The organism is Pandoraea iniqua, assembly GCF_902459685.1.
GTDB lineage: Bacteria > Pseudomonadota > Gammaproteobacteria > Burkholderiales > Burkholderiaceae > Pandoraea > Pandoraea iniqua.
The window spans coordinates 55,974-113,644 of the sequence record NZ_CABPSF010000009.1 but is presented as its reverse complement, the minus strand read 5'-3'; the positions used below and the strand labels follow the sequence as shown (position 1 = coordinate 113,644).

The 57,671-nt window shown below is 64.0% G+C and carries 47 protein-coding genes, 1 tRNA gene and 2 riboswitches (1 of these 50 only partly in view); of the genes, 25 read left to right on the top strand and 23 right to left on the bottom strand.

The window, feature by feature from the left end; all coding sequences use genetic code 11:
* The 8 genes from soxC to PIN31009_RS24230 all read right to left on the bottom strand — a co-directional run.
* Positions 1-231: the 5' portion of a sulfite dehydrogenase gene (gene soxC, locus PIN31009_RS24265; RefSeq protein WP_150791805.1), read on the bottom strand. The gene continues 1,143 nt to the left of window position 1, outside the view; the window shows 231 of its 1,374 coding nt (coding positions 1-231); its start codon is at positions 229-231; its stop codon lies beyond the left edge, outside the window.
* A 162-nt stretch (positions 232-393) separates the two neighbouring features.
* Positions 394-741: an ArsR/SmtB family transcription factor gene (locus PIN31009_RS24260; RefSeq protein ID WP_058376483.1), complete on the bottom strand. Its 348-nt coding sequence runs from the start codon at positions 739-741 to the stop codon at positions 394-396.
* 390 nt (positions 742-1,131) lie between these two features.
* Entirely contained in the window at positions 1,132-2,934 is a 1,803-nt protein-coding gene (locus PIN31009_RS24255; protein WP_150682474.1) for a ShlB/FhaC/HecB family hemolysin secretion/activation protein, read from the bottom strand.
* Between the two features lie 216 nt (positions 2,935-3,150).
* Complete coding sequence (locus PIN31009_RS24250) at positions 3,151-4,455, bottom strand: FCSD flavin-binding domain-containing protein (RefSeq protein WP_425495515.1); 1,305 nt, start codon at positions 4,453-4,455, stop codon at positions 3,151-3,153.
* A 35-nt stretch (positions 4,456-4,490) separates the two neighbouring features.
* Positions 4,491-4,943: a c-type cytochrome gene (locus PIN31009_RS24245; protein ID WP_150791803.1), complete on the bottom strand. Its 453-nt coding sequence runs from the start codon at positions 4,941-4,943 to the stop codon at positions 4,491-4,493.
* A 68-nt stretch (positions 4,944-5,011) separates the two neighbouring features.
* Complete coding sequence (locus tag PIN31009_RS24240) at positions 5,012-5,785, bottom strand: BON domain-containing protein (protein ID WP_150682477.1); 774 nt, start codon at positions 5,783-5,785, stop codon at positions 5,012-5,014.
* A gap of 119 nt (positions 5,786-5,904) precedes the next feature.
* The gene (locus PIN31009_RS24235) at positions 5,905-6,492 is read right to left on the bottom strand and encodes a phosphoheptose isomerase (protein WP_058376488.1); all 588 of its coding nucleotides are present in this window, start codon (positions 6,490-6,492) and stop codon (positions 5,905-5,907) included.
* A 175-nt stretch (positions 6,493-6,667) separates the two neighbouring features.
* Positions 6,668-7,021 carry a YraN family protein gene (locus tag PIN31009_RS24230; protein ID WP_150791802.1) on the bottom strand — a complete coding sequence of 118 codons (354 nt, stop codon included), beginning with the start codon at positions 7,019-7,021 and terminating at the stop codon, positions 6,668-6,670.
* Positions 7,022-7,137: 116 nt separating this feature from the next.
* Here PIN31009_RS24230 and rsmI point away from each other — a divergent pair, with 116 nt between their 5' ends.
* The 3 genes from rsmI (at position 7,138) to PIN31009_RS24215 (ending at position 8,731) form a co-directional block, all read left to right on the top strand.
* Positions 7,138-8,022 (top strand): 16S rRNA (cytidine(1402)-2'-O)-methyltransferase, encoded by an 885-nt coding sequence (gene rsmI / locus PIN31009_RS24225; RefSeq protein WP_150791801.1) that lies wholly within the window; start codon positions 7,138-7,140, stop codon positions 8,020-8,022.
* A gap of 189 nt (positions 8,023-8,211) precedes the next feature.
* Complete coding sequence (locus tag PIN31009_RS24220) at positions 8,212-8,454, top strand: type II toxin-antitoxin system Phd/YefM family antitoxin (RefSeq protein WP_058376491.1); 243 nt, start codon at positions 8,212-8,214, stop codon at positions 8,452-8,454.
* A complete protein-coding gene (locus PIN31009_RS24215) occupies positions 8,441-8,731 on the top strand; it encodes a type II toxin-antitoxin system RelE family toxin (protein ID WP_150791800.1) in 291 nt (96 codons plus the stop codon). Before PIN31009_RS24220 ends, PIN31009_RS24215 begins: the two co-directional genes overlap by 14 nt.
* Positions 8,732-8,806: 75 nt before the next feature.
* Here PIN31009_RS24215 and PIN31009_RS24210 read toward each other — a convergent pair whose 3' ends face one another.
* The 4 genes from PIN31009_RS24210 to PIN31009_RS24195 all read right to left on the bottom strand — a co-directional run bounded on the left by PIN31009_RS24210 (position 8,807) and on the right by PIN31009_RS24195 (position 12,771).
* Complete coding sequence (locus tag PIN31009_RS24210; RefSeq protein WP_087721949.1) at positions 8,807-9,601, bottom strand: ABC transporter ATP-binding protein; 795 nt, start codon at positions 9,599-9,601, stop codon at positions 8,807-8,809.
* Positions 9,602-9,603: 2 nt separating this feature from the next.
* Complete coding sequence (locus PIN31009_RS24205; protein WP_150682481.1) at positions 9,604-10,512, bottom strand: ABC transporter permease; 909 nt, start codon at positions 10,510-10,512, stop codon at positions 9,604-9,606.
* A 168-nt stretch (positions 10,513-10,680) separates the two neighbouring features.
* Positions 10,681-11,667, bottom strand: coding sequence for an ABC transporter substrate-binding protein (locus PIN31009_RS24200; protein WP_150682482.1), 987 nt, complete (start codon positions 11,665-11,667; stop codon positions 10,681-10,683).
* A gap of 501 nt (positions 11,668-12,168) precedes the next feature.
* On the bottom strand, positions 12,169-12,771 hold the full coding sequence (locus PIN31009_RS24195) for a septal ring lytic transglycosylase RlpA family protein (protein ID WP_150791799.1): 603 nt from the start codon (positions 12,769-12,771) through the stop codon (positions 12,169-12,171).
* A 246-nt stretch (positions 12,772-13,017) separates the two neighbouring features.
* Here PIN31009_RS24195 and PIN31009_RS24190 point away from each other — a divergent pair, with 246 nt between their 5' ends.
* Together PIN31009_RS24190 and PIN31009_RS24185 are read left to right on the top strand one after the other, a co-directional pair.
* Positions 13,018-13,674, top strand: coding sequence for an MBL fold metallo-hydrolase (locus PIN31009_RS24190; protein WP_150791798.1), 657 nt, complete (start codon positions 13,018-13,020; stop codon positions 13,672-13,674).
* Positions 13,671-14,438: a 3'-5' exonuclease family protein gene (locus tag PIN31009_RS24185; protein ID WP_150791797.1), complete on the top strand. Its 768-nt coding sequence runs from the start codon at positions 13,671-13,673 to the stop codon at positions 14,436-14,438. The genes PIN31009_RS24190 and PIN31009_RS24185 overlap by 4 nt, the downstream gene beginning before the upstream one ends.
* Before the next feature lie 91 nt (positions 14,439-14,529).
* On the opposite strand, the gene arsC is transcribed toward PIN31009_RS24185, so the two are convergent.
* Entirely contained in the window at positions 14,530-14,886 is a 357-nt protein-coding gene (gene arsC / locus PIN31009_RS24180; RefSeq protein WP_087691018.1) for an arsenate reductase (glutaredoxin), read from the bottom strand.
* Between the two features lie 338 nt (positions 14,887-15,224).
* Here arsC and PIN31009_RS24175 point away from each other — a divergent pair, with 338 nt between their 5' ends.
* The 5 genes from PIN31009_RS24175 (at position 15,225) to PIN31009_RS24155 (ending at position 20,213) form a co-directional block, all read left to right on the top strand.
* Entirely contained in the window at positions 15,225-16,472 is a 1,248-nt protein-coding gene (locus PIN31009_RS24175; RefSeq protein WP_150682485.1) for a dienelactone hydrolase family protein, read from the top strand.
* Positions 16,473-16,616: 144 nt separating this feature from the next.
* Positions 16,617-17,147 (top strand): energy transducer TonB family protein, encoded by a 531-nt coding sequence (locus PIN31009_RS24170; RefSeq protein WP_150791796.1) that lies wholly within the window; start codon positions 16,617-16,619, stop codon positions 17,145-17,147.
* Between the two features lie 50 nt (positions 17,148-17,197).
* Positions 17,198-17,989, top strand: a complete 792-nt coding sequence (gene otnI, locus PIN31009_RS24165) for a 2-oxo-tetronate isomerase (RefSeq protein WP_150791795.1) — start codon at positions 17,198-17,200, stop codon at positions 17,987-17,989.
* Positions 17,990-18,747: 758 nt separating this feature from the next.
* A complete protein-coding gene (locus PIN31009_RS24160; protein ID WP_058376503.1) occupies positions 18,748-19,203 on the top strand; it encodes a CoA-binding protein in 456 nt (151 codons plus the stop codon).
* Between the two features lie 77 nt (positions 19,204-19,280).
* Positions 19,281-20,213: an alpha/beta hydrolase gene (locus PIN31009_RS24155; RefSeq protein ID WP_150791794.1), complete on the top strand. Its 933-nt coding sequence runs from the start codon at positions 19,281-19,283 to the stop codon at positions 20,211-20,213.
* Positions 20,214-20,266: 53 nt separating this feature from the next.
* On the opposite strand, the gene PIN31009_RS24150 is transcribed toward PIN31009_RS24155, so the two are convergent.
* Complete coding sequence (locus tag PIN31009_RS24150; protein WP_150791892.1) at positions 20,267-21,061, bottom strand: transporter substrate-binding domain-containing protein; 795 nt, start codon at positions 21,059-21,061, stop codon at positions 20,267-20,269.
* Between the two features lie 304 nt (positions 21,062-21,365).
* Here PIN31009_RS24150 and hemE point away from each other — a divergent pair, with 304 nt between their 5' ends.
* From hemE to PIN31009_RS24105, 9 genes are all read left to right on the top strand, one after another.
* Complete coding sequence (gene hemE / locus PIN31009_RS24145) at positions 21,366-22,436, top strand: uroporphyrinogen decarboxylase (protein WP_281355912.1); 1,071 nt, start codon at positions 21,366-21,368, stop codon at positions 22,434-22,436.
* Positions 22,437-22,831: 395 nt separating this feature from the next.
* On the top strand, positions 22,832-25,357 hold the full coding sequence (locus tag PIN31009_RS24140; RefSeq protein ID WP_246185832.1) for a primosomal protein N': 2,526 nt from the start codon (positions 22,832-22,834) through the stop codon (positions 25,355-25,357).
* 208 nt (positions 25,358-25,565) lie between these two features.
* The gene (gene sorA, locus PIN31009_RS24135) at positions 25,566-26,906 is read left to right on the top strand and encodes a SorA family sulfite dehydrogenase catalytic subunit (RefSeq protein ID WP_150791792.1); all 1,341 of its coding nucleotides are present in this window, start codon (positions 25,566-25,568) and stop codon (positions 26,904-26,906) included.
* 14 nt (positions 26,907-26,920) lie between these two features.
* The gene (sorB, locus tag PIN31009_RS24130; protein ID WP_246185831.1) at positions 26,921-27,265 is read left to right on the top strand and encodes a SorB family sulfite dehydrogenase c-type cytochrome subunit; all 345 of its coding nucleotides are present in this window, start codon (positions 26,921-26,923) and stop codon (positions 27,263-27,265) included.
* Between the two features lie 271 nt (positions 27,266-27,536).
* A complete protein-coding gene (locus PIN31009_RS24125; RefSeq protein WP_150791791.1) occupies positions 27,537-29,570 on the top strand; it encodes a hypothetical protein in 2,034 nt (677 codons plus the stop codon).
* A gap of 199 nt (positions 29,571-29,769) precedes the next feature.
* Positions 29,770-31,416: a collagen-like protein gene (locus PIN31009_RS24120; RefSeq protein WP_150791790.1), complete on the top strand. Its 1,647-nt coding sequence runs from the start codon at positions 29,770-29,772 to the stop codon at positions 31,414-31,416.
* Between the two features lie 119 nt (positions 31,417-31,535).
* Positions 31,536-35,489, top strand: coding sequence for a trifunctional transcriptional regulator/proline dehydrogenase/L-glutamate gamma-semialdehyde dehydrogenase (gene putA / locus PIN31009_RS24115; RefSeq protein WP_150791789.1), 3,954 nt, complete (start codon positions 31,536-31,538; stop codon positions 35,487-35,489).
* 341 nt (positions 35,490-35,830) lie between these two features.
* On the top strand, positions 35,831-37,378 hold the full coding sequence (gene putP / locus PIN31009_RS24110; RefSeq protein WP_150791788.1) for a sodium/proline symporter PutP: 1,548 nt from the start codon (positions 35,831-35,833) through the stop codon (positions 37,376-37,378).
* A 210-nt stretch (positions 37,379-37,588) separates the two neighbouring features.
* Entirely contained in the window at positions 37,589-38,734 is a 1,146-nt protein-coding gene (locus PIN31009_RS24105) for a branched-chain amino acid ABC transporter substrate-binding protein (RefSeq protein WP_058376511.1), read from the top strand.
* Between the two features lie 103 nt (positions 38,735-38,837).
* Here the strand turns inward: PIN31009_RS24105 and PIN31009_RS24100 are convergent, their stop codons facing one another.
* From PIN31009_RS24100 to PIN31009_RS24075, 6 genes are all read right to left on the bottom strand, one after another.
* Positions 38,838-40,337, bottom strand: a complete 1,500-nt coding sequence (locus tag PIN31009_RS24100) for an alanine/glycine:cation symporter family protein (RefSeq protein ID WP_150791787.1) — start codon at positions 40,335-40,337, stop codon at positions 38,838-38,840.
* Between the two features lie 259 nt (positions 40,338-40,596).
* Entirely contained in the window at positions 40,597-41,988 is a 1,392-nt protein-coding gene (locus tag PIN31009_RS24095; RefSeq protein WP_087721935.1) for an L-serine ammonia-lyase, read from the bottom strand.
* A 139-nt stretch (positions 41,989-42,127) separates the two neighbouring features.
* A complete protein-coding gene (gene gcvP / locus PIN31009_RS24090) occupies positions 42,128-45,055 on the bottom strand; it encodes an aminomethyl-transferring glycine dehydrogenase (protein WP_150791786.1) in 2,928 nt (975 codons plus the stop codon).
* A gap of 132 nt (positions 45,056-45,187) precedes the next feature.
* Entirely contained in the window at positions 45,188-45,571 is a 384-nt protein-coding gene (gene gcvH / locus PIN31009_RS24085) for a glycine cleavage system protein GcvH (protein ID WP_150682498.1), read from the bottom strand.
* A gap of 81 nt (positions 45,572-45,652) precedes the next feature.
* Complete coding sequence (gene gcvT / locus PIN31009_RS24080; protein WP_150682499.1) at positions 45,653-46,759, bottom strand: glycine cleavage system aminomethyltransferase GcvT; 1,107 nt, start codon at positions 46,757-46,759, stop codon at positions 45,653-45,655.
* A gap of 129 nt (positions 46,760-46,888) precedes the next feature.
* Positions 46,889-47,016, bottom strand: a riboswitch (glycine riboswitch).
* 8 nt (positions 47,017-47,024) lie between these two features.
* Positions 47,025-47,121: riboswitch (glycine riboswitch) on the bottom strand.
* A gap of 47 nt (positions 47,122-47,168) precedes the next feature.
* Positions 47,169-48,119, bottom strand: coding sequence for a hypothetical protein (locus PIN31009_RS24075; RefSeq protein WP_150791785.1), 951 nt, complete (start codon positions 48,117-48,119; stop codon positions 47,169-47,171).
* A gap of 436 nt (positions 48,120-48,555) precedes the next feature.
* Between PIN31009_RS24075 and PIN31009_RS24070 the strand changes: the two genes are divergently transcribed.
* A complete protein-coding gene (locus PIN31009_RS24070) occupies positions 48,556-50,649 on the top strand; it encodes a UvrD-helicase domain-containing protein (protein WP_150791784.1) in 2,094 nt (697 codons plus the stop codon).
* Positions 50,650-51,177: 528 nt separating this feature from the next.
* Entirely contained in the window at positions 51,178-51,954 is a 777-nt protein-coding gene (locus PIN31009_RS24065; protein WP_150791783.1) for a metallophosphoesterase, read from the top strand.
* Positions 51,955-52,063: 109 nt separating this feature from the next.
* Here the strand turns inward: PIN31009_RS24065 and PIN31009_RS24060 are convergent, their stop codons facing one another.
* A complete protein-coding gene (locus PIN31009_RS24060; RefSeq protein ID WP_150791782.1) occupies positions 52,064-52,954 on the bottom strand; it encodes a c-type cytochrome in 891 nt (296 codons plus the stop codon).
* Positions 52,955-53,334: 380 nt separating this feature from the next.
* Between PIN31009_RS24060 and PIN31009_RS24055 the strand changes: the two genes are divergently transcribed.
* A tRNA-Arg gene (locus tag PIN31009_RS24055) sits at positions 53,335-53,410 on the top strand.
* Between the two features lie 2 nt (positions 53,411-53,412).
* On the opposite strand, the gene PIN31009_RS24050 is transcribed toward PIN31009_RS24055, so the two are convergent.
* Both PIN31009_RS24050 and PIN31009_RS24045 read right to left on the bottom strand, forming a co-directional pair.
* Positions 53,413-53,946 carry a hypothetical protein gene (locus PIN31009_RS24050; protein ID WP_150682503.1) on the bottom strand — a complete coding sequence of 178 codons (534 nt, stop codon included), beginning with the start codon at positions 53,944-53,946 and terminating at the stop codon, positions 53,413-53,415.
* Positions 53,946-54,647 (bottom strand): flagellar basal body L-ring protein FlgH, encoded by a 702-nt coding sequence (locus tag PIN31009_RS24045; protein ID WP_150682504.1) that lies wholly within the window; start codon positions 54,645-54,647, stop codon positions 53,946-53,948. The genes PIN31009_RS24050 and PIN31009_RS24045 overlap by 1 nt, the downstream gene beginning before the upstream one ends.
* 261 nt (positions 54,648-54,908) lie before the next feature.
* Here PIN31009_RS24045 and PIN31009_RS24040 point away from each other — a divergent pair, with 261 nt between their 5' ends.
* The 3 genes from PIN31009_RS24040 (at position 54,909) to PIN31009_RS24030 (ending at position 57,533) form a co-directional block, all read left to right on the top strand.
* Positions 54,909-56,093 (top strand): ATP-binding protein, encoded by a 1,185-nt coding sequence (locus tag PIN31009_RS24040; RefSeq protein ID WP_150791781.1) that lies wholly within the window; start codon positions 54,909-54,911, stop codon positions 56,091-56,093.
* A gap of 74 nt (positions 56,094-56,167) precedes the next feature.
* Positions 56,168-56,956, top strand: a complete 789-nt coding sequence (locus PIN31009_RS24035) for a response regulator (protein WP_150791889.1) — start codon at positions 56,168-56,170, stop codon at positions 56,954-56,956.
* A 235-nt stretch (positions 56,957-57,191) separates the two neighbouring features.
* The gene (locus PIN31009_RS24030; RefSeq protein WP_150791780.1) at positions 57,192-57,533 is read left to right on the top strand and encodes a hypothetical protein; all 342 of its coding nucleotides are present in this window, start codon (positions 57,192-57,194) and stop codon (positions 57,531-57,533) included.
* Positions 57,534-57,671: the final 138 nt, after the last annotated feature.

Here is a 57,671-nt window from a genome sequence, read left to right as displayed (position 1 = left end):
CTCGAGAATCATCGGATCGCCGTCGCCGAGCGACTTGGGGGCGTCGGCGGCAAAGGCTGCGCCACCGGCAAGGGCGGCGCCAGCAGCCAGAAAGCTGCGTTGCAGGAAATTGCGGCGTGTGGGGTTCAGCCCGTCACGGGCGATGTCGCCGGCCAGTGTGCCGTCGATGAAATTCTCCGGAGCCCGGCGCAACCGGCCGGCTCGCGATGTGCTATCGCTGGTCTTGCTCACCCTGTCTCCTCGCGTTTTGTGGCGCCCGAGCGCGTCGCGAAGGACACGGATCGGGCTAGAGCCGGTTCACATCACCTCGTGCGAACCCACTCTGGAACCTCGCGCGGTCTCGTCGCCGCGCTGCACTACGGGTCTTGCAATGTTGCGATGTTGCTTCGTATGTCACTGACCGCGCGGCATGAAGCCGTCGACGGCACGGTGCGGCAGCGCCTCCTCCTCGAGCCGGCCGGCCACCTGCACGCACACGGCGCGGCAGATCTCGACCACCCCGGTATCCGCAATCGTGTAGTACACCTGATTGCCTTCCTTGCGACGCCCCAGCACACCGGCCTGATACATCGCGTTGAGGTGTCGCGAGACGTTGGTCTGCGACGAATTCACCGCCGTCACCACATCGCTTACCGACTGTTCGCCACCGCACAAGGCATGCAGAATGCGCAGCCGGGTCGGCTCGGAGAGCAGGCTGAAGTAGTGAGATACCTTTTCGAATACGCGGTCGAGTTCTTCCATGGCGTTCAACAATCAGGTTCGTGTGAAGGCGTAAATAAGACCGTATATGCCTACATACGCATATACGGATAATCGAAATAACGGGCGAGATAAGCAAGCTGCGCTGCAACATATCGGAGGCCGATCTATTGCGCGGCATTCGCTGTATTTGCGCGGTGAAAATGACGGTCCCGTGTATACGGCCGGATATAGCGCGCAGCGGGTTATGCCGTAGCGGGTGGGTCGTGACAACGCCTGACGGCAGGTCACCCGACGCGCCTGACATGGCACGCCTCGGCGGCATCAGGGAAAAACCCGATAAGAAAAATGACGCGGGACGTCGCACCAGCGCACTCTGCTCTGCGTACGACGTCCCGAATGACGTCAGCGGCGAGTCACCGCACATGCGGCTCACTCGAATTGGTAGGAGTAGTTGGCGTTGAAACGCAGCGGCCGGTTCGTCGAATTGGTCGGCGCGTCGGCCATCGGCTTAGCGACCGACAGATCGAGCGTGTAGTACTTCCGGTCGGAGATCCGCACGCCGAGGCCGACCGACGCCAAGCTGTTGTGTACGACCTGCCCGTAGTTCACATAGACGCGCGCGGTGTCGGCGATCAGGTAGGGCTGAACCGTCTTCAGATAACGGAAATCGGTGCGGAACAGCCGGTTGATCTCGATCGACGCGCCCCAGCCCTTGTCGCCGGCCACTTCGCCGGCCGGATAGCCAAGGCCGTAGCGCGTGCCCCCGAAGGTGGCCTGTTCAGACGTCGGCAGTGTGTTGCTGCTGTACTGTGCGCCGGCCGAGACGACGACGCCGAAGTCCCACGGCAGCACCACGCCTTGTTTCGCATCGAGCGTGAAGCGCCAGAACCCCAGATCGTACGGTCCGAGAATCTGCTGAATGCCGGCAGGCTGCGTGGTGTACGACTGGCTCGCGCCCAGCCCGTTGAAGCCCTTGAACACGCCCAGCGTGGCGCTGCGCGTCTGTTTGTCGGTGACTTCGTTATAGGCAAGCTGCACCTGCGCCGCGCGCACGTTGGCTTGCGAATTGATGAAGTTCGGCGAGTTGGGCACTTCGTACCGGTCGCGCGAATTCACCCCGTACATACCGCCGCTGGCCGTCAGGCTGCGTTGGTTGTTCAGCAAAATCGGATACGACAGGCTCACGGCCACACGCTTGGTATCGAGGTGGCGCGTCAGCCCGGCGAGGGCCTGATCGTCCGGCTGACCGCGATAGTGCGACGCATCCAGACGCGCTTGCAGACCGTTCGAGCCGAGCGGCTGAATATAGGACGCCGAGTAGAACTCCTCGTCGTTGTGCCCCTTCGGCGCGATGGCGGTCAGTTGAATCTGTTCGCCCAACGGCGTCAGCGCGTTGCTCGTCACCGTGAACACGCCACGAATGCCCGGGTTGTTATACGAGAGCGACGTGCCCGCGGCGATCGGCTGGCGCGAGACATCGAGCGAGAGCTCGGTGGCGCCGTCGGTCTGCGTCGGCGGCTGCACGTCGGCCTTGATCTTCATGCCGGGCACGAGCGTGAGCAGGTTCAGGTAGCGCTCGAACGTGGCGCGCTTGAGCGGGCGTTCGGCTTCGATGTGTGCGGCGATATCACGCAGACGCTGCTCGGACGGCCCCGGCTTGCCGGTGATCTTCGTGGACGAGATATAGCCTTCGACGATGGTCACACGCACGAAACCGTTGGCGAAGTCCTGCGCGGGCACGAAGGCGAACGACAGCAGGTAGCCGGCGTCCTGATACATCTTCGTGACCTGATTGGCCTTCTCGACCAGATCGCCGATGGTCACTTCCTTGCCGGCCATCGGCGCGAAGAGCGCCGCCACCTGATCGAACGGAATCGACTTCACGCCTTCGATACCGAAACGCTGCGGCGTGATCGGACGGGCCAGCAACGCCTTGAGGGCATCGTCCTGCGAGGGCGGCTGGATGTGGATGGTGGCAGGCGCTGCCTTGGGGGCCTCGATCTTCGGGATGCTTTGCAACGGGTCGCCGCGCACCGGACTGCTGTCGGCCCACGCCGGCTGGCTGGTGAGCCCGACGCCGATGCCGGCGATGGTGAAAGCAGTGATGGATACCGATACGGCACGGTGGACGCTGTGAACTACGCTGACAACTTTACGGCTGCGAACGGTCTTGACCGAGTCCCCGCGCGTGTCGCGCGACGCAAGACGGGACCCTCCCTGGCGATACGCCATCCCTATGCCCCCCAGCTTATTTTTTCGTGGAGCCAGTGTAACCGAGAGGCCTCAGGCCCCGTCAATGAAGGAAAACAGGGGGAATGCGGCGCTCGCGCAACAACCGCGCGACAAGTAAGCGCGACGGCGATGGCATCGGGCTTTCGTCACTTAGAGAAACCCTTCCAAACGCGCTGGACTATTACCTTGCAGGACGAAATACCGTCAGGCGGCGCATCAGGCCAGCATGTCGGCCCAGATTCCCTGCGCCCACGCGAGTCCGAGCGCGAACTCGTCGCGGTTGGCATGTGGCGACGCGCCACCCGTGCCGGGCACGGGCAGCATGGTGCGTTGCGCCGCGTCGTAACGATGGACGCTCGCGACGTGCATGGCCTGCGTTGCCGAGACGAACGTATAGCAAGTGTTGCTGTAGAGCGGCTCGGGGTTGACCGGGCGGCCCGCCAGCGTCGCGACGATCGCCGCCGCGCACACCTTGCCGTGCTGGTTGGCCATGTGGCCCGACTTGGGCATTTGCGGCGCGATCTGTACGGCGTCGCCCAGCACATGGATGTCAGGTTGTGCCGTTGAGGCGAAGGTCAGGAAATCGACGTCGCACCAACGATCGTTGGCGGTGGCGAGTCCGCTCGCGGTCGCAATGTCGCCCGCGCGCATCGGCGGAATGACGTTCAGGACATCCGCACGCACCTCTTCACCCAACTCGAAGCGGGCGATTTGCTTCGCGCCGTCCAGCGCGACTTCCGTGCAGTTGAACTGCGGGTGGTACTCAACGATGCCGGCGAACTGTGTGCGCCAGACTTCGTGAAACTGCTCGGCTTCGGCCAGCACGTCATCGTTGGCGTCGAAGATGAGCACCTTCGCGCGCGGCTTGTGCTGCTTGAGCCACGCGGCGGCCTGACAGGCGCGCTCGTAAGGCGCAGGCGGGCAGCGGAACGGCGCTTCGGGAATCGTGATGGCGAAGACACCGCCCTCGGGCATCGCCTGCAAGCGGGCGTGCAACGCGGCGCTCTCGCGTGCGTCGGTCCAGCCGACCGGCAACGCCTCGCGTACGGCGGCGTCGTTGAAGCCTGCGATGGCATCGTGGCGCAGCGCGATGCCCGGCGAGACGATCAGCTTGTCGTACGGGAGACGGCTGCCGTCGGCGAGTTGCACTTGCTTGTGCTCGCCGTCGATAGCGCTGGCGCGCGTGCGCCGCCAGACCACACCGTGGCGTGCGACCAAGCGGTCATAGGGTACGGTGAGATCGTTCACGCGCAGGTTGCCGCCAACGACAAGATTCGACAACGGGGCGGACACAAAGGCCGCGTTCGGCTCGACCAGTGTCACGTCGACCGTGTTGCCCGACAGCATGCGCAGATACTTGGCGGCGGTCGCACCGCCAAAGCCGCCGCCGATGACGACGACACGGGCGCGCCCTTTGATCGGCGTGACCCATGGGCTGACTGCCGATGCACGCGGCGCGGCAAATGCGCCGGATATGCTGGACATGCCGGATATGCCGGCCAGTGCGGCCATCGCGTTCATGCCAAGAAGAAAGTCGCGACGATGCATGGCGCGGCCTATTGGTGAGTGCGCGCCGCTTCGGGCGCCGGACTGACGGGCGCCGTGTGAGACCGGGCAGGCGGCTGCGATTGAGATGGCGAAAGCGGCTGCGCAATGGGCTGTGCCGCGAAGTAAGCCGCGATGCGTTGCAACTCGTCGTCGCGATAGCCCTTGAGGAGCTGCGGCATGAGGGTGGCAGGACGGGCCCCATCCCCCTTCGCGTTGCGCAGCGCTTGCAGCGCGGCGACAAGCTCAGTTGCCGGACGCCCTTCGAGTTTCGACAACGCGGTTTTGCCTGCCGTCGCCGGGGCAGCCGCGTTATGGCAACTCATGCAGGCCATCGCCCAGTCACGGGCTTGCCAGTCGGGTTGGGGATTGGCCGCGACCGAGGGTGCTGATGCGGGTGCGGCCGCCGCTACCGGCGCCGTCATCCCGATCGCCAGCGAGCCCAGAATGAATAGCGCCGGCATCGCCCGAAGACGATGCCGGCGGTTCGAACCCTCCGGGTGCTGTGCGCTAATCCGCGCCATTCGCGACGTCAGTTGCCCGTGCGCGTGGACGGACCGGGCTTGATCGGCGCGTCGCTGATCGGTGCGGGCGTCGCCAACGGCTTGGCCGTCACGGTGTCGTTGCCGATCGGGGTCGTGGTCACGGTGGCGGCATTGCTGTCGTCACCCTGCGCCGGGGCCGGATTCTTCTGCGCTTCGGTCGACAGACGCTGCGCCTCTTCCGGCTTCACGTACTCATACAGCTTGATGACTTTCTGCACGCCATCGATACGGCTGGCCACGTTGGCGGCGATGCGGCCTTCTTCTTCCGAAACGAGGCCCATCAGATAAACATCACCGCGCTCGGTCACCACCTTGAACACGTTGGCCGAGATTTCCTTCGTATTGATCAGGTTCGCCTTGACCTTGCTGGTGATCCACGCGTCGTTCGAGCGCGAGCCGAACGAGCTCTTCGGTGCGATGGCGAGTTCGTCGACGATGCCGCGCACGTTGCTGATCTGCTTGACGATGTCCACGGCACGTTGCTTGGTGGCGTCGTCCGGCACTTCGCCGGTCAGCAGGACGCGACGGTTGAAGACGGTCACGTTCACATGCACGGCGTCGGCGGTCAGCGTGTTGGCGGTATTGGCTTCCGCCTTGACCTGAATTTCACGGTCTTCCGTCTGCGCACCGACCGAGCGGCGGTCCGTGGCGACGAGTGCCCCGGTGGCAGCGCCGCCGAGGATGATGGGGGCGCAACCGGCCAGGGTTGCTGTGATCAACGCAGCCGCTACCAGCGGCCTGACTGCGCGTTGGAAACTCATCGGGCATTCTCCTTGTTGGATGGGTCGAACGGGCCGGCCCCCGCCGTCCCCTGCCGACACCGCCCGCCCCCGCGGACTGGTGTGCGTGATGATCTTGACGCCTTACGATGACATTAGGTTCACGCGTCGCCGAACAGCATCGCGTCGACCAGGTCGCACAGGCAGTGAATAGTGAGCAGGTGAACTTCCTGAATACGCGCCGTACGATCGGCCGGCACGCAGATGTGGACGTCCAGTTCGCCGAGCACCGCGTTGACCTTGCCGCCGCCTTTGCCTGTCAGGGCGATCACATGCATCTCGCGCTCGTGCGCGGCCTCGATGGCCGCGAGCACGTTGCCCGAATTGCCCGACGTGGTGATAGCCAGCAGGATGTCGCCGGGTTGCCCGAGCGCGCGCACCTGCTTGGAGAAGATGGCGTCGAAGTTGTAGTCGTTGCCGACGGCGGTCAGGATCGACGAGTCGGTGGTGAGGGCGATGGCCGGCAGTTCGGGGCGTTCGCGCTCGAAGCGGCCGACGAGTTCGGCGGCGAAGTGCTGGCAATCGGCGGCCGATCCGCCGTTACCGCAGGCGAGGATCTTGTTGCCGTTGGACAGCGCGTTGAACATGACCTCGGCGGCGGCGGCGATGGGGTCGGCGAGCACGTCGCGCGCGGCCAGCTTGGTTTCGACGCTATCCGTGAAGTGTTGTTGAATTCGTTCGATCGACATGGTCGTTGAGCCAGGGTGTCGCAAAAGCTGTCGGCCCGGTGTGGGCGCAGTGTCCCTGCATGGCCGACGATCAAAGCCGTCACCCTGAAAATCCCGGAAAAGCCCGAGGACACTCGGAGACGGCACTTTCGCAAGTGTAACAGGGCGCGCCCGGCGGGGTTTCGTCATACCGAAGTCACGCGTCGTCCGCACGGAACGCGTCGGGCAGCCAGCTGACCACGGCGGGATGCCCGTCGAAAGCCACGACGTCGAAGCGGCAGCGCCCGGCCGGACGCCTGAGCAGATAGTGTCGCGCCGCGAGCGTCAGGCGCCGGCGTTTGGCAGCGGTGATGCTCGCGGCGGCCCCGCCGAAGTCCGTTCGGCGGCGGGCGCGCACCTCGACGAACACCAGCACCCCGGCGCGATCGCGCATAATGAGGTCGATTTCGCCGCCGCGGCACCGGTAATTGCGCGCGACGAGCCGCCAGCCGCGGCGCTCCAGCATCGCCTGAGCGCGGGCTTCAAACGATTCTCCAAGCTGATTCGACATGGTTGTTCCGATCTGTACCCCGATGTGCCCCGCGTTCGCTGCCTTCGCTGCCTGCGACGTCGACCGGCTTCATGCAACTTGCGACGCGGTCGCACCGACGGCGGGAGGCTGCTGAGATGGACGAACGCCTGATGTCGCTGGCCGAAGGTCAGCACTACCCCACCGGCACGCTCTATGTCGTGGCCACGCCGCTCGGCAACATGGCGGACATTTCGGTGCGCGCCCTTCACGTGCTCGGCATGGCCGACGCCATTGCCTGTGAAGATACGCGCAACAGCGCGCAGTTGTTGCAGCGTTACGGCATCGACAAGCCGCTGATTGCGGCGCACGAACATAACGAAAACACCGTAGCGACGCGGCTTGTGGAGCGTTTGCGGGCGGGCGAGCGCATTGCTTATATTTCGGACGCCGGCACCCCCGGCATCTCCGATCCGGGGGCGCGGCTCGTCGATGCAGTGCGTGCTGCTGGGCTGGGCGTGGTGCCGGTGCCGGGCGCGAGTGCAATCGTCACCTTGCTCTCGGTAGCGGGCGCGTGGGTGGAAACGTTCACGTTCGTCGGCTTCTTGCCGTCGAAGTCGCAGCAGCGCGCGCAGGCCATTACGGCGTTGGCGGGCGCCACCGCAGCGCAGGTGTTCTACGAGGCGCCGCACCGAATCGTCGAGACCGTTGCCGCATTGGCTGATGGGCTCGGGGCGGAGCGAAAGCTGCTGATCGGCCGCGAGTTGACCAAGCGTTTCGAAGATATTCACGAGTGCGCGCTGGGCGACGGCGAAGCGTGGCTGAAAGCGGACGCCAACCGTCAGCGAGGCGAGTTCGTGCTGGTGGTGTCGGGTGCGGCGGCCAGTACGACCGACGATGGCGTGGATGCCGAAGCGCAGCGTGTGCTGGCGTTGCTGGTGGCTGAGTTGCCGACGAAGAGCGCCGCCAAGCTGGCTGCCGCGATTACCGGCGCGCCGAAAAACGCGCTATATGAACGGGCGCTGGCGCTGAAAAACGGCTGATCCGCTGAGAAGTCGTGGGAATCACGGGAGCGGCAGGCCCGCTTCCAATTCGGAATACGCCGTGGGTAATTCTGGCGATTGCCCAATCCATTGCACCGGCAGCCGACCTATGATGGACGCAATTGTATGGTCTCGGTCGGTGCATGCCAGCATGCCGACCGCCTCCCCCCGGGCCCTATGAGACGTGAGATGAAAAACATCCTAGCCCGCGCATCGATCGGAATCAGCGAATTGAAACTGAACCCCAGCGCCGCCATTGAGCGCGCCGACGGCCCCGTCGCCATCCTGAATCGCAATAAGCCCGTGGCCTACCTTATCCCTGCTGCCGATTGGGAAGCCATTTGCGACCGCCTCGACGACGCCGAACTCGCCGACATCATCCGCTCGCGTGCCGGCGAAACGCCGGTGAGTACGAAGCTTGACGACCTATGACCTGCAATTCTTACCTTCTGCCCTCAAAGAATGGCGGGCGCTTGACGCCACCATTGCGCAGCAATTCAAAGCACGCTTACGAGATCGCCTGCGACATCCTCGCGTAGCCGCCAGCCAACTGCGTGCGATGCCGGGTTGCTACAAGATAAAACTCGCGTCGGTCGGTTATCGACTCGTGTACCGCGTTGAAGACGCGACTGTCACCGTTCTCGTGCTGGCCGTCGGAAAGCGCGAAAATCTTGCGGCTTATCGCACCGCGCGCCGACGGATTCAATAATTCCTATCGTGCCTCACCCAAGAAAAAGCCCGCCGAAGCGGGCTTTTTCATTCTGCGGATTTGCCAATCGGCCGATTAGCTCAGCAGTAGCGCGTCGTCGTCGAGTTGTTCGCCGCGAGTGCGCTCGAACATCTGGAGCAGGTCGGGGACGTCCAGTCCCTTGCGCTCCTCACCCGACACGTCCAGCACGACTTTGCCCTGATGGAGCATCACCGTACGGTCGCCGTAGTCCAGCGCCTGACGCATGCTGTGCGTGACCATCATCGCCGTCAGCTTGCTCTCCTGCACGATGCGCGCCGTCAGTTCCAGCACGAACGCCGCCGTCTTCGGGTCGAGTGCCGCCGTGTGTTCGTCGAGCAGCAGAATGCGCGACGGCTGCAACGATGCCATCAGCAGACTCACCGCCTGACGCTGACCGCCCGAGAGCAGGCCGATACGGTCCGACAGACGATTCTCGAGCCCCAGATTCAGCAGACTCAGCTTCTCGCGGAACCGCTCGCGCAACGGCTTGTTCAGCGCCAGCCGGAAACTGCGGCTCTCGCCACGCTTCACCGCCAGCGCCATGTTCTCTTCAATGGTCAACGCCTCGCAGGTGCCCGCCATCGGGTCCTGAAACACCCGTGCCACCTGACTCGCCCGCTGCCACGCCGTCTTCTTCGTAACGTCGTTGCCGTCGATCGAAATCGTGCCCGTGTCGACAATCAAGTCGCCACTGATCGCGTTCAGAAACGTCGACTTGCCCGCCCCGTTCGAACCGATCACCGTCACGAATTGCCCCGTCGGAATGTCCAGCGACATGCCGCGCAGCGCACGGTTCTCAATCGGCGTACCCGGGTTGAAAGTGATTTTCAGGTCTTTTGCGCTCAACATGATCAGGCACCCCCGTTCTTGCGCGGAAACAGCTTGCGACGCGTGGCCGGCAACACCAGTGCCACCGCAACGAGCAAGGCCGTCACCAAGTTCAGGTCCTGCGCCTTCAGACCGATGAAATCGCTATTGAGCGCCAGCGCGATGAAGAAGCGATACAACACCGCCCCAACCACCACCGCCAACGTCGTGAGAATGAGTCGCCGTGCCGGCAAGATCGTCTCGCCGATAATCACCGCCGCCAGACCGATCACGATGGTACCGATCCCCATCGAGATATCCGCCCCGCCCTGCGACTGCGCAAACAGGGCACCGGCAAGCGCCACCAGCGCATTCGACAACGCCATCCCCGCCAGAATCTCGTGCCCCGTGTTCACGCCTTGCGCGCGCGCCATACGAGAATTCACACCGGTCGAGCGCATGGCCAGACCCTGCTGCGACGAGAAGAAATAGTCGAGACCCAGCTTCACCACCGCCACCACGACCAACAGCATGAGCGGACGCAGCACGAAGTCAGGCAGCCATTGCGGGGCATTCTCGGGCAACAGCATCGTGAAGACCGTCGGCGAGGTGATCAGCGGCACGTTCGGTGCGCCCATCACACGCAGGTTCACCGAATAGAGCGCGATCATCATCAGGATACTGGCGAGCAGATCCATGATCTTCAGGCGCACATTGAGCCAGCCGGTAATGAACCCTGCCGTGGCACCCGCCGCCATCGCGCCGGCCGTGGCCACGAACGGATTCGTGCCACCGGCGATCAGCGTTGCCGCCACGGCACCGCCGAGCGCAAAGCTGCCGTCAACGGTCAGGTCGGGAAAATTGAGGATGCGAAAGGAGATCAGCACCCCGAGCGCCACCAGACTGAAGATCAAGCCGATCTCCAGGGCGCCCATCATAGAAAAAAGGGACATTTTTCGTAATTCCACTACACAAGACGGTCCGCACCGGGTCTCGGTGAAGCACGCCGTTGGGGGGACTCAAGCGGAAAAGAGCGGCGGGGACAGGTCATGTCCGGGCGCCGCCCTCTCGCTCACCGGCAAGGCAGGCCGTTCGCCCGCCACACCGGCATCACGCTCGCGTTATTGCTTGATGACCGTCTTGGCTTCTTTCACCAGATCGTCCGACAGCGTCACGCCTTGCTTGGCAGCCGCCGCCGTGTTGACGAACAGTTCCAGATTCGAGCTGGTCTGCGAAGCGATCGCACCCGGCTTTTCACCCTTCAGAATGCGCACCACCACCTTGCCCGTCTGACGGCCCAGGTCGTAGTAGTTGATGCCCAGTGCAGCGATGGCACCACGCTTCACGCTGTCGGTGTCCGACGCCACCAGCGGGATCTTGCGATCATTGGCAACCTTCACCAGCGACTCGTAAGCCGACACGACGTTGTTGTCCGTGTTGGTGTAAATCACGTCGACCTTGCCGACCAGACTGTTGGCCGCCGAGCTGATGTCGACGGTACGCGGTGCAGCGGCTTCAACCAGCGTCAGGCCCGCGGCGGGCAGCAGCTTCTTGAGTTCGTTGACGACCACGACCGAATTGGCTTCGCCCGGGTTGTACACCATGCCCACGCGCTTGGCGTTCGGCACGACACGCTTGATGAGAGCCACCTGCTTGTCGAGCGGCAGCTTGTCCGACACGCCGGTCACGTTGGTGCCCGAAGCGTCCCAGCTCTTGACCAGTTGTGCAGCAACCGGATCGGTCACACCCGAGTACACCAGCGGCACGCTCTTCGTGGCGGCAGCGACAGCCTGAGCCGTCGGCGTGGCGATACCGATGATCGCGTCCGGCTTGTCGCCGACGAACTTGCGGGCGATCTGCGCCGCGGTCGACACGTTGCCCTGTGCGCTTTGATATTCCCACTTGAGGTTCTTGCCGGCTTCGAAACCTTCTGCCTTGAGTTCGTCGCGCGCGCCGTCACGGATGGCGTCGAGTGCCGGGTGCTCCACGATGGCCAGCACGGCCACCGACTTCGTAGCCTGCGCGAATGCGGCGCCGGTTGTCCCCAACAACGTTGCGGCCACCGCGCACAACAGGGTGCGCTTGGCGTATTTGCCCATGGTCGACATCAAAACTCCTCCAGGATTGCTTTTTGAAAGGTGCGCCGTGCCCGGGTCTCTGCGGGCCTCATTCGGATGCACTTAAAGCGTGCACCTGCGCGTGGGGCACAGTCTACCCACATCCCCACCCGCGAACAACGGTTGCCAACGCAACCGATGGCGAGGCCCGCCACATATCGGATTGCGCCCAAACACTGGCAGAACTGTGCGGCAATCGGAAAAAAATTAGTCGATTCGGGCGCGCGCATTCATCCCCGCGCACATTCATGCGAAGCGTTCAGCCAATGAGATACGCCGAAACGGCCAATTCATGGTGAAAAAACCGGGACGTGTTACGCGATTCGCGTCAGAAGGTGACCGATGGTGTCCCACTTTTTAAGACGCGTCCGATTCGAATTCGAGACGGCATGCTATCCGCAGGCACCGGCATGGGCCGCGAAGAACGGATGACGCGAGAGGAATACAGCGAGGGGAATACAGCGGAGAGATTACGCGGGCGAAACCCCGCGCTCAGGGCGCGTTGTTGCTTTGGTCGAGACCGAGGGCAGCGACTTCACTACGCGACAAACGGCGGATTTCGACCTTCGCGTGGCCCGAGCGAATGAAATCGAGCTGTTTGGCGGCACCGTAGGAGAGATCGATGATGCGGTTGCGCGTGTACGGCCCGCGATCGTTGATCTTCACCACCACCGTCTTGTCGTTGGCAACGTTACGCACGAGGACGAAACTCGCCAGTGGCAGGGTGGGATGCGCGGCCGTCAGGTCGTTCATGTCGAACGCCTCGCCGGTGGCGGTACGCCGGCCGTGAAACTTCTTGCCGTACCACGAGGCCGTGCCAGTTTGATAGAACGTGCCCGCATCGGCGCGCAGGCGCGCTTCGCCATCGCGGTCCGGGGCATTCGGGTCGCCGGGGTTCAGGCCTTCGTTACGGTAGGCCCGGCCGGGCCAGTGAAGATCGAAGCTTGAGCCAACCGGTGCGTTGGCTTCACGCGAGCGCGTGCGGACGTCTGTCGCCGAGGGGGCGGCAGCCGTCTGGCTGGGGGGTTCGAGCGGCGTTGTGCAGGCTGTCAACGTCAGGGCGAGGGCGCAGCCGACCGCGAACCGTGTGAGCATGTCGCGTGTTCGCATAGCCCGCAAGTTTAACACGCCGTCAAAGTCAACCCATCAGCGAGCGTTCACTTACATGGCGTGGCTTGTTTACAAAGCGTTACGCAAAAGCGATGTAACACCCGAAGCCCCCGCCCGGCGGGCGATTTCAGCTGGGCACCGCCTAATTCGCGCGCGCTGAGTACGTCGCTGTGCAGGCGGCGAGCCCCCTGCCCGACTTACAATAAGCGAAAACCGCGTCCCCGATACCTCATGAACGTCACCCTGATTCCCGTCACGCCTTTCCAACAGAACTGCACGCTGCTCGTCTGCGACGCGACCCAACGGGCCGCCGTGGTCGACCCGGGCGGCGATATCGACCGCATCGTCGGCGAAATCGAGCGCCAAGGGGTGACGCTGGAAAAGATCTTCCTCACGCACGGCCATCTGGACCATTGCGGCGGTGCCGGCGAACTAGCGGCCAAATACGAAGTGCCCATCGAAGGTCCGCATCCCGACGACGCCTTCTGGATCGACCAACTGGAAGCCCAGAGCGCGCGCTTCGGTTTTCCCGAGCCGCAGAGCTTCACGCCCGACCGCTGGCTGGGCGATGGCGATACCGTCAACTTCGGCGACGTCACGCTGAATGTCTTTCATTGCCCGGGCCACACGCCGGGCCACGTGGTGTTCTTCTCGGCCGATGAGCGTCTGGCGAGTGTCGGCGACGTGCTGTTTGCCGGGTCCATCGGCCGCACCGACTTCCCGCGCGGCAACCATGCCGACCTGATCGCGTCGATTCGCGACAAACTCTGGCCGCTGGGCGACGACGTCACCTTCATCCCGGGGCATGGCCCCGTGTCCACCTTCGGTCAGGAGCGTGAGACCAATCCGTACGTGGCCGACGCCGTGCTCGCCCGGAGCGGCGCATGAGCACCGCCGTCTCCCGCGTGCCGTCGCGCATCATCCCCGTCGACGAAGAGATTTTTGTCAGCACCGACGTCGAGGCCGACGGTCCGATTCCCGGCCCGCACTCGATGCTGAGCTTTGCCTCGGCGGCCTACACGGCCGACAAGGAACTGATCGGCACCTTCAGCGCGAATCTGGAATTTTTGCCCGACGCCAAGGGCCATCCGCTCACGATGAAGTGGTGGAAGACCGAACCCGAAGCGTGGGCAGCCTGCCGTATCGATCCGGAAGATCCGGCCAAGGCATTGAAGGCGTACGTGAAGTGGGTGGAGAAGTTGCCGGGCAAGCCGGTGTTCGTTGCGTACCCGGCGGGGTTCGATTTCACGTTCATGTTCTGGTACATGATGCGTTTTGTCGGCCGTTGCCCGTTCTCGTGGTCGGCACTCGACATCAAGACGCTGGCGTTTGCGATGACGGGCATGCCGTATCGCAAGTGCATCAAGCCGCGTTTGCCGCAGGTGTGGCTCGACCCGCTGCCGCACACGCACGTGGCGCTCGACGACGCACTCGAACAAGGCGCCCTCTTCTGCAACATGCTGGCGGAGCTGCGCGAACAGCAGAAGACGCTGGCCGCGTTGCCCGAATGGCAGGGCGCCGGGTTGACGGCCAATGCTGATAAGCCGGTGTTCGGCTCGGCGGCGGCACAAGCGGCAGCAGCGGCGGCTGAATCGACCGAAGCCCCGGCCGCCGAGGCTGGCCCGGAGAAGGACAGTACGGCGCAACGTTGAGTCATTGCGCCGCCGCGCTGCGGGGGCCTCGCCCCCTCCTGCCGACTTAGCCGACTTAGCTGACCTAAGACCCCTCGTCCTTAAATCGCACTTACAGCACCTCGTTCGCCAGTTCCGGCGGACGAGCGATCACGGCCTTGTCGCCGTTGACGACGATGGGCCGTTGCAGCAGCTTCGGATGCTTCGCGATCGCCGCCAGCAACTCATCGTCGGTCAACTCTTTGTCCGACAGCCCCAATTCCGTGTACTCCGTCTCGTTGCTGCGAATCATTTCGCGCACGGGCACGCCCAGCAGTTTTTGCAGGCGCTTGAGTTCTGCCGCCTTCGGCGGTGTCTTCAGATATTCGATGATTTGCAGATCGCTGCCGCCCACGGCTGGCGAGCCTTCCACCAGCGCCAGCGCTTCGCGCGACTTCGAGCAGCGCGGGTTGTGATACACGGTAATCATGGTTACTCCAATGCGTCAAAAACGGGCAAACGTTCACCCTTCGAACGTGCGCTCCGAGTATGCATGGTATCGTCGAATGCCGCTACTGAGGTCACAGCACAGACCCAGTAACTGACCCGCAGTAACTGATCCGCATCACCTGATTGTTACCCCGCAACTTCACCGTAATGTCCGCGTATCGAACCGACGGCAGCGCCCGACCCTTGCCTCTGACCGGCACAGTGGCGCGCCCGGCCGCACCGCTGCGGGTTTACCGCGCGGCGCAGCGCGCGTGCACCGCCTAAGCTAGGCGATGAGCGCTGTCTGCGGGACGATCCGGCCCCTCAGGAGACAGTGACATGGCAGGACGCTTCATCAGCATCGAGTCGCGCGACGGCAAGACCTTTCAGGCGTATCTCGCCTTACCCGACGCGAGCAAGGGCGGCAACAACAAGGGCCCGGGCCTGGTGCTATGTCAGGAGATTTTCGGCGTGAACGCGCACATCCGCGAACTTGCCGACCGCTACGCCGAAGAGGGCTACGTCGTACTCGCCCCCGACCTGTTCTGGCGCATCGAGCCGGGCATCGAACTCGACTACTCACCGGGTGGCTGGCAGCGGGCGTTTGCGCTATTCCAGAGCTTCGACGTCGATCTCGGCATGGAAGACGTGGGCGCAACCGTCGATGCCGTGCGCGCACTGCCCGAATGCGTGGGCGGTGTCGGTGTCGTCGGCTATTGCCTCGGCGGCAAACTCGCCGCACTCTCCGTCACGCGCACCAGCGCCGATGTCGCCGTGGGTTACTACGGCGTCGGGCTGGAACAGCATGTGGAAGAACTCGCCGGCGACCATCCGCCGCTCGTGCTGCATATTGCCGAACTCGACAAATATGCCCCGGCCGAAGTTCGCGAGACACTCAACGCCAAGCTGGGCGAACACCCCAACGTCACCCTCTATACGTACCCCGACGCCGATCACGCATTTGCCCGGCCCGGCGAGCACTTCAACCGGTCGGCGAATCAGCTTGCGCACCAGCGCACCATCGGCGCGCTGCGCCGGGTCATCGGTCCGCACTTCGATTTCGCCTCCCTTTGGGAAACGCACTGCGCGTACGAATTCGCCATCCGCGAGATCGATCCGCTGATGAAGACCATGGTCGACGAGCCCTACGTCAATCACATCCCCACGATGACGGGCGGGGTCGGTCACCAGCAACTCGCGCACTTCTATCGCAATCACTTCGTCAACAGCAACCCGCCGGATACCAAGCTGGTGCCGATCTCGCGCACCATCGGCGCGACCCAACTAGTCGACGAACTATTGTTCTGCTTCACGCACACGACGCCGGTCGACTGGATGCTGCCGGGTGTGGCGCCGACCGGACGCCGTGTCGAGATTCCGCTGGTAGCCATCGTGCGATTTCGCGGCGGCAAGCTCGAGCACGAGCATATCTATTGGGATCAGGCGAGCGTGCTGGTGCAGATCGGGCTGCTCGATCCCACCGGCTTGCCGGTCGCCGGCATCGAGACGGCGCGCAAATTGCAGGATGAGAATCTGCCGTCCAACACGCTGATGCCGAACTGGTCGTTCGGCACCCGGCCGCACTAAGTAGGCGCAGGTGATTCACGATGGCCGTCGCGGGCATCAAGGTTTGAAGGTTTGAATATCGCGTTTGCGGCGGCCATCGGATAGCAGAACGTGAGCAGGACGTGGCAAGACAAAGAAGCGTCGCTGATTTGGCAGGAGACGCCCATGAAAATCGAATCTTCTCCCAGTGCGCACCCCTGTTGCGCACCTTGCCGGCGAGCCGTCGGCCGGGGACTGATTGCCAGCGTGATCGGCAGCCTCGCGATGCTGACCGGTTGCGCCAATCCCGACTTCGCCCCCAAATCGCCGCTCATCCTCAACTTCACGCCCGGCAACGTGCCGCTCACCGCGCTCGAACAATACAAGATCGCCGCCGCGCAACGCGTGACCGAGGTCAACGCGAAGCAGATCACCCCGGGCAATCCGCAGCCGATGCTGCGCTCCGTCGTGTCGCTGGAATACTGGGTCGATCGCAACGGCAACATCACGCAGGTGCTCCTTTATCGCAGCAACGGCGATCACGAGGCCGAGCGCATTGCCGTGGCGAGCCTGCGCCGGGCGAGTCCGTTGCCGGCGCCAAGCCGTGCGCTGGTCGACAGCAGCGGCCGGGTGCGCGCCGTCGAGACATGGCTATTCAACAACGACGGCCGCTTTCAGGTTCGCAGCGTGGCCGCGCCTCAGGTCGACGGCCAGTGATATCGTGACGGGCATATGCCCATCCGCTTCACGCGACGGAGAGTCTGACCATGCCGCGATTTGCTGCGAACCTGACCCTGCTCTATCAGGAAGTCCCGTTTCTGGAACGTTTCCGCGAGGCCGCCGCCGATGGCTTCCGTGGGGTGGAATGCCTGTTTCCCTATGAGCACCCGGCCAACGAAGTACGCGCGCGACTCGACGACGCCGGCCTCACACAAGTGCTCTTCAATACCCCGGGCGGCGATTGGGCCAGCGGCGAGCGCGGTCTCGCCGCGCTGCCGGGGCGCGAAGCCCAGTTTCGCGACGGTCTCGAACTCGCACTCGACTACGCCGACACGCTCGGCTGCCGCCAGTTGCACGTGATGGCGGGCTGCCCCGACGCGTCGCAGTCACCCGAGCAATGCCGCGCCGTCTATCTGGACAACCTCGCCTATGCCGCCGGACAAGCAGCGGCCCACGGCGTGACCATCCTGATCGAGCCGATCAACCCACGAGACTTCCCGCGCTACTTCCTCACACGTCAGGATCAGGCGCAGGCCATTCGTCAGGAAGTCGGCGCCAGCAACCTCAAAGTGCAATTCGACGCGTATCACTGCCAGATCGTCGAAGGCGACCTCGCGATGAAGTTACGCCAGCACATTGCGAATATCGGGCACGTGCAGGTCGCGGGCGTGCCCGCGCGGCATGAACCCGACACCGGCGAAGTCAACTATCCGTTCCTCTTCCGGTTGCTGGATGAGTTGGGTTACGCGGGCTGGATCGGTTGCGAATATCGTCCGCAGGGCGAAACGCGTGCGGGCCTCGGCTGGCTCAAACCGTGGTTGCGCGGTGCCGCACGTTGATCACCCAACCGGTGATGCAATGAAGGACGTGCCGAGAAAAATTACGCAGGGGTAAATCGATTTCCGAATTTCACTCGGATGGCGAAGCATTTGTGTGACGCGCGATGTCACCGAGCGCAAAAGAAACCGTTTGCATACCGCAATTCAGCGCGTCGAGACGAGCGCGTGCCCACGTGTTTTGCGGGCGTGTCGGAGAACGGGTGAGAAAAGATGTAGGACGTTGCGGACAAAAAAATGGCGGGACACTTGGGCCCGCCAAAACCACACGCTACGGGGTTAGCGCGAGGAGACCAGATTCGGAGCACTGTATCGAACCAGCTTGCAAATCGCGCCGGGGGACGCTCGTTGCCGATACAGTCGCGCTGCTGTGTTACCGGGGGATAAGCACTTCAGCGTTGAGATGCATTGTGGTTGAAACGTCTGGGCCGAGGGGTAACAAAGTGTTTCAGGTTGTAACACCTCGGCCCGAAAACGCCTCGAAAATGGGCATCACTCTCCTTGTCCGGCAAGCGTTTGACGCGTAACACCGAATTCGTCACTTGATTCGTCGTCCTGAGTAACTTGTCTAATATCGCGTCATCCCCGACCACCGGTCGGCAACCTCGCTGAGTGACACCGCTCACCTTGGCCGTCGCCAGCCCCGGTTTCACGTCCTCCGCGTCAATGTGCTAAGTTCGGTCTTTGTGCGTGGCAGCATAAAACGCCACCCAACTTCGCAGTCCAACCGTTGACTCATCGGCCGGACGGGCCGACCCCGCATGGAAACCATCGAACGACTGGCACAGATCCTTGCGCGCGACCGCGTCATCGCGGTGGTGGGCTTATCGCCGCGGCCTGACCGCCCGAGCTTCACCACCTCGCGCTATATGCAGCAGCACGGGTACCGCATCGTGCCGGTCAACCCGCAGGCAGCCGACAGTGGCGAGCCCATTCTGGGCGAGACCGTGTACGCCAGCCTCACCGAGGCGGCCGATGCGCTACGCACCGAAGGGGTGCAGATTCAGATGGTCGACTGTTTCCGGCGCAGCGCCGACATCCCGCCCATTGCGGATGAAGCCGTGGCCATTGGCGCCAACAGTTTGTGGATGCAGTTGGGTATCGAGAACGACGATGCGGCGGCCGTGGCATTGGCGGCCGGGCTCGATGTCGTGATGGATCGCTGCGTCAAGATCGAACACCAGCGCTGGCAGATGCTCGGCGCGGGTCAGTCCTAAGCGCTTCAAGACGACGCATCAGCCGCCCAGACGCCACACGAGCGTTCTCCCGTTCACTCCACACACTGTCCGCTGCCATGACCATCGATGCCGATCTGCTTGCCTACTACGACCTGATGGCGCGCAAGTACCCTGCGCTGTCGGGGTCACCCAGTCCGCAGGAAATCCGTGCCCGCTTCGCCACGGTGGCTAACGAGGCACTGCGCCCGTTGCCCGCCGCCCTGCGCAGCGAGACCTTCGAGATTCCGTTGCCCGGTCGCAATTTGCGCGCGCGGCTGTACCGTCCGGTCGGGCGTGAAGTGCCGCTCGTCGTGTTCTTCCACGGCGGCGGCTGGGTCGTTGGCGACGTGGATACGCACGGCACGATGGCCGCGTTTCTTGCGCAGGATGGCGATGTGGCCGTGTTGAGCGTCGATTACCGGCTTGCGCCGGAGCATTCGTTCCCGGCCCCGGTCGACGATGCCCGCGAAGCGTTGGCGTGGGCGGCGGAGCAGCGCGTGCGGCTGGGCGTGTCTCCGGACCGATTGGCCGTCGCAGGCGACAGCGCCGGTGGACACTTAGCGGCACAGGCGGCCGCGTGGTTCAACGACCAGCACCCGGGCGTGGTGGGCGCGCAGTTGTTGATTTATCCGGTGGTGCAGTATCGGTTCGACACCCCGAGTTACGAGCGTCTGGCGGATGGCGTCGGTTTGACCCGGGACGAAATGCGCTGGTACTGGAAGCAGTTCCTGAACGGCACCGAACCTAAAAACAGCGACGTCCGGGTCAATCTCACCGCCGAGGCTCCCAAGCATCCGCTGCCGAACACCTTGGTCATTGCCGCCGAGTACGATCCGTTGCATGACGAAGCGGTCGAGTACGCGCACTTCGCCGCGCAGTCCGGTGGCCGGGCGGAGGTGATCGAAGCGGCAGGACTGACGCATAGTTTCGCTCGCCTGCAACCGTATGTGCCGCAGGCGAGACTGGTGATGCATGACGCCGCGCAGCGTCTGCGCGATTGGCTGGGTTAAGTAGGCAGAATTGGTGAACTGAATCAGCGCCTCAAGAAGTGGGCTGATTCAGCTCACTTCAGCCACTTATCCACCACCGCCTGATACTCGCCCGTTTTCTGAGCCAGATTCAGCCACTGATCGACGTAGTTCTTGAAGACATCGTCGCCACGCGGCAGCAGGTAGGCTTTCTCGCCGAATTGCAGCGGCTTGTCGGGGTTCACCGGGCAGAGCGCCGGATTCAACTTGTGCTGGAGCAGCGTTTCCGAGGAATCGGTCACCATCACGTCGGCTTTCCCGTCGGCGATCTGTTGGAAGATCGTCACGTTGTCCGGATAAATCGTGAGCGTGGCATTGGGCAGAAACTGACGGGCAAAGCGTTCGTTCGTGCCGCCCGGGTTCGCGATGACGCGCGTGCTCGGCTTGTTCAGATCGGTGAGCGTCTGGTACTTCGCCACGTCGGCGCAGCGCACGATCGGCGACTTGCCGTCCACCATCACGACTCGGCTGTAGTAAGCCTTGCGGGCGCGATCGAGCGTGACCGACACGCCGCCCACCACGATGTCGCACTTACCTGCCGTGAAATCGTCCATCAGCTTGGGCCAGCTGGTCGGCACGATTTCCGGCTTCACACCGAGCGACTTCGCGAGCGAGGCGACCAGATCCATGTCGATGCCTTCGAACTGACCGTCCGGGCGCTTATACGAATAGGGCTTGTAGTCGCCGGTGGCGCAGGCCCGCAGCGTGCCCGACTTCACGATCTCGTCGAGCCGTGAGGGGGTGTTGGCAGCGCCTGCCGACTGGGCTTGTGCGGTGTTGGCGGCGAGCGCCGTCATTGCCATGAGGGCCACCGAGGCGGCCGCGATCATGCCTTTCATGCTTGTCTCCTGATCGTTATCTTTCCGGGCGATCCGTCTGTTGCAGACCGTGTGCCTGGCACCACTTTCGGGGCCCTCCGAGGTCACCCCCGAAGCGGCGCCACAAAGTGTGCCGCCATAGTAAAGAGAGTGGCGGCGGCCGCCAATCGGGGCATGCCCGCGACATCGATCCGTACGCAACAGATGTGCCGCACGGGCGCACTTATGCGCGGCATAACAGCGCCCCAAGCGTCCGGGCCCCGGATACCCGAGTAAAATAGCCGCTTGCCCAAATTTCAGATACCACCGCCTCGACGTGTCCCAAGCTCTGCAAAACGATACTTTCCTGCGCGCCCTGCTGCGCCAGCCGACCGAGTACACGCCGATCTGGCTCATGCGCCAGGCGGGCCGGTACCTGCCCGAATACAACGCCACCCGCGCCAAGGCCGGCAGCTTCCTGGCGCTCGCCAAGAACCCCGCCTACGCGACCGAGGTCACGCTTCAGCCGCTTGAGCGCTTTCCGCTCGACGCCGCAATCCTCTTCTCGGACATCCTGACCATTCCCGATGCCATGGGTCTGGGTCTGTCGTTCGAAGCCGGCGAAGGTCCGCGCTTTGCGCGCCCGCTGCGCACCGAAGACGACGTGCGCCGCCTGCATGCCCCCGATCTCGAGAGCCTGCGCTACGTGTTCGACGCCGTCGCCGAGATTCGCCGCGCCCTGCAAGGCCGCGTGCCGCTGATCGGCTTCTCCGGCAGCCCGTGGACGCTGGCGTGCTACATGGTCGAAGGCTCCGGCTCGGCCGACTACCGCACGGTCAAGACGATGATGTACGAGCGTCCCGACCTGATGACGCACATCCTCGAGACCAATGCCAAAGCCGTCAGCGCCTACCTGAATGCGCAGATCGAAGCGGGCGCACAGGCCGTCATGGTGTTCGACACGTGGGGCGGTGCGCTGGCCGACGGCCTCTACCAACGCTTCTCGCTCGCGTATATGCAGAAAGCGCTCGCGGGCGTGCATCGTGAATGGGCCGGCGCGCGCATTCCGCACATCGTGTTCACCAAGGGCGGCGGCCAGTGGCTCGAGGCCATTGCCGACACCGGCCCCGACGCCATCGGCCTCGACTGGACCGTCGACCTCGCGGCCGCGCGCAAGCGCGTGGGCGACCGTTGTGCACTGCAAGGCAATTTCGACCCGACCGCGCTGTTTGCTTCGCCCGACGCCATTCGTGCCGAAGCGCGCCGTCTGCTCAATGCGTATGGCAACGCGCCCGGTCACGTCTTCAACCTCGGCCACGGCATTTCGCAGTTCACGTCGCCCGAACACGTCGCGGCGCTCGTCGACGAAGTGCATAGCCACAGCCGGAAGCTGCGCCAGCCGGTGTAATGACGGGTGCCGCCACGTGGTGGCGCGGGTTCGCGGGGCATTTCGCCCTGCAAACCCAACCGCCGTTACACGTTGGCAAAGTCAAGGGGAAACGGGTCGAATAACCCCTCCAATTTGCGGAGTTGTCCCAAAGACTTATGCACAAATTCTCGCTGCGCCGCCGCAACTGTCTCGCACTTTGAAGCACCCTACGACGTTGCTCATAAGCTATTGATCAAAAAGCCTTTTTGATTCACGCGAAGAAACGGTGCCGCGCGATGTCAGGCCCGCGCGGTGAGGCTGCCGGGAGATAATCCCCACAGTTCTCAACATAGTTATCCACAAGCGTTTCGGGGCTGCCGGAAAGCCGACTCAAATCCGGGGTTTACCGGAACTTCTCAGGATTCACTTTAAGTTTGACCCGCGCCGACGACCTCCCCGAACCGTCCCACCTTCCGCCGGACTCCTCCGGCGAAGGGGCCGCTGCGGCCGCGCTGCGCGGTGGCGCCGGTGCGTTTGCCATTGCCCGCGTCGCACTCGATACCCCGCTGCTCACGTTGTTCGACTATCGCCTCGATCAGGCCGCCAGCCCGGGCCAGTTGGTGCAGGTACCGTTCGGACGGCGGCAAGTCGTGGGCATCGTCTGGGAATTGACGCAGCGCAGCGAAGTCGACCCGGCCAAGCTGCGGGAAGTGACGTCTGTCTGGCATGAATTGCCGCCGTTGGGCGACGAGTGGCGCGACCTGATGCGTTTTGCCGCGCGGTATTACCAGCGCGGCATCGGTGAAGTGGCGTTGCCGGCCATCCCCGGCCATTTGCGCACGCCGATGCGCTGGTCGCGGCTGCTGGCCCAGCGCGGCGTGCAGCGCTACCGCATCGCCGAGGGTGCGCTCGACATATTGATGGAGAACGTCCCCGCCCGGCTGCGCGCGCAAAGACGGCTCGCCGAAGGGCTGGCGCAAGCTGGGACGCTCGACGCCGACGAAGCCCGTGCGCTCTGTGCCAAAGCCGCCGATGTGCTCAAGCAGTGGGCGGCCGCGGGCTGGGTCGTCGTGGAGACCGTGCCGTTCCATGAGGCGGTGCGGGAAGACGACGAAGACGTTTCGGATGACGTATCGACCGGTGCCTGCGATGGCGTTGCCTCCCCCGAGGAGACCGCCCCCACGTCACCGGGCAACAAGACGCTCACCGCCGGACAGGCCGATGCCGTCGCCGCCATCCACGACGCGTTGCTGTCGTCCGGCACACGGCCACTCGACACGGCCAACACAACAGATGCGTCCGGCGATGACAACGGCGAAGCCCCCGGCTCCGCCGATAAGACCGACAAGACCGACAAGCCAGATACCCCAGATACGCCCGCCTGCGCTCCGTTCCTGCTCTACGGTGTCACCGGCAGCGGCAAGACCGAGGTCTACCTGCGCGCCGTCGCCGAAGCGCTGCGCGAGGGCGACGCGCAGGTGCTGGTCCTTGTGCCGGAAATCAACCTCACACCGCAGCTAGAAGGCGTGTTCCGCTCGCGCTTTCCGCACGAGACGCTCGTCACCCTGCACAGCGGGCTGGCCGAAGGCGAGCGCGCACGGCACTGGCTCGCCGCGCATCGCGGTGAAGCCCGCATCGTGCTGGGCACGCGCCTCGCAGTCATGGCATCGCTGCCGCATCTGCGCCTGATCGTCGTCGACGAAGAGCACGACCCGTCGTACAAGCAGCAGGAAGGTCTGCGTTACTCCGCCCGCGATCTCGCCATCTGGCGCGCCAACCGGCTGCGCATTCCGGTCGTCCTCGGCTCGGCGACCCCATCGCTCGATAGCTGGCGACGTGCCGAGCAAGGCCGCTACGTGCGGCTGTCGATGCCCGAGCGCGCCACGCCCGACGCGGTGCTGCCGCGCGTGTCGCTGATCGATATGGACATCGAGCGCAAGCGTCAGCGCACCGTGCACGAGGGCCTGTCGCAGACGCTGCTTGCCGCGATCAAAGCCCGCTTCGACGCCGGTGAACAGAGCCTGTTGTTCCTGAACCGCCGCGGCTATGCCCCGGTGCTCAACTGCGACGCATGCGGCTGGGTCAGCGACTGCCGCCGGTGCAGCGCGCATATGGTGTTGCACAAGCCCGAGCGCCGCCTGCGCTGCCACCACTGCGGTGCCGAATCGCGTATTCCGCACGCCTGCCCCGACTGCGGCAATCAGGATCTCGCCCCGCTCGGGCGAGGCACGCAACGCATCGAAGAAGCGCTTGCCGAGCACTTCCCCGACGCGCGGCTCGCCCGTATCGATGCCGACAGCACGCGCCGCAAAGGCAGTGCGCAAGCGCTCTTCGCGCAGGTGCACGCGGGCGAGGTCGACATCCTGATTGGCACGCAGATGGTGGCCAAGGGCCACGACTTCCGCAATGTGACGCTCGTGGGCGTGGTGAACGCCGACAGCGCGCTGTTCTCGCACGACTTCCGCGCCTCCGAGCGTTTGTTCGCCCAGTTGATGCAGGTGGCCGGCCGCGCCGGACGCGCGGCGCGGGCCGATGGCCCCGGCGACGTGTTGATTCAAACCCGCTACGCATCGCATCCGCTTTTCGGGTCGCTCATGCGTCACGACTACGCGGGGTTCGCCGCACAGCAACTGGAGGAACGGCGCGTCGCGCTGTTGCCGCCTTATACGCATCAGGCGCTGCTGCGCGCCGAAGCCCGCAAGCTCGATGACGCCATGGCGTTCCTCAAGCAGGCACGCGAAATTGCCGCCGGCCCCGATCTCAACGACCCCCGCATTTCCCTCTGGGACCCTGTGCCCATGACGATGGTGCGCATTGCCGGCACCGACCGCGCGCAGCTCGTGGTGGAAAGCCCGCATCGTGGCGCCCTGCAACGATTCCTCGCTGGCTGGATGGCAGGCCTTCGTGCGCTCAAGGCACCGGTTCGCTGGCATCTCGAAGTCGATCCACTCGAAATATAAACCGGTATATAACGTTCCGGAAATTTGACAACATCGGAAGAATCTCCGACGATGCGGGCATGCTTCGCCCTGCGTCGCGTCCCCACACGCGGCGTCAGCGCACGCATCGCATCACCGCAGCGCGCCAATAAGCACGGCCCTCACAAGCCTCACCGCGCTGCCGCGTCACCCTGAAAGCACGATAAGAACGTCTACAGGAGACATTCCGATGAAGTCGCACGACCCCAGCGCCGCCCCCACGGCCCTCGCTTCCGCTTTGCCCGAATCCTCCGCGTCCCCGGCCTCTACGTGGGATGACCTTTCCGAATCGACCATCGCCGCCACCTCGCGCCGCCGCTTTTTGCGACGCGCCGGTGCGCTGGGTGTGGGCGCAAGCCTCGCCGGCCGTGCGCTCGACACCCTCGCCGCCGTCACTGCGCCACAGACCGTGACGCTGCCGTTTGCCAATGGCGAGCGCGAGCTGGTGGCCTATCCGCAAAAGCGGCCGCTGATCCGGCTCACCGCGCGCCCGCCGCAACTGGAAACCCCGTTCGAAGTCTTCAACGACGGTCTCATCACGCCGAACGACGCGTTCTTCGTGCGCTATCACTTGGCGGGTATCCCAACGGATGTCGACGCCAAGAAGCACCGCATCCGCGTGAGCGGCAGCGTGGCTAAGCCGCTCGAAATTTCACTGGAATCCCTGAAGAAAGATTTCGGCGCGCCCGTCGAACTTGTGGCGGTGCATCAGTGCTCGGGCAACAGCCGGGGCTTTTTCGAGCCGCGCGTCGGCGGCGGGCAGATCGCCAACGGTGCGATGGGCAATGCGCGCTGGAAGGGCATTCCGCTCAAGCGAATTCTGGAGAAGGCGGGCGTCGCGGCCAGTGCGAAGCAAGTCACCTTTGAAGGGCTCGACCGCCCGATCATTCCGGCCACGCCCGAGTTTGTGAAGGCGCTAGATCTCGATCACGCGATGGACGGCGAGGTGATGATCGCGTTCGCGATGAACGGGCAAGACCTGCCGATGCTCAACGGGTATCCGGTGCGGCTGGTGGTGCCGGGTTACTACGGCACGTATTGGGTCAAGCATCTGGCCGACATCAAGGTGATCGACACGGTATTCGACGGCTTCTGGATGGCCACGGCGTACCGCATTCCCGACAACGACTGCAACTGCGTGGCCCCGGGGACGGCGCCGCAGAAGACGAAGCCGATCGAGCGCTTTACGGTGCGTTCGTTCGTGACGAATTTGACCGATGGCCAACACGTGGCAGTGGGCAAACCGGTCCGTGTGCGCGGCATTGCGTTCGATGGCGGTGAAGGCATCCGCGACGTGCAGTTCTCCAGCGACGGCGGCCAGACGTGGCAGGCAGCGAAGCTGGGCAACGAGTTGTCGAAGTATTCGTTCCGCGAGTGGACGGCGTCGTTCACGCCATCGGCCGCAGGCGAGCAAGTGCTGAAGGTACGCGCGACGAATCGCGCGGGTGTCGCGCAGCCGCTGCAATCGCTGTGGAATCCGGCCGGGTATCTGCGCAACGGCGTAGAGACCGTGCGCGTGGTCGCGGCTTGAGACGGGAGATGACCATGAATGCTTTGAAGATATCGCGCCGTCTTGCCGCGCCCGTGATGTGTGCGTTCGGTCTGCTGGGCGCGTTGGCCGCGCCTGCGGTGCACGCGCTTGAAATCAAGTTGCCGCAGGAAACGGCGCAACTGAAAGCGTCGACGCTCACGGGCTATCAGGCAACCAGCGCATGGTGCGTGATGTGCCACTCGGTCGACTACATCAACAGCCAGCCGCCGATGCCTGCCGCGTTCTGGAGCGCAGAAGTCACGAAGATGGTGAAGGTGTACGGCGCACCGATTCCGGAAGATCAGGTGAAACTGATTTCGGAGTATTTGGGCAAGACTTACGGCAACGATCAGAAGTAATCAGCAGTTGTTCATCAGGCCCCGGCACCGTTGCCGGGGTCACCCCGCCCCCCCGCCCCACATCTCCGTTACCTGCGCCCTCGCCGTCGGCGCCTTCGTCGTTCTGACAATTCCCTTCTGGTTTTCGCGAATCCGGGCGTCCTTGGCCCCTCGCTTTTCGGCATTTTCCGTAACTCGGCGAGAGTCCCCGCCAACAGAATCTTGCGTCGACCCTGTACACGTGCATCGCCTTGCACGCCGCACCGGGTCGTATCGCTAACTGGGGGGACAAATGCAACGCAAGCAACGCGGCGTCTTTTTGATCGGCGCAACGGTCGCGGTCGCCATCGTCGGCATGCTGCTGACGATATGGATGAACCAGCGCATGCAGGAAATGCGCATTCAGCGCGCGGAGAACATCGGCGCCGCACTCAAGGTGATTGGCGAGGGCGTGCAGTCGTTCGTCGTGAAGTATCAAGGGGAGATTCATGAGGCACTGACATCGAACCCAACGCCGCCCGTCGTGCTCAAGGATGCGGGAAAGCTAGGAAGTATCAAAGTCGGACGGCTTGCCGACAGTGCCGACCCAGTGTTGGGCATTGGCAATCCACCGGTCGCCATGACAGCAGATCACGTCATTCGGATCATGAATCTGCCGGGGGTAGGCGGCAAGCCGTACGCGTTACCCGATGCGAACTACGTCGTGCGGATTTTCGCCGACGGCAAGGATATCGGCGCCGTCGTCTACCTCGATCGCACGATCACGCAGACGTACGGCAACACACCCGACTGGAACATGCTGAGCACCGCCATTCGTAAGATCGGCGTGCATGGCGGATTTTCCAAAGACGGTGACGCAGCCAACTTCACCTTTCCCCTCACACCATCGGCCGATGCGAGTCGTGTGATTCCGATCACCAATCCGCTCGGCGCGCCCGGACTTCTCGCCGTGCGCGCCGGTTACACGTTCAGTCCGATGAACAGCTATCTGCGACTCGACGGCAAGCATGCGATGACGGGGAATCTCAATATGGGAGCGAAGGACATCGTGGGTGTGGGCGTCATCGAAGGCAGCGGTGGCAAAGACGGCAAAGTGACGATCGGCAACGAACTGGTCGCCAAGAAGAGCATCGCCGCGGTGGAGAACATGGTTGCCGGCACGAATGCACCAGACATCAAGGCGACCCTGCCGGACGGCGACGACGCGGCAGCGGGCAACATTGCCGCGCAGGGTTGGGTAATCGCGGGGAAAGGTCTTGCGGCGGGTAGGGCGCGATTTAGTGACACCGAAATCAACCTGCCCGGGGCCGGCTCTTCGCTGAAGGTCAACGGGATCATCGCTGCAACCGGCGCAATCCACGGGGATTCGATGACAGCGAAGGGCGAGATCAAAGGCAATACCATCAGCGCAGCGGGTGAGATTAAAGGTGCCGTCATCAAGGCGACCAAGGACCTCTCTGGCGGCACAGTTTCATCGGACGCCTACGTCTCGGCGTTTGGCGATCTGGTGTCTGACGAAGGCGTATTTCAGTTGAGGAAGTTCAGAGCCGAAGCCGGTACCGATTGCAGCGCAAAACCGGGTGGCATCGCACTCAACAGCAAAGGTCAAGTCGTCTCCTGCCAAGGCACCACATGGCAAATCAGCCTGCTCACAAAAGAAAAAATCGTTGAAATCGAAAAGATCGTCGACCGCCCGGTGCCGGGCCCGGCAGCGATTTACCGCGAGTGGAATATCGGCGAGATCCCGGACGACATCGAAAACTACATGTTCAAGCATTCATTGGCGTGCCAGTTGTCCATGCACAGGAACGGCCCCGCTTCGACCAAGAAGTATCTGAACTACCACAACGATGCAGAAAGCTCGTTCGTACTTGAAGTGCCCCCGAATGAGCGCGGCGACCTGTCGCAAATCTCTGTCGGATGCATCTCGGATGACGACAGGCTTCGTGCAGTCGGGTTTCGCGGGGGTATGCGGCGCGCCATCGTGCCCAGACTCGCCATCGACTCGCCACTCGGTGGCGGACGTGCCCGTTGGTTGATACCGGCAAACCCACCCACAGTAGAAAAGGTAGATGCATGGCAAGCCGACACGTACTGCCCGTCATGGATCGGTTATCACGACTGGAAGTACAACGTCGACTTAGGGCATTGGGACTACTGCGCCCGACTCGCACAGATCGACGGCTATTGCTTCATCAACGGTAGCAGCAAAGTATCGTTGCCGTTCGTCACCGACGAACCCCACGACGATGCCGACAGACCCAGATGGCGCATCAATACGAAGCGGACCTACGCCGGCGTGATGTGCATGAATTTCCAGCGCTGAGACGCATAACGTTCGAACGCCATACACCCCAGTCCTTTCGCAAATTGACACGCGAATTTTGTATTCGCACACCCCCTGCGGCCATTTCAGATATTCCTGTCTCCTCATTCGCAAATCCATCGCCAGAATTGCGGTCGGCTCGTCACTGAGCGTCGCATCTCGCGCCGCGGCGGGTCACCATCTGTGATCGAGCGGGGAAATGCAAAGCCAACAACGCGGTGTCTTTCTGGTGGGGGCAACCATTGCCGTCGCCATCGTCGGCATGCTGCTGACACTCTGGATGAACCAGACGATGCAGGAGATGCGCATTCAGCGCGCTGAAAATATCGGGGCTTCGCTGCAAGTCGTCGGCGAAGGCGTGCAGTCGTTCATCGTGAAGCACCATGGGGAGATCGGCAAAGCGTTCGATGGCACTGCGCCGGTACCGCTCACGGACACCGGGAATCTGAACGTCAACGTCCAAAGCGAACCCGACGTCAGTGCCGGCCGCATCCTGCGGTTGCGAATCGGCACCGGCAACCTTGCCCCCCCCACCGCCGCAGACATCATTCGCATCATGAAACTGCCGGGCGTCGGCGATAAGCCACCGATGCTGGCGAACGCCGATTACGTCATCAAGATTTTCCGGCGGACGGGCGAGCAGAACATTCACGCGATCATCTTCATCAACCGGACCCTTAAACGTACCTACGGCACCGATACCGACTGGAACATGATGAGCACGGCGGTTCGCAAGATCGGCGTGCATGGCGGTTTTTCTAAACCGGAGAGCCCCGACAGGTTCACCTTTCCCCTCACCCCGTCGTCTGACACCAACACCCCGAACGATTTGCCGAATCCGGCACCCGGTGCGGGCCTGCTCGCGATCCGCGCAGGCTATCTGCTGAGTCCGTTGAGCAGCTTTCTGCGTCGGGACGGTTCGCAGGCGATGCAGGGGAATCTTCAGATGGGGGGCAACAGCATTGTCAAGGTCAAGGAAATTTCCGGCGATGGGAACACATTGACCGTGAAGGGGCAGTTGGTCTCGACCGAGGCCGTCGAAGCGCGAAAAGGTGTGAACGTCACGACCGGCAATGTTTTGGTGGGCGCTTCAGCGGGCAACGAACTCGCTGAGCTTTTGAAGAGGGAGAAGGACCCCGGTACCTCGGGGCACATCGCCACGAGCGGATGGGCCATCGCCGGCAAGGGCATCGCTTCGGGAAGTGATGTGGTCGCGGCGGGCAAAGTGCGAGCGACCGGTGACATTGAAAGCACCGACGGCAACGTGATCGCAGCTGGCAGTGTTACGGCCGGAACCCGCCTGATTATTGGTGCGTCGGGCACGAAGCTCGACCAGAGCACCCTCACTCTCGGAACCCCGATCGAACCTAGCCGAGGGTGCAACTCGAATGGTCAAATCGGCCGAGATGCCAGTGGCATGTTCTACGTCTGCCGATCCAGTAGTTGGCACACGCTGAAGGGAGACAAGGGCGATAGGGGCACACAAGGCAATGCCGGACAGCGAGGGCCTCAAGGTGAGCGAGGGGACCAGGGTTATACCGGTCCCCGCGGTCAGGATGGTTGGAAAAAGATGCCGCTAGTCACGCATTACCACTACAACACCGGCTGCGGCGGAACGCCGAGCGAACCGCTCTCCATTGGACTGGACCAACATCACATGTGTAGTCTTGCGTCCGTCGAGGAGTCCTGCGGGAGCATCTACAACACCAAGGCGCAGGTCTTCCCACAAAATCGCCGAGTCGACAGGCATTTCGGCGAAGAAATCCCGCGCGGGACAAAACGACATTGGACTGCATACACCTATGGCATTCGGATCATTGAAGCCACCTGCCTCGATTTCGACTAATCCACCCCAAGGTGCAACCCGAATATTGACACCGGTTGCACCCACCTGAAAACCCGGTTACGATGCCGCCATTCACCCCGCTATGGGTGTCATGTTTTCGCGTCATCAGGTAACCCTCCATGGCTAACACCACTCTCGGCGTCAAAGTCGACGACGTCCTGCGCACCCGGCTCAAGACGGCCGCCCAGCAAATCGAGCGCACCCCCCACTGGCTCATCAAACAGGCGATCTTTGCCTATCTGGAGCGCATCGAGAGCGGCACACTGCCGCCGGAGCTCAATGGTGCAACCCACGGGGGCACCGAAGTCATCGATGGCCTGAACGGCGACGACACCGCGGCGCACCCGTTCCTCGAATTCGCCCAGAACGTGCAACCCCAGTCGGTGCTGCGCGCCGCCATCACCGCCGCCTACCGCCGCCCCGAGCCGGAATGCGTGCCCGTGCTGATCGGTCAGGCCAAGCTGGCCCCGGCCACCGCCTCGTCGGCCTCGGCCCTCGCGCGCAAGCTCGTGGTCGCCCTGCGCGGCAAGAGCACCGGCGGCGGCGTGGAAGGTCTGATTCACGAATTCTCGCTGTCCAGTCAGGAAGGCGTCGCGCTGATGTGTCTGGCCGAAGCCCTGCTGCGCATTCCCGACAAGGCCACCCGCGACGCCCTCATCCGCGACAAGATCAGCAAGGGTGACTGGCACGCCCACATGGGCAACTCGCCGTCGATGTTCGTCAACGCCGCCACGTGGGGCCTGATGATCACCGGCAAGCTGGTCACCACCACCAGCGAAGCGGGCCTCACCAAGGCCCTCACGCGACTTATCGGCCGTGGCGGCGAACCCCTCATCCGCAAGGGTGTGGACATGGCCATGCGTCTGATGGGCGAACAGTTCGTCACCGGTGAAACCATCTCCGAAGCGCTCGCCAACAGCCGCAAGTACGAAGCCCAAGGCTTCCGCTACTCGTACGACATGCTCGGCGAAGCCGCGACCACCGAAGAAGACGCCCAGCGCTACTACGCCAGCTACGAGCAGGCCATCCATGCCATTGGCAAGGCCTCCGCCGGCCGCGGCATCTATGAAGGCCCGGGCATCTCGATCAAGCTCTCGGCCCTGCACCCGCGCTATTCGCGCAGCCAGCACGAGCGCACCCTCACCGAGCTGCTGCCGCGCGTGAAGTCGCTGGCCGTACTGGCCCGTCACTACGACATCGGCCTGAATATCGACGCCGAAGAAGCCGACCGCCTCGAAATCTCGCTCGATCTGCTCGAAGCCCTGTGCTTCGACCCGGATCTGGCCGGCTGGAACGGCATCGGCTTCGTGGTGCAGGCGTATCAGAAGCGCTGCCCGTTCGTGATCGACTTCATCATCGATCTGGCCCGCCGCAGCCGTCACCGCATCATGGTGCGTCTGGTCAAGGGCGCTTACTGGGATACCGAAATCAAGCGCGCCCAGGTCGACGGCCTCGAAGGCTATCCGGTCTACACCCGCAAGATCTACACCGACGTGTCGTACATGGCCTGCGCGAAGAAGCTGCTCGCCGTGCCCGACGCGATCTACCCGCAGTTCGCCACGCACAACGCCCACACGCTCTCCGCGATCTACCATCTGGCCGGTAACAACTACTACCCCGGCCAGTACGAGTTCCAGTGCCTGCACGGCATGGGCGAGCCGCTGTACGAAGAAGTCACCGGCCCGATCGCCGCGGGCAAGCTGGCCCGTCCGTGCCGCGTCTACGCGCCGGTCGGCACGCACGAAACGCTGCTCGCGTATCTGGTGCGCCGCCTGCTGGAGAACGGTGCGAACACGTCGTTCGTGAACCGCATCGCCGACGAGACCGTCAGCGTCGACGAACTGATTGCCGACCCGATCACCGAAGCCGAGAAGGTGCAACCGCTGGGCGCCCCGCACGCCAAGATTCCGCTGCCGCGTGAGCTGTACGGCACGTCGCGCGCCAACTCGTCGGGCTTCGACCTCTCGAACGAACACCGCCTCGCGTCGCTGTCGTCGGCCCTGCTGGCCAGCGCCGGTACGCCGTGGCGCGCCGCCCCGATGCTCGCCGACGGCGAGCGCGTGGAAGGCACGCCGCGCTTCGTGCGCAACCCGGCCGACCTGCGCGACACCGTGGGTCAGGTGATCGAAGCCACGTCGCAAGACGTCGATGCCGCCCTCGCCCACGCCGTGGCCGCCGCTCCGATCTGGCAAGCCACGCCGGTGGAAGAGCGCGCCGACTGCCTGATGCGCGCGGCCGACCTGCTTGAAGCGCACATGCCCACGCTCATGGGCCTGTGTGTGCGCGAAGCCGGCAAGTCGCTGCCGAACGCCGTCGCCGAAGTGCGCGAAGCGGTCGACTTCCTGCGTTACTACGCCGCGCAGATCCGTCAGGGCTTCTCGAACGACACGCACCGCCCGCTGGGCCCGGTGCTGTGCATCAGCCCGTGGAATTTCCCGCTGGCGATTTTCGTGGGTCAGGTCTCGGCAGCACTGGCCGCCGGTAACCCGGTGATCGCCAAGCCGGCCGAGCAAACGCCGCTCATCGCCGCCGAAGCCGTGCGCCTGATGCACGCCGCCGGTATCCCGGCCGGTGCATTGCAACTGTTGCCGGGCACCGGTGAGACCGTGGGTGCTGCCCTCGTCGCCGATGCCCGCACCAAGGCCGTGATGTTCACCGGTTCGACCGAAGTGGCCCGCATCATCGCGCGCACGCTGGCTGAACGACTCGACGCCAACGGCCGTCCGATTCCGCTGATCGCTGAGACCGGCGGCCAGAACGCGATGATCGTCGACTCATCGGCCCTGCCGGAACAAGTCGTGTACGACGTGCTGGCCTCGGCCTTCGACTCGGCCGGTCAGCGTTGCTCGGCACTGCGCGTGCTGTGCTTGCAGGACGACATCGCCGACAAGACGCTGCACATGCTCAAGGGCGCGATGCAGGAACTGGCGATCGGCAACCCTGACCGTCTGTCGATCGACCTCGGCCCGGTGATCGACGCCGAAGCGCAAGCCGGCATCACCCGTCACGTCGACCAGATGCGCGCCAAGGGCTTCCCGGTGGAGCAACTGCCGCTGCCGGACGCCGCCCGTCACGGCACCTTCGTGCCGCCGACGCTGATCGAACTGACCGACCTGAAGGCGCTGCAACGCGAAGTCTTCGGGCCGGTGCTGCACGTGATTCGCTTCAAGCGCGCGCATCTCGACAAGCTGCTCGATCAGATCAACGGCACCGGTTATGGCCTGACGTTCGGTGTGCATACGCGGATCGACGAAACCATCGCCTACGTGACCGAACGTGCCCATGTCGGCAACGTCTACGTGAACCGTAATGTGATCGGCGCCGTGGTCGGTGTGCAACCGTTCGGTGGTGAAGGTTTGTCTGGGACGGGTCCGAAAGCAGGCGGTCCGATGTACCTGCCGCGCCTGTTGGCGACGCGTCCGGCCGCCCTCGCACCGGAACTCAACCGCAACGAGTCGGCACTGTCGCCGCTGGTGAGCTATCGCGACTGGCTGCATCAGGCCGGTCATTCGCAAACCGGGCAAGCCGAACAAGCCGAGCAAGTCGGCAATGCAGCAGCGATCGATCGCGTCGACCGCTATCTGGCGACGTCGGCCCTCGACGCCACGGCCGTCCTGCCGGGCCCGACGGGCGAGCGCAACACCTACGGTCTGGAGCCGCGCGGTCCGGTGCTGTGTGTGGCCGCCACGCCGTTTGGTGCACGCACGCAATTGGCCGCCGTACTCGCTACGGGTAACACGGCAGTGTTCGCCGACAGCGCCGTCGCTCGCGATCTGGTGGGCGCGTTGCCTGCGTCGATCAAGGGCCGCGCTGCGGTGCTGTCCGCCGGCGTCGATGCCGCCGCAGAACCGTCGCTCGCCGCCGTGCTGTTCGAAGGCGACAGCGACGAGCTGCGCGCGCTGAACCGCCGCATTGCCACGCGTAACGGCCCAATCCTGTCGATGCAGGGCCTCGCCCCCGAAGCCCTCGCCGCAGGCGACGACTACTCGCTGGAGCGCCTGCTCTGCGAGCGCTCGGTGTCGGTGAACACGGCCGCTGCCGGTGGCAACGCCAACCTCATGACCATCGGCTGATCGGTCAGCAGCACCCGTAGGTCACGCGCCTCGCCCGTCCCGCATCAGCGGGGCGCGCGAGGCGCGATTCATTTCTGCATCCAGCATTTCTGCGTCCATTTTTCCCTCCGCAGACAGCGTCCATACGCGCTCCCCGTACTCAAGCGGGTCGCACGCATTCGCGGTATCGTCGCGCCCTCCCCCGACATCTGAAATCGGAAATCCGTAACCGCCTTTGTGCGGTCAACCTGTGCCAGCGACACGTATCGCTGGCCGCTGCCGTCGCCATCACGCGCCAACGCGTCTTTTGTCATGCCGGGAGATGTCTGCGCACGTGCCACGGCGCCGGTCAAGGAGGCTTCATGTCCCTTTGGAATCCCACGGCGGTGACCTTCACCGTCTACTTATTACTGATGCTCGGCATCGGCTGGCTCGGCTATCGGGCGACGCACAATCTCTCCGACTACATCCTCGGCGGACGCCGTCTCGGCAGCTTCGTCACCGCGCTCTCTGCCGGGGCGTCCGACATGAGCGGCTGGTTGCTGCTCGGTCTGCCCGGCGCCATTTATGCCGGCGGCCTGTCGGGCGTGTGGATTGCCGTAGGGCTGGCGTTCGGCGCGTGGGCCAACTGGCATCTCGTCGCCGCACGGCTGCGCGTGCACACCGAGCAGTGCGGCAACGCGCTCACCTTGCCCGAGTACCTCACGCATCGCTTCGGCGACGGCAGCCACGTGCTGCGCATCGTGACCGCGCTGGTGATCCTGATCTTCTTCACCATCTATTGCGCCTCGGGCGTCGTCGCGGGCGCGCGCCTGTTCGAGACGATGTTCGGGCTGGACTACCGAACCGCGCTGTGGATCGGCGCGCTCGCCACGATTGCCTACGTCTTCATCGGCGGCTTTCTCGCGGTGAGCTGGACCGACACCGTGCAAGCCTCGCTGATGTTCGCGGCGCTGGTGGTCACCCCGATTGCCGTCATCGCGCTCGATGGCAGCCCGGCGGCAGCCGTCGCGGCCGTGACCGCCGTGCATCCGACGCATACCGACTGGTTCGGCGATCTCGCGCCGCTCGGCGTGATCTCGATGCTCGCGTGGGGCTTGGGCTACTTCGGCCAGCCGCACATTCTCGTGCGCTTCATGGCGACGCGATCCGCTGCGGCCATCCCCAAGGCGCGGCGCATCTGCATGACGTGGATGGTGCTGTGTCTGGTCGGTGCGGTCGCAGTCGGCTTCTTCGGGCTCGCGTTCTTCAGCGCGCGGCCGGATCTCGCGGCCAGCGCGGGCGTCGCCGCCAACCCGGAAACGATTTTCATCGCCCTCACCACACAGCTCTTTGCGCCGTGGCTCGCCGGCATTCTGCTGGCGGCGATTCTGGCGGCGGTGATGAGCACGCTGTCATGCCAGTTGCTCGTGTGCGCCAGTGCGCTCACTGAAGACCTCTACAAGACGTTCGCGCCCGGGCACGTCAGCCAGCGCCGCCTTGTGTGGATTGGCCGGGCGATGGTGCTCGCGGTTGCCACCGTGGCGGTGCTGCTGGCGCTCGACCCGAACAGCCGTGTGCTGGGCATGGTGAGCTACGCGTGGGCCGGCTTCGGCGCCGCCTTCGGCCCGCTGGTGCTGGCCACGTTGCTGTGGCCGCGCGTCACCCGTAACGGCGCGCTGGCAGGCATTGTTGTCGGGGCAGCGACGGTGCTGATCTGGAAACAGTTCGGCTGGTTCGATCTGTACGAAATCTTGCCCGGCTTTGCGCTGGGCGGTCTGGCGCTGATCGTCGTGAGCCGCCTCGACCGGGCGCCGTCCCACGAGGTGGTGGCCCGCTACGAGGCCGCCGAGCAGCGCCTGCGCGACATTCAGGCGGGCCGGGATGACGGCGCAACGGGCGACACCCCGGTGGCGCAACCTGCGCCATAACCCGGTAGCACCTTCCATCGGAATATGTCCCTCTTGACCGGCGTGCGCAGCCATCCAATACTGCCGCGTCGGGCGCATTGTGCGTTTGATACAGATTGAATGCCGTCTCACGGCCAACCGGCGCGTGGCAGATGGCATCCCACGACAGGCGGGCCGCGGCGATCCCGCAGGCCTGCCACTCAACGACATACACATGCAAGGAGAGGGTTGATGCAATCGAAGCTTACGCTCAGCGCATTCGCGGTCGCAGGACTGATCGCGTTCGGCAGCGCCGCAAACGCGCAACAGGCGCAGGAAGTGAAGCTGGGTTTTGCTGCACCGCTCACGGGCGCTCAGGCGCACTACGGCAAGGACATGCAAAACGGCATCCAGCTCGCCATTGACGAGTACAACGCCACCAAGCCGACCATCGAAGGCAAGCCGGTGAAGTTCGTTCTGCAAGCCGAAGACGATCAGGCCGACCCCCGTCAGGGCTCGCTGGTCGCCCAGAAGCTGGTCGACTCGAGCATCAAGGGCATGCTCGGCCACTTCAACTCCGGCACGACGATTCCCGCCTCGCGCATCTACGCACAGGCCGGCATTCCTGAAATCGCCATGGCCACGGCACCGGAGTACACCAAGCAAGGGTTCAAGACGACCTTCCGCATGATGACGTCCGACATCCAGCAGGGTTCGGTCGTCGGCAACTTTGCGGTCAAGAAGCTGGGCTTCAAGAACATCGCCATCGTCGATGACCGTACGGCCTACGGTCAGGGCCTCGCTGCCGAATTCAAGAAGGCGGCTCAGGCCGCAGGCGGCAAGATCGTGCGCGAAGAGTCGACCACGGACAAGGCCGTGGACTTCACCGCCATCCTGACCAACATCAAGCGCTCCAACCCCGACGTCGTCTTCTACGGCGGCGCCGATGCGCAAGCCGGCCCGCTCGCCAAGCAAATGCGTCAGTTGGGCATCAAGTCCACGCTGATGGCCGGCGAAATGGTCAAGTCGGACGCGTTCCTGAAGCTCGCCGGCGACGCCGCCAACGGCTCGGTGGTGTCGCTTGCCGGCCTGCCGCTCGACAAGATGCCGGGCGGTGCCGCTTACGAGTCGCGCTACAAGGCTAAGTTCGGCGCAGCGCCGGAAACGTACTCGCCGTATGCCTATGACGGCGCGATGGCCATGATGTCGGCCATGAAGAAGGCCAACTCGACCGATCCGGCGAAGTACCTGCCGGCGCTCGCCAAGACCGGCATGCCGGGCGTGACCACGCGTGAACTCGCTTACGACAGCGTGGGCGATCTGAAGAACGGCTCCATCACCGTCTACAAGGTTGTCGACGGCAAGTGGACCGTGCTCGAGACCGTCGGCGGCAAGTAAGCGCTCCGCCATTCGGTAATTCAGTCGCAAAGCAAAAAGGGCTGACGATCACTCGTCAGCCCTTTTGTTATTTGCTGCAACCTAACGTGTTACGTCTGATGCCCTACGACGCGTCCGTCACCGCCGTCGGCAACGACCCCGACCCTTGCGGCGGCACGGGCGTTGCGCCGCCAACGCTGGCCTGCGCCGGCCAGACATCCTTCGGCAGACGCGCCCGCAGTTCCGGCGGCAGCGACTCGCGCGTGAACACCGGCTCGGCGATTCCCGCCTTGCGTTGTGCCGCGTAGTCGCGCCATGCCGCGTGGGCGTACTTGGCGAGCATCGCGATGGCAACCAGATTGATGAAGGCCATCAACGCCGCGCCCACGTCGGCAAAACTCCAGACCAGCGGCAAACTCGCCACCGAGCCCAGCATCACCGCAAGCAGCACCAGCGCGCGGAAGATGTGGAAACACCACGGACGCTGCGTCATGAAGTCGAGGTTCACTTCCGCGTAGGCGTAATTGCCCAGCACGCTCGAATAGGCGAGAAAGAACACCGTCACGCCCGTGAACATGATCGCCCAATCGCCGAAGTGCGCCGCCAGCGCACGCTGCGTGAGCACGGCACCTTCTGCTGCGGCGCCGACTTCGTATTGTCCCGAGAGCAGAATCATGAAGGCCGTGGCCGAGCACACGACGATGGTGTCGAAGAACACGCCGAGCATCTGCATCAGGCCCTGCTGCACCGGGTGCTTCGTGGTGGCGACCGCCGCCGCATTCGGCGCGCTGCCCATCCCGGCCTCGTTCGAGAAGAGGCCGCGTTTCACGCCCATCAACACCGCCTGACTCACTGCATAGCCGGCCACGCCGCCAGCCGCCTGTCCCAGCCCGAACGCGTGATCGACGATCAGCGAGATCATGGCCGGAATCTTGTCGTAGTTGACGATGCAGACATAGGCCGCCAGTCCGAGATAGATCAGCGCCATGACCGGCACAATCCACTGCGCCACGCGTGCGACGCGTCGCACGCCGCCGTAAATGATCGGCGCCGTCATCAGCACGAGCGTGATCCCGATCCAGATGCGCGACCAGCCGAACGACGCTTCAAGCGTCTCGGCAATCGAGTGCGACTGCACGGAGTTGAAAGCGAAACCGAATGTGAACAGCAGCGCCACAGCGAAAACGATGCCGAAGGTGCGCGAGCCGAGGCCGATCTGGATGTAATACGCGGGGCCGCCACGGAACGTCTTGTCGTGATGCGGCACCTTGAAGATTTGGGCGAGCGTCGATTCGACGAAAGCGGACGCCATACCAAGCAGCGCCGTCATCCACATCCAGAAGATGGCACCCGGGCCACCGATGGTGAGCGCGACGGCAACGCCCGCGATATTGCCGGTGCCGACGCGGCTCGCCAGTCCTGTGGCAAATGCCTGAAACGGCGTGATGCCGGAGGGGCTGCCCGAACTGCGCAGCAAACTGATGCTGTGCCAGAGCGCACGCGCCTGAATCGCGCCGAAACGAATCGTGAAGTACAACCCCGCGCCAAGCAGCGCGACCACGAGGGGGTATCCCGACAACACACCGCCGACGGCATCGACCATCGGCTTGAGCCATTGCTCCATTGCTGCGTCTCCTTTCGTTACCTGCGTATTAACGAACTGGCCCTCTGAAAAGGGCGAAAAGACGGAGAGTGGCAAGGATTTGGCCCGAAAGGCGCAATCGGCGACGCACTTTAGGTTGATTCCCAAGTGCAATAAAAAAGCCGCGCGGCAAATACCGGGCGGCTCAAAAGACAAGGCAAGGAGACATCGACGACAAGGTTACCGTCGCAATGTGTCGGTCATGTGACGGTCACGAAGCGACGGCGCCTGTACGCCTTCATCAGCACTCGACGATATTCACCGCCAGACCGCCGCGTGCCGTCTCCTTGTACTTCGTTTTCATGTCGGCGCCCGTTTCGCGCATCGTCTTGATGACGGAATCGAGCGAGACGTAGTGCGCACCGTCACCACGCAGCGCCATGCGCGCGGCGTTCACGGCCTTCACCGATGCCATGGCGTTGCGCTCGATGCATGGAATCTGCACCAGACCGCCCACCGGGTCGCACGTCAGCCCGAGGTTGTGTTCCATGCCGATTTCAGCGGCATTCTCGACCTGCGCGACTGTGCCGCCCAACACCGCCGCCAGCGCACCGGCAGCCATCGAACAGGCCACGCCAACTTCGCCCTGACAACCCACCTCCGCGCCCGAAATCGAGGCGTTGAGTTTGTACAGAATGCCGATGGCACCCGCCGTCAGCAGAAAGTCGATCACGCCCTGATCGTTCGCACCGTGCACGAAGCGGTCGTAGTAATGCAGTACCGACGGGATGATGCCGGCCGCACCGTTCGTGGGCGCCGTCACCACACGGCCGCCGGCCGCGTTCTCTTCGTTGACGGCCATCGCGTACAGGTTCACCCAGTCCATCACCGACAGCGGGTCGGAGAGCGTACGCTCGGCACGCTGCGTCAGTTGACGGTACAGCTCGGGCGCGCGACGGCGCACGTGCAGCGGGCCCGGCAATTCGCCTTCGGCTTCCGGGTTGCCGATGCCGCAACCGCGCGTCACACACGACTGCATCACGTGCCAGATGTTGATCAGGCCCGTGCGGATGTCTTCTTCCTTGTGCCAGACCTTCTCGTTCTCCCACATCAGCTGGGCGATGGTCTTGCCGCTCTCACGGCACATTTCCAGCAACTCCTTGCCCGTGCGGAACGGATACGGCAGTTGATCGTGCGCCGCGAGCACCTGCGCGTTCGAGGCCCCCGCCGTCACCACGAAGCCGCCGCCCACCGACAGATAACGGCCTTCGCGCAACTTATTGCCCGCGCCGTCGAAAGCGTGGAATTTCATACCGTTCGGGTGCTCGGCCATCGCTTCGCGGCGATAGAACACCACGTTTTCCTTCTCGATGAACGGCACGTCGTGTTTGCCCAGAATCGACAGCACCTTTTCACGGCGCAGCTTAGCCAGACGGTCCGCAATCGTGGCGGGGTCGACCGTGTCGGGGGCATCGCCCATGAAGCCGAGCAGCACACCCTTGTCGGTGCCGTGGCCCTTGCCCGTCGCACCAAGCGAGCCGTACAGCTCCGCGCGCAACGACGCCACCTGCGGCAGCAAACCATCGCGCTCCAACCCCTGCACAAACATCAGCGCCGCGCGCATTGGCCCCACGGTATGCGAACTCGAGGGTCCGATACCGATCTTGAACAAATCGAAAACTGAAACGGCCATGGGGCTTTCCTGATTTTTTAGAACTGACTTGAGACTCGGCGAGCGCCACCATACTGGCGCATTCGCGTGACATCTATAGAGACAAAAAGGGGCCAGCAATGTTTCTGCCGACCCCTTTTTATCGAGTTTGCGACGTTTCTTACTCGTAGTCGCTCATCGGCACGCAGGCGCAGAACAGGTTTCGGTCACCGTACACGTTGTCGGCACGACCGACCGGCGGCCAGTACTTGCGCTCGCGCAGCGCCTTCACCGGGTACGCCGCCTGACTACGCGCATAGGCGTGCGTCCATTCGTCGGCGGTCACGACTTCTGCCGTGTGCGGCGCGTGCTTGAGCGGGTTGTCCTCGCGATCGGCACGGCCTTCTTCCACCGCACGAATTTCTTCACGAATGGTGACCATGGCTTCGATAAAGCGGTCGAGTTCGTGCTTCGATTCCGATTCGGTCGGCTCGACCATCAGCGTGCCCGGCACCGGGAAGCTCATGGTCGGTGCGTGGAAACCGAAGTCCATCAGGCGCTTGGCCACGTCGTCGACCGAGATACCGCTCGTTTCCTTGAGCGGACGCAGATCGAGAATGCACTCGTGCGCGATCAGACCGCCCGGGCCCGAGTAGAGCACCGGATAGTGCGGTGCGAGCTTCTTCGCGAGGTAGTTGGCGTTGAGAATCGCGGTCTCGGTGGCCGACGTCAGGCCGGTGGCGCCCATCATCGCGACGTACATCCACGAGATCGGCAGAATCGAAGCCGAGCCGTACGGCGCGGCCGACACGGCACCGATGCCGTCGGCGTCGCGCGAGTAACCGGTCGAGCGCTGGTTCGGCAGGAACTGCGCCAGATGCGCGCCCACGGCAACCGGGCCGACACCCGGGCCGCCACCGCCGTGCGGAATGCAGAACGTCTTGTGCAGGTTCAGGTGCGACACGTCGCCACCGAACTCGCCCGGTGCGCACAGGCCGACCATCGCGTTCATGTTCGCGCCGTCGACATACACCTGACCACCGTTCGCATGCACGATTTCGCAAATCTGACGCGCACCGGCTTCGAACACACCGTGCGTCGACGGGTACGTCATCATGATCGCGGCCAGACGGGTGCGATGCTGCTCGGCCTTCGCCTGAAGGTCGGCCAGATCGACGTTACCGTTGGCGTCGCACGCCACCACCACGACCTGCATGCCGGCCATTTGCGCCGATGCCGGGTTGGTGCCGTGGGCCGAAGCCGGAATCAGGCAGATGTCGCGATGCGCTTCGCCGCGCGAGGCGTGATACGCCTGAATGATCAGCAGACCCGCGTACTCGCCCTGCGAGCCGGCGTTCGGCTGGAGCGACACAGCCGCATAGCCGGTGGCCGCCACGAGCATCTGCTCGAGCTGGTCGATCATCGTGCGATAGCCCGCCGTCTGCGCCGTCGGTGCGAACGGGTGGATCTGGCCGAACTCGGGCCACGTCACCGGCAGCATTTCCGAGGTGGCGTTGAGCTTCATCGTGCACGAGCCCAACGGAATCATCGTGCGATCGAGCGCGAGATCCTTGTCGGAGAGGCTGCGCAGGTAGCGAAGCATCTCGTGTTCCGAGTGATAGCGGTTGAACACCGGGTGCGTGAGATACGCGCTCTGACGCGCCAGCGCCGCCGGGAAGCCGTCGGCAATCGTGGCTTCGATGGCGTCGAAGTCGATCGAACCGGCGCTCTTGCCCAGACCTTCGGCGAACACGTCCCACAACGCGATCACGTCATCGCGCGTGCTGGTCTCGTCCAGCGAGATGCCGACGATGTCCGCATCTTCGCGGCGCAGGTTGAAGCGGCGCGCGACGGCCGCCGTATGGACGGCGTCAGCACGGCCGGCGACCGGCACGGTGAGTGTGTCGAAGAACGTGGCGTTGCGCGGCGCGGCGCCCAGCTTCGCGAGACCGGCGGCGAGGACCGCCGTCAGACGATGCACGCGCGACGCGATGATGCGCAGGCCTTGCGGGCCGTGATACGCGGCATACATGCTGGCCATGATGGCGAGCAGCGCCTGTGCGGTACAGATGTTCGACGTCGCCTTCTCGCGGCGGATGTGCTGCTCGCGCGTTTGCAGTGCAAGACGCAGCGCGGGCTTGCCCTGCGTGTCGACCGACACGCCGACCAGACGGCCCGGCATCGAACGCTTGAGTTCGTCACGCGTGGCCAGATAAGCCGCGTGCGGGCCACCGAAGCCCATCGGCACACCAAAGCGCTGGCTGTTGCCCACGGCCACATCGGCGCCCCACTCGCCCGGCGGCGACAGCAGCGTGAGCGAGAGCAGATCGGCAGCGGCAATCAGCATGCCGCCGTTCGCGTGGATCGCGTCGGCCAGCGCGCGGTATTCGCGCACATCGCCGCCCACGCCCGGGTACTGCACCAGCACGCCGAACGCATCGACGTCGGCAGCGGCGGCCACCGGCCCAACCTGCACTTCGATGCCCAGCGGCTTGGCGCGCGTTTGCACCACTTCGATGGTTTGCGGCAGCACGTCGTCGGCCACGAAGAACGTGTTCGACTTCGACTTGCCCGTGCGCTTGACCAGCGTCATCGCTTCGGCAGCGGCGGTGGCTTCGTCGAGCATCGAGGCGTTGGCGATGGCGAGACCCGTCAGGTCGATCACCATCTGCTGATAGTTGAGCAGCGCTTCGAGACGGCCTTGCGAAATTTCCGGCTGATACGGCGTGTAGGCCGTGTACCAAGCGGGGTTTTCGAGCACGTTACGCAGGATCACGCCCGGCGTAAACGTGTTGTAGTAGCCCTGACCGATGAACGACTTGAAGACCTGATTCTGGTCGGCCAGCGCGCGCAGTTGTGCGACGGCTTGCGACTCGGTTTTCGGCGCGGCGAACTGGCCCAGTGCGGCAGCGAATTGCGGGCCGTCGCGGCGAATCGACGCCGGCACGACCGCGTCGATAAGGGCGGCGCGCGAGGCGTAGCCAAGCTCGGTGAGCATGGCTTGCTGTTCGGGGCTGTCGGGGCCGATGTGGCGCGCAGAAAAATTGTCGCGCTGTTCCAGCTCGGCGAGCGAGCGGCGCGGCTGATGCAGGTCGTTCATGGCATTCATGGGTCAGATCTCTCGTTCGGTCACGGCAAGTGACTACGGCAAGGTGTTGCTACGCGTTGCTAGCGTTACTAAGCCCGGCAGCAGTGGCGATGGCGGCCATCGCCACTGCTGCCGGGCTTGCGGCTCGCGGGCTTAGGCGCCCGGGCCGGCGCTGTATTGCTCGGCGGTGAGCAGGCCGTCGAGTTCCTTCACGTCCGACGGCTTGATGCGGAACAGCCAGTTGCCGTACGGGTCGGTGTTGACCTGCTCCGGCGAGCCGGCCACTTCGCTGTTGGTCTCGATGATCTCGCCGCCGATCGGGGCATAGATGTCCGAGGCGGCCTTGACCGACTCGACCACGGCGACTTGTTCCTGCGCCTTGACCGTGCGGCCGGTGTCCGGCAGCTCGATGAAGACCACATCGCCCAGCGCTTCCTGCGCATGGTCGGTAATGCCGATGGTCACGGTGCCGTCGGCTTCGAGGCGAGCCCATTCGTGGGACTCGGCGTACTTCAGGTTGTCGGGGGTATTCGCCATGTGTGACGCTCCGGTTTCAGTATGGGGTGTCTTATTGAGAGTCTGTCGTGTCGCCAACCGCGCAGGTGTGCCCGTTACCGCTCACGCCACCACGGCCTTGCCGTGACGCACGAACGGTAATTTGACCACACGTGCGGGCAATTGCTTGTCACGAATTTGTACGTGCACGAGCGCACCGTCGGCCACGCCCTTGGGCAGGCGCGCAAACGCGATCGATTGCTGAAGGCTCGGGCTGAACGTGCCGCTGGTAATTTCACCGTCGCCGGCGTCGGTCACTACGACCTGATGGGCACGCAACACGCCGCCCTTGCCGTCGAGCACGAGACCGGCAAAGCGCCACGTCTGGCCGCGCGTGAGCAGCGAATCCTTGCCGACGAACGTGCGCTCGCTATCCTTTTCGACCGTCCAGCCGAGGCCGGCGTCGAGCGGCGAGGTGTCGTCGTCCATGTCCTGACCGTACAGGTTCATGCCGGCTTCCAGACGCAGCGTGTCGCGCGCGCCGAGGCCGGCCGGACGCACGCCGGCGGCGACCAGCGCCTGCCAGAGCGCCGCCACATGGTCGGCATTCACGATGATTTCGAAACCGTCTTCGCCGGTGTAACCCGTGCGCGCGATCATCAATTCGCCGAACGGCGTGTCTTTGGCGAAGGCAGCGTTGAAAGGCTTGAGCACTTCGCTCGCCGACTGGCTGCCCGGCACGGCCTGCCACGTCTTGGCGCGTGCGTTCGGGCCCTGCACTGCCACGATCGACAGGTCGCGGCGCGGCGTGATCGTCAGGCTGTAATCGCCGTGGGCATTGAGCTGGCCGATCCAGGCCAGATCCTTGTCGGCGGTGCCCGCGTTCACGACGATGCGGAACCAGTCTTCAGCGATGAAATAGATGATGAGGTCGTCGATCACGCCGCCGCTCGGGTTGAGCATGCAGGTGTAGAGCGCCTTGCCCGGGGTTTGCAGCTTGTCGACGTTGTTGGCGACGGCGAAACGCAGGAATTCGCGGCAGCTCGGGCCATGCAGATCGACCACGCACATGTGCGAGACGTCGAACATGCCGGCGTCGGTGCGAACGGCGTTGTGCTCTTCGATCTGGGAGCCGTAGTTCACGGGCATGTCCCAGCCGCCGAAATCGACCATGCGGGCGCCGGCGGCGCGGTGCGTTTCGTTGAGCGGAGTGCGTTTGAGATCGGTCATCGAGGCCTCAGGATCCAAGGGTTTCGGAAATACAGTGTCCGAAAATGCAAAAAGGGGTCATCTCGACGACCGGCACCTGCGTTTCGAGCGTGTGCGCATGCACTTGCCCGGCGCGATGCCAGTTGGCGAGATGACCCCTCTGTCCTTGGTACCTGAGAGATTGCCCGGTGCTCGGTGTTGACCGAGACAGCCGGCCCCTTCGGTGGGCTGTCTGCATGACGAAAGTCACGCCACAACCGCTCTCCAGAGATCGAAGGCGATGCCTTCGGCGCGGACGGTCCTTGATGCCTGAGAGTTTGTGGGTATTACCCCTTCGGCGGCGCCGGCATGTGCTTCCCGGCGCGCTCTCCCGACCGCGTTCGCGCACTTTACGGGGAAAGCCGGGGACTGTCAATTTGGCGAAAAACCGCTAGTGCGACTCCCCGGGATTCACCCCGGCCGGACAACCGTCGCGGCCCCATCGTCCGTTACAAACCGCCCAGATGCAGCGCTGCTTCGGCACGACTTCGAACCATCGGTACTTGTCGCACTGCGCGAGCGCGGCGGCGATAGTGGTGGCCGCACCGGCGGCGGACGCCGTCGCCGGGCTGGATGCCACGGCGGGTGGATGCGCAGCGCCTGCTGCGGCAATCGGACCGATGTCGTTGTTGTCGAGGTGCGCAGGCAGGTCAGGGTTGGCCACCGGCCGCGCGGTATTCGTAGCATTGGCAGCATCGCGACGGCTGAGCAGCGTCATCATGTCGTCCGGCGCAGGCGCGGGTGCGGGCGGTGTCAGTGCGGCGGTGGCGGCGGCGGTCAGTGCAGCGGTCGCCGCGGAGGCCGTCATGGGTGGCGTGCTCGCGGCCGCCGACGCCACGTCCGCTGCGGCACCCGACGCCGCAGCATCGACAGCGGCCAGTACCTGCGCGCGGGCGAGCAACGCCGATTCCGCACTGCTGGCGGCACTGGGGGTCCCCGCGCTCACACCGCCCGACGCATTGACCGGTGGCGCGTTACTACCGTTATTGAAGGGGGCGACGACGATGGCGTCTGGTTTGGGCGATGGGTCGACGTAAGGCGCACGCAGATTCCACCAGATGCCGATGAGCGCGATGGCGGCGAAGACGGCGGTGCCCAGCACCAGCACGCCATTGATCCAGCCGGGCTCGCCGTCGCGCCGGCGCTGCTCCCGGCGCTCGCGCCGCGTCAGACGGCGGGTTGGCGTGGGCGGGACAGCGTCGTTGGCCGGGGCGGATGCAGATGCAGATGCGGACGTCTCACCCATGGACGCCGCTGCTTTCGGCACATCGGCGGCATCGGCAGCATCGGCGATAGCAGCGACATCGGATGCACTGAGCACACCGGCCGCCGTGGACGCCAAACTGGCCTCCCGAAAGCCCGGTTCGGCATCTGCAAGGGGCGCACCGCACTGTTTGCAGCGCAGCGCACTCGTCGCATTGTTCGTCCCACAGGTTGGACATTGCACGGCGACCTCACCACGATGGCAACGTTTTTTATTATAGGCACCCCCTGTGCGTGGACGCCAGTTATGGCGCCCGTTGCGTCACGCAGCGTCGCGCTAGCCCCACAGTCCGGGCGCGGTGGGCCCGCCAGAGCCTATTGCCGAGTCCGTCATCATTGGCGCCATCGTCGCGTCACAGGCGCGCGCACGCCCCATGTTAGACTTGCCCACCTCCTGCGCGAGCCCGACGAGGTGCCCTCGCGAGCACCCGGCCAGCCGCCGCCTTAGCCCCCTTGCCCCGTAGCTCCTTAGCCCCTTAGCTCCTTCACCCCCTTCGTCTCCTTCGCTTCACACCATGTCGTCCTTTCCGCTCAATCCTGCCCAGAACGAAGCCGTGCGTTATTTCGACGGTCCCTGTCTCGTACTGGCCGGCGCCGGCAGCGGCAAGACGCGCGTCATCACGCAGAAAATCGCGTGGCTCATCGAGACCAAGGGGTTCGAGCCGAAACACATCGCCGCCGTCACCTTCACGAACAAAGCCGCCGCCGAAATGCGCGAGCGCGTGGCCAAGCAGCTCGAAGGCAAGACGCTCACCACCCCCGGCAAAGAAGGCCGCAAGGTTCCCGTCAATCAGTTGACGATCTGCACGTTCCACTCGCTTGGCGTGCAGATTCTGCGCCGCGAGGCGGAGAACGTCGGCCTCAAGCCCCAGTTCTCGATTCTGGATTCGGACGATTGCTTCGGCCTCATTCAGGAACAGCTGGGCACGACGGACAAAGGGATGATTCGCGGCGTACAGACCGCCATCTCGCTCTGGAAGAACGCGCTGGTCACGCCCGAGACGGCGCTGGCCGCCGCCGAGACTGCCGACGAGCATCAGGCCGCCGTGGTCTATCGCAACTACATGGCCACGTTGCAGGCGTATCAGGCGGTCGACTTCGACGATCTGATCCGTCTGCCCGCCGAGTTGTTCGCGCGCGACGAAGAGGTGCGTGAGCGCTGGCAGAACAAGCTGCGCTATCTGCTGATCGACGAGTATCAGGACACCAACACCTGTCAGTACCTGCTGCTCAAACTGCTGGCCGGCCCGCGCGCGGCGTTCATGGCCGTGGGCGACGACGATCAGGCGATCTACGGCTGGCGCGGCGCCACGCTCGATAACCTCAAGCAGTTGCAGGTCGACTTTCCCACGTTGAAAGTCATCAAGCTGGAGCAGAACTACCGCTCGACCTCACGCATCCTGACGGCGGCGAACAACGTCATCGCCAAGAATCCGAAAATCTTCGAGAAGAAGTTGTGGAGCGAGCACGGTCTCGGCGATCCGATTACCGTCACGCCCGCCAATGACGAAGAACACGAGGCCGAATCGGTCGTGTTCCGTTTGTCGGCCCACAAGTTCGAGCGGCGCGCAGAGTTTCGCGACTACGCGATTCTGTATCGCGGCAATCATCAGGCGCGCATTTTCGAACAGGTGCTTCGCCGCGAACGCATTCCGTACGTGCTGTCGGGCGGGCAGTCGTTCTTCGACAAGGCCGAAATCAAGGACCTTTGCGCCTACCTCCGGTTGCTGGCCAACCCGGACGACGATCCCGCGTTCATCCGCGCGGTGACCACGCCGCGCCGGGGCGTGGGCAGCACCACGCTCGAATCGCTCGGCGGGTTTGCGGGACAAGCCAAGGTGTCGCTGTTCGAGGCGGTCTACATGGGCGCCGTCGAAGCGCGCTTGCAGCCGCGCCAGCTCGAACCGCTGCGTGCGTTCTGCGATTTCATCCAGCGCATTGCGGCGCGCGCCGCCCGCGATCCTGCCAACGAGGTCATCGATGACCTGATGGCAGGCATCCACTACGAGGCCTATCTTTACGACACGTTCGACGAGCGTCAGGCGCAGGCACGCTGGACGACGGTGCTCGAATTCATCGAATGGATGAAACGCAAGGGCACGCGTGGTACCGCCGATGCCGCGACCGGATTGGATAACGCCGAAGATATCGACGACGACGCCAAGAGCCTGATGGAACTCACGCAGACCATCGCGCTGATGTCGATGCTCGAGGGCCGCGACGGCGACGATCCCGACGCGGTGCGCCTGTCGACGCTGCACGCGTCGAAGGGCCTCGAATATCCGCACGTCTTCCTCGTCGGCATGGAGGAAGGCATTCTTCCGCACATCCGCGAGGATGAAGAAGTGACCGCCGAGAAGATCGAGGAAGAGCGCCGGTTGATGTACGTGGGCATTACGCGTGCGCAACGCACGCTGCAATTGTCGTGGTGCAAAAAGCGCAAGCGGGCGCGGGAAACGTACACCTGTGAAGTCTCGCGGTTCGTACCCGAGATGCAACTCGACGAAGCGCCGCCGCCCCCGCCGGAAGACGCCCCGATGTCGCCGAAGGACCGGCTCGCCAGCCTGAAGGCGATGCTCTCGGGCGGCGCGAATAAGACGCCGCAATAAAGGGTCTCCGCCCTAAGATTCCCGCCGTATCTCCGCCTGCCTCCGCTGTATCCCCGCTGTATCTCCGCTGTAAACGAATCGCCCCCCGCGTACGGGGGGCTGGCCTGAGGATTCAGCAGCGTCCGGCCGGGGCTGTCGGCGGCGGCGGATCGCGCAGTAAAGCAAGGCTTGCTGCTATTTGCCACCGCCCGTAGACGTCTGGCCACACGCGATTGCCGGACTCGACGCCACCATCGCGCCTGCCAGACCGGCGAAACCAAGCACAACGACAACCAACAACTTGCGCATAGGCTCTCCTCCACTCGTCAGGTGAGGTTTCACTATAGGAGGCCATTCTTTCGATGACAAAGACATCTTGACCATCGGCGCGGCGCGGGTGATAGTCGGTAAAAAACGGGCGAAACGATACGTGAATTGCGTCGATTTCGGTCCAATGCCCACACCCTCCAACGTTCTCGCGATGCGTCACCAGCACCCTGCCGTGGCGAGTGTGCGGCACCGATCCTCAAGCCTTGTGGAGCGTGGTGCGTGAGATTGCATATCCTGTCTGACCTGCATTTGTCGGTGGCCCCGCTGGCGACGCCCGACGTCGTCGCCGATGTCACCATTCTCGCCGGCGACATCAGCCGCCCGGCGCAAGCCATCGAGTGGGCGAAGCAATTACCACGCCCCGTCATCTACGTTGCCGGCAACCATGAGTTTTACGGCGCGACGCTTGCGGGCACGCTCGCCGAGTTGCGCAAACTTGCGGCGGGCTCGAACGTTCATGTGCTGGAGCGCGGCAGCCTCACGATCGACGGCGTTCGTTTCATCGGCACGACGTTGTGGACCGACTTCGCGTTGTACGACGCCGAAGGCAAGCACGACGAAGTGATCGAGGAGTCCCGCAAATTTGTGCGCGACTTCACGCGCATTCGCGTGGGCGACCCGGCCGCACCGTGGTCCGACCTGCCGTTCTTTACGCCGGAAGACTGCGCCGCGTTGTGCCGTGAGAACGTGGCGTGGCTGTCGCGCGCGCTGGCCGACCCGCATGACGGCCCGACCGTTGTCATCACCCATCACGCGCCGACACCGCAGAGTATTCATCCGCGCTTTGCCGGTTCGCTCGTCAATCCGGCATTCATTTCGGATTTGACGTCATTTGTCGACCAGTCCGACGCCGCGCTGTGGGTGCACGGCCATACGCACGATTCGTTTGATTACCGCGTCGGGCACACGCGTGTGCTGTGCAACCCGCGTGGTTATTGCTTCGAAGGGCGTGTCGAGAATGCGGCGTTCGACCCCGCGTTGTGCGTGACCGTCTGACGCGCTGCAACATCGCAGCCAAGTCGCGACGAGAAGCGATGACGAAAAGCGACGACGAAAACAAAAATCCCCGCCGAAGCGGGGATTTTCTTTTGGTGTCAACGCGGGCTTACTTTGCCGCACTCACCATGTAGTCGACGGCCGCCTTCACGTCGTCATCCGAAGCGTTCGCGGCGCCACCCTTCGGCGGCATGGCGTTCAACCCCTTGAGTGCGGCGTTGTGCAACGTGTCGATGCCGGTCGCGATGCGCGGCGCCCATGCGGCCTTGTCGCCGAACTTCGGGGCGTTCATGACACCTGCGGCGTGGCACGCCATACACACGGTGTCGTACAGCTTCTTGCCCGCGTCGAGGTTGCTGCCGGCGCTGGCGGCGGCCGGTGCGGCGGTCTTGAGCGAGGCCATGGCGGCGGCGGCAGCCGCGGCCGAGCCAGCATCTGCGGCGGGTGCTGCGCCAGACGCCGGGGCGGCTGCCACGGCACCGGAGGCCGGTTGTGCTGGTTGTGCCGGCTCTTGCAGCTTGCCGCCCGAGGCGTTGGCCATATAGACAATGGCGCGGCCAATTTCGTAATCGGTCACGTCGTCGGGGCTGGTGCCGCCACGCGCGGGCATGGCGCCTTTGCCGGCCAGCGCAATCTTGAGCATTTCATCGTAGCCCTGCGCAATTCGCGGGGCCCAGTCTGCCGAGCCGACCTTCGGCGCACCGGCGGTGCCCGCCGCGTGGCATGCGGCGCAAACGGCTTTATAGAGTTGCTCGCCCGTCTGATAGACGCGCGGTGCGTTGGCATCCTTGATTTCGACCTTGGCCACGGGCGCGATGCGCTCGGCGATGGCTTTTTCGGTCATGGCGGAACTGCCCGCGCCGGTCAGGGCGTTGTTGCCCACGTAATTGACCAGCAGGACGATGATGACGATCGGAACTAGAAAACCTGCAATGACTGCCGCGATGAGCTGCTTGGGTGTTTTGATCAGGGACTCATGCTCGTTATGTGCTTCACTCATGCGGGATCTCTCAATAGTTTTTGTGGAAACCGAGTGCGTCGCACTGGGTGGCAGGCGCCATCCAGTCAAAATAACGAGCCATTGTAGCAACAAACACTCACGCGATGACACGTGATGGCCGTGCGCAGACGCCGCAAAAGTCCCGTGTTTTCCCTAACTTACGCAAAACCCAAAGCGGTGTTCCGCGTGGTTTGTGCGTGAAGTGGGATACCGTTGCATGCACAGCAAAACCGCGCCTGACGCGTATCCCGTAGTGAATTGCCGCATTGTGAGGCGAGAGAATGCGCCAGGCATGGACGGCACGCGACAAAACCGCTATGCTTCTACGTCTTTGCCCGCCGGCCCGCGCGTTCGCGCATTTCTCACCGGCGGTCTGCACAGCGCCCGTAGCTCAGGGGATAGAGTATCGGCCTCCGAAGCCGAGGGTCACTGGTTCGATTCCAGTCGGGCGCACCAAATCAAAACACCACCAGCCGGTCCACCAGTTGTGCGATCTTGGCGTTCGCGCCGGACCACGACTCCACGGTCGATGTTCTGCCGTCGAAGTACACGGTATTCATCACCGAGCCGTTCTGACTGAGCGTGAGCGTCGCGTACGCCAGATATTCGCTGGGCGTGCTGCCCCACAGAGAATTGCGCCACGCGCGCCGGACCGCGTAGTTCAGCACGACGCACCCGGTCGGCCACGTGCCCGGGCTGTAAATCGTGCTCACGATGCCGTAGGCGCGCAGCCGGCCCTGAATGGCGGGCAGCAGGTCCGACACCCCGTCAGCCCCCAGTTCGATACACAGATTGCGCGACATCAGCTCCGGCGCGGCCGGCTGCGTCGGCGGCACGACCGACGGCAGCTGATCGGCGAGCACGACGCCTGTGGTCACCACGCTGGCCGCCACCTGCGCCGCCACCACCGGCACCGGCGTGGCAAACAGGCAGCCGCCCAACGATGCGCAGGCCGTCGCGGCCAACGCCAGCACCCCGGCAAGCCGTTTCATCAGAAAGGTGCCACGCCAAGCAACACATGCTGGAGCCAGCCGCCGTTCGCGCCATCGGCCACCTGACCGTCTTCCACACGCGCGACCTTCGCCTGACCGACCTTGCTCGACGCCACGACGTTACCCGGCTGGATGTCGAACTTGTTGACCACGCCCGTGAAACGGAAGGTCTCCATGTTGCGGCCCTGCATCACCTGCTTCTCGCCCCCCACCACATAGGCGCCGTTCGGCAAGACCTCGACAATCGCCACGGCAATGGTGCCGGTCATCGCCGACGTCGAACTCGTGGTGCCGTTGCCCTGGAACGAACTCGCCGACGAGCCGATGTTGAACCAGCGCTCGAGCAGGGTATCCGCCCCGTTATCCTTCGCGCTCTTGGCCGTGACGCTCGCGTTGCGCGTCACGTTGCTCTGCGCCTTGTTGCTGCCGGTCGTGTTTTCCGCCACCTGAATCGTGAGCAGGTCGCCCACCCGGTGCGCCACGGGCGTTTCGAACCAGTTCGTCGCCGTGGTCGACTGATAGATCGACCCCGCCGTCTGTACGTTGGTCACCCGGGGCATCGGCATCACGGCCATCGGCGTGGAGGTCACATTGCCCGTCGAGCACGCGCTCAGCAGTGCCACACCCACCGTGGCGAGGGACGCCACCGTCATAACCAGTCCACGCGCCGCAGCGCGCTGAAGCATCGATAGTGTCGACATGGTGTGGCGCCCCCGCGCCGCTACCGGGTGCGACCCCGGTTGTCATCGAGAAGAGTGAGCTGAGGTGAAACGAGGCAATGGCACTTTGGCCAGCGTCGTAAGGAATAGTAAAAACGCGGAGTGCAGCCAGTGCGCACAAATAGTGGAAAATTTGTGGAGGCACGGCGCGCGTCACCGTGAAGCTGAGAAAATGGCGCGCCATCGACGCTTTCGCCACCTCGTCGCCACCCTGATCCACGAAGCCACCCGGCCAACCCAAGCATGAACTCCGGCATCACGCGCAAACTGTTCCTCGCGATCTTCGCGACGGGCCTGGTCACCATGGCGGCCACGGCGTTCGTCGTGCGCGCCGCGCTGACCGGGCACAGCTGGCTGGCCGGCGACAACCTGCTCTATCTGGGGCTGCTCGGCATTGCCGCGCTCGGCGCCGTTGCCATCCGGGTCGCGCAACGACTGCTCGTGCCGGTTACGCCGCTGCTCGAAGCCACGCACCGCATGGCCATGGGCGATTACAGCGTGCGCGCACCCACGATGGGCGCCGACGAACTGGCCCGGCTCGCGGCCGACCTGAACCGGCTGGCCGATACGCTCGCGCACAACGACCAACTGCGCCGTGATCTGCTCGCCGACATTTCGCACGAGTTGCGTACACCCCTGTCGGTGTTGCGCGGCGAAATCGAGGCCATGGAAGACGGCGTTCGCCCGCTCACCCAAGACGCACTGGCGTCGCTGCGCGTCGAAGTCTCGTTGCTGGCCAAGCTGATCGACGACCTCTACGAGCTCTCGCTCTCCGACATCGGCGCGCTCACTTACCAGTTCGCCCCGGTCGATATGACCGAACGCGTTGCGACGACCGTCACTGCCTTTCGCGACTGGTTCGAGGCGAAGGGCATCGCGCTCACCGTACACATGCCCGACGACGTGCTCACCGTCGACGGCGACCTGCACCGCCTGACGCAACTGCTCGGCAATCTGTTCGAGAATTCGCTGCGTTATACCGATGGTGGCGGCGCAGCGCGGGTATATCTGTCGTCGAGCGGCTCGCAATTGCGGCTCGAGATCGAGGACTCGGCGCCCGGCGTGCCCGACGACGCATTGCCGCGTCTGTTCGAGCGCCTCTTCCGTGTGGAAGCTTCACGCAGCCGGCGCAGCGGGGGCGCCGGGCTGGGGCTGGCGCTGTGCAAACACATCGTCGAAGCGCACGGCGGCCAGATCATCGCGCGCCACTCCCCGTTGGGCGGTCTCGCGCTTTCGATTACGTTGCCGTGTCATCGCAACACCTCGTGTCTTTCCGCGTTTAACGGAGCGCTGGGCGGGGCGTTGGGCGGGGCACTAGGCGGGGCCTTGGGCGGCACGTTCGGCACGCCTCTGCCCGGTACCGGCACGGGCAATGAACCGGCACCCGATGCCGCGTTCTCTACCAGCACACTGACGACCCTTTGTTGACACAGGCCGCAATGAATATCGCTTTGCAGACATTTGCCGACAAGGGCGCCCCGTTGCGCTCACCGACCGACGCCATGACACTTCCCGACACCGCGCCGATTCTGATCGTCGAAGACGAGCCGAAGCTGGCCGCGTTGCTCGCCGAATACCTGCGCGTTGCGGGCATGCCGTGCCGCATTCTCTCCGACGGGCGCGACGTGCTGCCCGCCGTGCGCGCGACCGAGCCGCGCCTCATCCTGCTCGATCTGATGCTGCCGGGTATGGACGGTCTGGAAGTGTGCCGCGCCGTGCGCGAAATCTCCGAAGTCCCGGTGGTCATGCTGACCGCACGCGCTGCCGAAACCGACCGGCTGCTCGGCCTGGAACTCGGTGCCGACGACTACATCTGCAAGCCGTTCAGCCCGCGCGAAGTCGTCGCCCGCGTGAAAGCCATCCTGCGCCGGGTGCGTGGCCCGGCGAGCGCCATGGCCACCGTAGCACCCGAGGTCGTGCCGCAACAACCGGCACTCGTCATCGACGCGGTACGTCATCACGCGCGGCTCGATGGCCATGAATTGCCGCTCACGCCGGTCGAACTCCGGTTGCTCGCCACGCTCGCCAGCCACCCCGACAAAACGTTTCCTCGGGCGCATCTGCTCGATCGTATGTACGACGATCATCGTGTGGTGGCCGACCGCACCGTCGACAGTCACATCAAGAATTTGCGGCGCAAGTTGCAGGCGATTCGTCCGGATGAAGAGATCGTGCGCTCGATCTACGGTGTGGGCTACCGGCTGGAATTGCGCACCGACCGGCCGGGGCGGCTCGCGGCGCGGCACGATGTCGCGGCTATCGACAACCCGCCCGGCGCGGTGCCAGAATAGGCGCACCCGCGCATACACGGGTGTGCTGTCATTGAGGAGATTGACGATGCCCCGTAGCACCGCCACGCTGTCCCCGATGTCTGTCCCGCCGCTTCGCATTGCGTCATCCACGACGGCGTCCCGCACCTCCGCTGTCTCTCTTGTTCCGCTTGTCTCTTTTTTCTCTTCCGTCTCCTTCGTCTCGCGCTTCCGTCTCCGGCATGCGTCATTCCGTACGCTGAGGCCCGGCTCCCTCTTGCGTGCAAGCGTCGCACTCGCCATGCTTGGCACCAGCGGCCTCGCACTCGCCCAGACCCCCGTGTGTTTCGATAGCGTGGGCCGCGCTTTACCGGCCGAACAGTGCTCACAGGCCGCCCGCAATCAGGCCGCCGAACAATCGGCTGCCGCAGCTCCGGTCTCGCCGACGCAACGCGAAGAATGCAAAGCCCTCGCCGACAAAATCGCCAACACGCCCGACAAGGCGGTCTACACCCGCGATCGCCCCGTGGTGCAGCCCAACGGCAATCGCATCGACATTCCTACACGCACGAACCCACGCAAAGCGCTCAAGGAAGAATACATGCGCAAGTGCACGTAGGCAGACTCCTACAAGTTAGCGCGAGATAGGCGCAAGTTAGCAGAACTTATTGCGCGAATTTCTTGACAAAGCCGGTAGACGCCGCATAATCGACGTCATGTCGACGCCCTTCAGGCCACCGCCGCGACGTCTCAAAAG

Excerpts from the sequence above, each read along its gene's own strand:
- putA (WP_150791789.1), top strand. The coding sequence starts at position 31,536 with ATGGCTAACACCACTCTCGGCGTCAAAGTCGACGACGTCCTGCGCACC.
- PIN31009_RS24175 (WP_150682485.1), top strand. The coding sequence starts at position 15,225 with ATGGCAGGACGCTTCATCAGCATCGAGTCGCGCGACGGCAAGACCTTT.
- PIN31009_RS24050 (WP_150682503.1), bottom strand. The coding sequence starts at position 53,946 with ATGAAACGGCTTGCCGGGGTGCTGGCGTTGGCCGCGACGGCCTGCGCA.
- gcvP (WP_150791786.1), bottom strand. The coding sequence starts at position 45,055 with ATGAATGCCATGAACGACCTGCATCAGCCGCGCCGCTCGCTCGCCGAG.
- PIN31009_RS24260 (WP_058376483.1), bottom strand. The coding sequence starts at position 741 with ATGGAAGAACTCGACCGCGTATTCGAAAAGGTATCTCACTACTTCAGC.
- PIN31009_RS24160 (WP_058376503.1), top strand. The coding sequence starts at position 18,748 with ATGGAAACCATCGAACGACTGGCACAGATCCTTGCGCGCGACCGCGTC.
- PIN31009_RS24250 (WP_425495515.1), bottom strand. The coding sequence starts at position 4,455 with ATGAACGCGATGGCCGCACTGGCCGGCATATCCGGCATGTCCAGCATA.
- PIN31009_RS24045 (WP_150682504.1), bottom strand. The coding sequence starts at position 54,647 with ATGTCGACACTATCGATGCTTCAGCGCGCTGCGGCGCGTGGACTGGTT.
- PIN31009_RS24230 (WP_150791802.1), bottom strand. The coding sequence starts at position 7,021 with ATGTCGAATCAGCTTGGAGAATCGTTTGAAGCCCGCGCTCAGGCGATG.
- PIN31009_RS24095 (WP_087721935.1), bottom strand. The coding sequence starts at position 41,988 with ATGGCCGTTTCAGTTTTCGATTTGTTCAAGATCGGTATCGGACCCTCG.
- PIN31009_RS24170 (WP_150791796.1), top strand. The coding sequence starts at position 16,617 with ATGAAAATCGAATCTTCTCCCAGTGCGCACCCCTGTTGCGCACCTTGC.
- otnI (WP_150791795.1), top strand. The coding sequence starts at position 17,198 with ATGCCGCGATTTGCTGCGAACCTGACCCTGCTCTATCAGGAAGTCCCG.
- PIN31009_RS24190 (WP_150791798.1), top strand. The coding sequence starts at position 13,018 with ATGAACGTCACCCTGATTCCCGTCACGCCTTTCCAACAGAACTGCACG.
- arsC (WP_087691018.1), bottom strand. The coding sequence starts at position 14,886 with ATGATTACCGTGTATCACAACCCGCGCTGCTCGAAGTCGCGCGAAGCG.
- sorB (WP_246185831.1), top strand. The coding sequence starts at position 26,921 with ATGAATGCTTTGAAGATATCGCGCCGTCTTGCCGCGCCCGTGATGTGT.
- PIN31009_RS24185 (WP_150791797.1), top strand. The coding sequence starts at position 13,671 with ATGAGCACCGCCGTCTCCCGCGTGCCGTCGCGCATCATCCCCGTCGAC.
- PIN31009_RS24235 (WP_058376488.1), bottom strand. The coding sequence starts at position 6,492 with ATGTCGATCGAACGAATTCAACAACACTTCACGGATAGCGTCGAAACC.
- PIN31009_RS24195 (WP_150791799.1), bottom strand. The coding sequence starts at position 12,771 with ATGCTCACACGGTTCGCGGTCGGCTGCGCCCTCGCCCTGACGTTGACA.
- PIN31009_RS24255 (WP_150682474.1), bottom strand. The coding sequence starts at position 2,934 with ATGGCGTATCGCCAGGGAGGGTCCCGTCTTGCGTCGCGCGACACGCGC.
- putP (WP_150791788.1), top strand. The coding sequence starts at position 35,831 with ATGTCCCTTTGGAATCCCACGGCGGTGACCTTCACCGTCTACTTATTA.
- gcvT (WP_150682499.1), bottom strand. The coding sequence starts at position 46,759 with ATGACCGATCTCAAACGCACTCCGCTCAACGAAACGCACCGCGCCGCC.
- PIN31009_RS24220 (WP_058376491.1), top strand. The coding sequence starts at position 8,212 with ATGAAAAACATCCTAGCCCGCGCATCGATCGGAATCAGCGAATTGAAA.
- PIN31009_RS24105 (WP_058376511.1), top strand. The coding sequence starts at position 37,589 with ATGCAATCGAAGCTTACGCTCAGCGCATTCGCGGTCGCAGGACTGATC.
- PIN31009_RS24200 (WP_150682482.1), bottom strand. The coding sequence starts at position 11,667 with ATGTCGACCATGGGCAAATACGCCAAGCGCACCCTGTTGTGCGCGGTG.
- rsmI (WP_150791801.1), top strand. The coding sequence starts at position 7,138 with ATGGACGAACGCCTGATGTCGCTGGCCGAAGGTCAGCACTACCCCACC.
- PIN31009_RS24060 (WP_150791782.1), bottom strand. The coding sequence starts at position 52,954 with ATGAGTGAAGCACATAACGAGCATGAGTCCCTGATCAAAACACCCAAG.
- PIN31009_RS24100 (WP_150791787.1), bottom strand. The coding sequence starts at position 40,337 with ATGGAGCAATGGCTCAAGCCGATGGTCGATGCCGTCGGCGGTGTGTTG.
- sorA (WP_150791792.1), top strand. The coding sequence starts at position 25,566 with ATGAAGTCGCACGACCCCAGCGCCGCCCCCACGGCCCTCGCTTCCGCT.
- PIN31009_RS24150 (WP_150791892.1), bottom strand. The coding sequence starts at position 21,061 with ATGATCGCGGCCGCCTCGGTGGCCCTCATGGCAATGACGGCGCTCGCC.
- PIN31009_RS24125 (WP_150791791.1), top strand. The coding sequence starts at position 27,537 with ATGCAACGCAAGCAACGCGGCGTCTTTTTGATCGGCGCAACGGTCGCG.
- PIN31009_RS24040 (WP_150791781.1), top strand. The coding sequence starts at position 54,909 with ATGAACTCCGGCATCACGCGCAAACTGTTCCTCGCGATCTTCGCGACG.
- PIN31009_RS24240 (WP_150682477.1), bottom strand. The coding sequence starts at position 5,785 with ATGAGTTTCCAACGCGCAGTCAGGCCGCTGGTAGCGGCTGCGTTGATC.
- PIN31009_RS24120 (WP_150791790.1), top strand. The coding sequence starts at position 29,770 with ATGCAAAGCCAACAACGCGGTGTCTTTCTGGTGGGGGCAACCATTGCC.
- PIN31009_RS24205 (WP_150682481.1), bottom strand. The coding sequence starts at position 10,512 with ATGTCCCTTTTTTCTATGATGGGCGCCCTGGAGATCGGCTTGATCTTC.
- PIN31009_RS24155 (WP_150791794.1), top strand. The coding sequence starts at position 19,281 with ATGACCATCGATGCCGATCTGCTTGCCTACTACGACCTGATGGCGCGC.
- gcvH (WP_150682498.1), bottom strand. The coding sequence starts at position 45,571 with ATGGCGAATACCCCCGACAACCTGAAGTACGCCGAGTCCCACGAATGG.
- PIN31009_RS24210 (WP_087721949.1), bottom strand. The coding sequence starts at position 9,601 with ATGTTGAGCGCAAAAGACCTGAAAATCACTTTCAACCCGGGTACGCCG.
- PIN31009_RS24245 (WP_150791803.1), bottom strand. The coding sequence starts at position 4,943 with ATGCCGGCGCTATTCATTCTGGGCTCGCTGGCGATCGGGATGACGGCG.
- PIN31009_RS24070 (WP_150791784.1), top strand. The coding sequence starts at position 48,556 with ATGTCGTCCTTTCCGCTCAATCCTGCCCAGAACGAAGCCGTGCGTTAT.
- PIN31009_RS24035 (WP_150791889.1), top strand. The coding sequence starts at position 56,168 with ATGACACTTCCCGACACCGCGCCGATTCTGATCGTCGAAGACGAGCCG.